The organism is Phenylobacterium sp. (genome assembly GCF_030681155.1).
In the GTDB taxonomy this organism is placed as follows: Bacteria; Pseudomonadota; Alphaproteobacteria; order Caulobacterales; family Caulobacteraceae; genus Phenylobacterium.
In genome coordinates this window covers 56,089-113,759 of the sequence record NZ_JAUXXE010000034.1, presented here as the reverse complement: position 1 = coordinate 113,759, position 57,671 = coordinate 56,089, and the positions used below count along the sequence as shown (strand labels likewise).

Annotated in this window: 45 protein-coding genes, 2 tRNA genes and 2 pseudogenes (2 of these 49 only partly in view); 19 read left to right on the top strand and 30 right to left on the bottom strand. The window is 65.9% G+C overall.

The window, feature by feature from the left end:
* The 5 genes from Q8M13_RS08995 to Q8M13_RS08975 all read left to right on the top strand — a co-directional run.
* Positions 1–418, top strand: the final stretch of a protein-coding gene (locus tag Q8M13_RS08995; protein WP_305299496.1) for an ATP-binding protein. 1,658 nt of this gene lie to the left of the window's left edge; the window shows 418 of its 2,076 coding nt (coding positions 1,659–2,076); its start codon lies beyond the left edge, outside the window; it ends in the stop codon at positions 416–418.
* Positions 419–492: 74 nt separating this feature from the next.
* The gene (locus Q8M13_RS08990; RefSeq protein WP_305299495.1) at positions 493–1,506 is read left to right on the top strand and encodes an ABC transporter substrate-binding protein; all 1,014 of its coding nucleotides are present in this window, start codon (positions 493–495) and stop codon (positions 1,504–1,506) included.
* Between the two features lie 12 nt (positions 1,507–1,518).
* Complete coding sequence (locus Q8M13_RS08985; protein ID WP_305299494.1) at positions 1,519–2,265, top strand: ABC transporter ATP-binding protein; 747 nt, start codon at positions 1,519–1,521, stop codon at positions 2,263–2,265.
* On the top strand, positions 2,262–3,020 hold the full coding sequence (locus Q8M13_RS08980) for an ABC transporter permease (protein WP_305299492.1): 759 nt from the start codon (positions 2,262–2,264) through the stop codon (positions 3,018–3,020). Before Q8M13_RS08985 ends, Q8M13_RS08980 begins: the two co-directional genes overlap by 4 nt.
* Before the next feature lie 50 nt (positions 3,021–3,070).
* Positions 3,071–4,162 (top strand): DUF2336 domain-containing protein, encoded by a 1,092-nt coding sequence (locus Q8M13_RS08975; protein WP_305299491.1) that lies wholly within the window; start codon positions 3,071–3,073, stop codon positions 4,160–4,162.
* Here the strand turns inward: Q8M13_RS08975 and Q8M13_RS08970 are convergent.
* The 7 genes from Q8M13_RS08970 to Q8M13_RS08940 all read right to left on the bottom strand — a co-directional run bounded on the left by Q8M13_RS08970 (position 4,159) and on the right by Q8M13_RS08940 (position 11,493).
* Positions 4,159–5,166: an energy transducer TonB gene (locus tag Q8M13_RS08970; protein ID WP_305299489.1), complete on the bottom strand. Its 1,008-nt coding sequence runs from the start codon at positions 5,164–5,166 to the stop codon at positions 4,159–4,161. The genes Q8M13_RS08975 and Q8M13_RS08970 overlap by 4 nt on opposite strands.
* A gap of 14 nt (positions 5,167–5,180) precedes the next feature.
* The gene (locus Q8M13_RS08965) at positions 5,181–6,227 is read right to left on the bottom strand and encodes an energy transducer TonB (protein WP_305299488.1); all 1,047 of its coding nucleotides are present in this window, start codon (positions 6,225–6,227) and stop codon (positions 5,181–5,183) included.
* 91 nt (positions 6,228–6,318) lie between these two features.
* On the bottom strand, positions 6,319–7,365 hold the full coding sequence (locus Q8M13_RS08960; RefSeq protein ID WP_305299487.1) for an energy transducer TonB: 1,047 nt from the start codon (positions 7,363–7,365) through the stop codon (positions 6,319–6,321).
* Between the two features lie 60 nt (positions 7,366–7,425).
* Positions 7,426–8,808, bottom strand: coding sequence for a hypothetical protein (locus Q8M13_RS08955; protein ID WP_305299485.1), 1,383 nt, complete (start codon positions 8,806–8,808; stop codon positions 7,426–7,428).
* A 195-nt stretch (positions 8,809–9,003) separates the two neighbouring features.
* Positions 9,004–10,605, bottom strand: a complete 1,602-nt coding sequence (locus tag Q8M13_RS08950; RefSeq protein WP_305299484.1) for a peptide chain release factor 3 — start codon at positions 10,603–10,605, stop codon at positions 9,004–9,006.
* A gap of 75 nt (positions 10,606–10,680) precedes the next feature.
* A complete protein-coding gene (locus tag Q8M13_RS08945) occupies positions 10,681–11,061 on the bottom strand; it encodes a hypothetical protein (RefSeq protein ID WP_305299482.1) in 381 nt (126 codons plus the stop codon).
* Between the two features lie 99 nt (positions 11,062–11,160).
* Positions 11,161–11,493: a DUF1491 family protein gene (locus Q8M13_RS08940; RefSeq protein WP_305299481.1), complete on the bottom strand. Its 333-nt coding sequence runs from the start codon at positions 11,491–11,493 to the stop codon at positions 11,161–11,163.
* An 84-nt stretch (positions 11,494–11,577) separates the two neighbouring features.
* Here Q8M13_RS08940 and Q8M13_RS08935 point away from each other — a divergent pair, with 84 nt between their 5' ends.
* Entirely contained in the window at positions 11,578–12,495 is a 918-nt protein-coding gene (locus tag Q8M13_RS08935) for a hypothetical protein (protein WP_305299480.1), read from the top strand.
* On the opposite strand, the gene Q8M13_RS08930 is transcribed toward Q8M13_RS08935, so the two are convergent.
* On the bottom strand, positions 12,492–13,964 hold the full coding sequence (locus Q8M13_RS08930; RefSeq protein WP_305299478.1) for a HAMP domain-containing sensor histidine kinase: 1,473 nt from the start codon (positions 13,962–13,964) through the stop codon (positions 12,492–12,494). The two genes, Q8M13_RS08935 and Q8M13_RS08930, sit on opposite strands and share 4 nt — an antisense overlap.
* A gap of 204 nt (positions 13,965–14,168) precedes the next feature.
* Here Q8M13_RS08930 and Q8M13_RS08925 point away from each other — a divergent pair, with 204 nt between their 5' ends.
* Positions 14,169–14,969 carry a sensor histidine kinase KdpD gene (locus Q8M13_RS08925; RefSeq protein WP_305299477.1) on the top strand — a complete coding sequence of 267 codons (801 nt, stop codon included), beginning with the start codon at positions 14,169–14,171 and terminating at the stop codon, positions 14,967–14,969.
* A gap of 45 nt (positions 14,970–15,014) precedes the next feature.
* The gene (locus tag Q8M13_RS08920; RefSeq protein ID WP_305299476.1) at positions 15,015–15,440 is read left to right on the top strand and encodes a SufE family protein; all 426 of its coding nucleotides are present in this window, start codon (positions 15,015–15,017) and stop codon (positions 15,438–15,440) included.
* A 3-nt stretch (positions 15,441–15,443) separates the two neighbouring features.
* Here the strand turns inward: Q8M13_RS08920 and Q8M13_RS08915 are convergent, their stop codons facing one another.
* The 4 genes from Q8M13_RS08915 to Q8M13_RS08900 all read right to left on the bottom strand — a co-directional run bounded on the left by Q8M13_RS08915 (position 15,444) and on the right by Q8M13_RS08900 (position 18,954).
* Positions 15,444–15,935 carry a PAS domain-containing protein gene (locus Q8M13_RS08915; RefSeq protein ID WP_305299474.1) on the bottom strand — a complete coding sequence of 164 codons (492 nt, stop codon included), beginning with the start codon at positions 15,933–15,935 and terminating at the stop codon, positions 15,444–15,446.
* 211 nt (positions 15,936–16,146) lie between these two features.
* Positions 16,147–16,569, bottom strand: coding sequence for a MucR family transcriptional regulator (locus Q8M13_RS08910; protein WP_056733150.1), 423 nt, complete (start codon positions 16,567–16,569; stop codon positions 16,147–16,149).
* Positions 16,570–16,789: 220 nt separating this feature from the next.
* Positions 16,790–18,013 carry a DUF2336 domain-containing protein gene (locus tag Q8M13_RS08905; protein WP_305299472.1) on the bottom strand — a complete coding sequence of 408 codons (1,224 nt, stop codon included), beginning with the start codon at positions 18,011–18,013 and terminating at the stop codon, positions 16,790–16,792.
* A 56-nt stretch (positions 18,014–18,069) separates the two neighbouring features.
* A complete protein-coding gene (locus Q8M13_RS08900; protein ID WP_305299470.1) occupies positions 18,070–18,954 on the bottom strand; it encodes a crotonase/enoyl-CoA hydratase family protein in 885 nt (294 codons plus the stop codon).
* Between the two features lie 140 nt (positions 18,955–19,094).
* On the opposite strand from Q8M13_RS08900, the gene Q8M13_RS08895 reads away from it, so the two are divergent.
* Positions 19,095–20,633, top strand: a complete 1,539-nt coding sequence (locus tag Q8M13_RS08895; RefSeq protein WP_305299469.1) for an acyl-CoA synthetase — start codon at positions 19,095–19,097, stop codon at positions 20,631–20,633.
* Positions 20,634–20,859: 226 nt separating this feature from the next.
* Entirely contained in the window at positions 20,860–21,549 is a 690-nt protein-coding gene (locus Q8M13_RS08890; RefSeq protein WP_305299468.1) for a class I SAM-dependent methyltransferase, read from the top strand.
* On the opposite strand, the gene Q8M13_RS08885 is transcribed toward Q8M13_RS08890, so the two are convergent.
* Positions 21,546–23,105, bottom strand: coding sequence for an aminoacyl--tRNA ligase-related protein (locus Q8M13_RS08885; protein WP_305299467.1), 1,560 nt, complete (start codon positions 23,103–23,105; stop codon positions 21,546–21,548). The genes Q8M13_RS08890 and Q8M13_RS08885 overlap by 4 nt on opposite strands.
* Positions 23,106–23,209: 104 nt before the next feature.
* Here Q8M13_RS08885 and Q8M13_RS08880 point away from each other — a divergent pair, with 104 nt between their 5' ends.
* Positions 23,210–23,659 carry a MaoC family dehydratase gene (locus Q8M13_RS08880; protein ID WP_304811193.1) on the top strand — a complete coding sequence of 150 codons (450 nt, stop codon included), beginning with the start codon at positions 23,210–23,212 and terminating at the stop codon, positions 23,657–23,659.
* Between the two features lie 49 nt (positions 23,660–23,708).
* Here the strand turns inward: Q8M13_RS08880 and Q8M13_RS08875 are convergent, their stop codons facing one another.
* Positions 23,709–24,539, bottom strand: a complete 831-nt coding sequence (locus Q8M13_RS08875) for a serine protease (protein WP_305299465.1) — start codon at positions 24,537–24,539, stop codon at positions 23,709–23,711.
* Positions 24,540–24,735: 196 nt separating this feature from the next.
* On the opposite strand from Q8M13_RS08875, the gene Q8M13_RS08870 reads away from it, so the two are divergent.
* The 3 genes from Q8M13_RS08870 to Q8M13_RS08860 all read left to right on the top strand — a co-directional run bounded on the left by Q8M13_RS08870 (position 24,736) and on the right by Q8M13_RS08860 (position 29,459).
* On the top strand, positions 24,736–26,820 hold the full coding sequence (locus tag Q8M13_RS08870) for a S9 family peptidase (protein ID WP_305299463.1): 2,085 nt from the start codon (positions 24,736–24,738) through the stop codon (positions 26,818–26,820).
* Positions 26,817–27,362 carry a GNAT family N-acetyltransferase gene (locus tag Q8M13_RS08865; protein ID WP_305299461.1) on the top strand — a complete coding sequence of 182 codons (546 nt, stop codon included), beginning with the start codon at positions 26,817–26,819 and terminating at the stop codon, positions 27,360–27,362. Before Q8M13_RS08870 ends, Q8M13_RS08865 begins: the two co-directional genes overlap by 4 nt.
* A gap of 126 nt (positions 27,363–27,488) precedes the next feature.
* Entirely contained in the window at positions 27,489–29,459 is a 1,971-nt protein-coding gene (locus Q8M13_RS08860; RefSeq protein WP_305299460.1) for a TonB-dependent siderophore receptor, read from the top strand.
* Between the two features lie 94 nt (positions 29,460–29,553).
* Here the strand turns inward: Q8M13_RS08860 and Q8M13_RS08855 are convergent.
* Positions 29,554–29,627, bottom strand: a tRNA-Gln gene (locus Q8M13_RS08855).
* Positions 29,628–29,781: 154 nt separating this feature from the next.
* On the opposite strand from Q8M13_RS08855, the gene Q8M13_RS08850 reads away from it, so the two are divergent.
* Positions 29,782–29,858, top strand: a tRNA-Pro gene (locus Q8M13_RS08850).
* 66 nt (positions 29,859–29,924) lie between these two features.
* Here the strand turns inward: Q8M13_RS08850 and Q8M13_RS21000 are convergent.
* The 5 genes and pseudogenes from Q8M13_RS21000 to Q8M13_RS08835 all read right to left on the bottom strand — a co-directional run.
* A pseudogene (locus tag Q8M13_RS21000) lies at positions 29,925–30,032 on the bottom strand (membrane dipeptidase); the annotation flags it as partial.
* 35 nt (positions 30,033–30,067) lie between these two features.
* Positions 30,068–30,267: pseudogene (locus tag Q8M13_RS20995) on the bottom strand (membrane dipeptidase); the annotation flags it as partial.
* 193 nt (positions 30,268–30,460) lie between these two features.
* On the bottom strand, positions 30,461–31,858 hold the full coding sequence (locus Q8M13_RS08845) for an efflux transporter outer membrane subunit (protein ID WP_305299459.1): 1,398 nt from the start codon (positions 31,856–31,858) through the stop codon (positions 30,461–30,463).
* A complete protein-coding gene (locus tag Q8M13_RS08840; protein ID WP_305299458.1) occupies positions 31,855–35,076 on the bottom strand; it encodes an efflux RND transporter permease subunit in 3,222 nt (1,073 codons plus the stop codon). The genes Q8M13_RS08845 and Q8M13_RS08840 overlap by 4 nt, the downstream gene beginning before the upstream one ends.
* Positions 35,077–35,100: 24 nt before the next feature.
* Entirely contained in the window at positions 35,101–36,246 is a 1,146-nt protein-coding gene (locus Q8M13_RS08835) for an efflux RND transporter periplasmic adaptor subunit (protein ID WP_305299456.1), read from the bottom strand.
* Between the two features lie 113 nt (positions 36,247–36,359).
* On the opposite strand from Q8M13_RS08835, the gene Q8M13_RS08830 reads away from it, so the two are divergent.
* Positions 36,360–36,932: a TetR/AcrR family transcriptional regulator gene (locus Q8M13_RS08830; protein WP_305299455.1), complete on the top strand. Its 573-nt coding sequence runs from the start codon at positions 36,360–36,362 to the stop codon at positions 36,930–36,932.
* Here the strand turns inward: Q8M13_RS08830 and Q8M13_RS08825 are convergent.
* From Q8M13_RS08825 to Q8M13_RS08795, 7 genes are all read right to left on the bottom strand, one after another.
* The gene (locus Q8M13_RS08825) at positions 36,929–37,393 is read right to left on the bottom strand and encodes an Lrp/AsnC family transcriptional regulator (RefSeq protein ID WP_305299454.1); all 465 of its coding nucleotides are present in this window, start codon (positions 37,391–37,393) and stop codon (positions 36,929–36,931) included. The genes Q8M13_RS08830 and Q8M13_RS08825 overlap by 4 nt on opposite strands.
* Positions 37,394–37,538: 145 nt before the next feature.
* Positions 37,539–37,898, bottom strand: a complete 360-nt coding sequence (locus Q8M13_RS08820; protein WP_305299452.1) for a MarR family winged helix-turn-helix transcriptional regulator — start codon at positions 37,896–37,898, stop codon at positions 37,539–37,541.
* A 5-nt stretch (positions 37,899–37,903) separates the two neighbouring features.
* Positions 37,904–38,128: a hypothetical protein gene (locus tag Q8M13_RS08815; protein WP_305299450.1), complete on the bottom strand. Its 225-nt coding sequence runs from the start codon at positions 38,126–38,128 to the stop codon at positions 37,904–37,906.
* Positions 38,129–38,268: 140 nt separating this feature from the next.
* Positions 38,269–40,041 (bottom strand): gamma-glutamyltransferase, encoded by a 1,773-nt coding sequence (gene ggt / locus Q8M13_RS08810; RefSeq protein ID WP_305299449.1) that lies wholly within the window; start codon positions 40,039–40,041, stop codon positions 38,269–38,271.
* Between the two features lie 129 nt (positions 40,042–40,170).
* Positions 40,171–43,224 (bottom strand): TonB-dependent siderophore receptor, encoded by a 3,054-nt coding sequence (locus tag Q8M13_RS08805; RefSeq protein ID WP_305299448.1) that lies wholly within the window; start codon positions 43,222–43,224, stop codon positions 40,171–40,173.
* A gap of 156 nt (positions 43,225–43,380) precedes the next feature.
* The gene (locus Q8M13_RS08800; protein ID WP_305299446.1) at positions 43,381–46,122 is read right to left on the bottom strand and encodes a M14 metallopeptidase family protein; all 2,742 of its coding nucleotides are present in this window, start codon (positions 46,120–46,122) and stop codon (positions 43,381–43,383) included.
* A 133-nt stretch (positions 46,123–46,255) separates the two neighbouring features.
* A complete protein-coding gene (locus Q8M13_RS08795) occupies positions 46,256–48,043 on the bottom strand; it encodes an amidohydrolase family protein (RefSeq protein WP_305299444.1) in 1,788 nt (595 codons plus the stop codon).
* A 255-nt stretch (positions 48,044–48,298) separates the two neighbouring features.
* Here Q8M13_RS08795 and sppA point away from each other — a divergent pair, with 255 nt between their 5' ends.
* Together sppA and Q8M13_RS08785 are read left to right on the top strand one after the other, a co-directional pair.
* Positions 48,299–50,074, top strand: coding sequence for a signal peptide peptidase SppA (sppA, locus tag Q8M13_RS08790; RefSeq protein WP_305299442.1), 1,776 nt, complete (start codon positions 48,299–48,301; stop codon positions 50,072–50,074).
* Between the two features lie 4 nt (positions 50,075–50,078).
* Positions 50,079–51,563, top strand: coding sequence for a putative 2OG-Fe(II) oxygenase (locus tag Q8M13_RS08785; protein ID WP_305299441.1), 1,485 nt, complete (start codon positions 50,079–50,081; stop codon positions 51,561–51,563).
* Positions 51,564–51,665: 102 nt separating this feature from the next.
* On the opposite strand, the gene Q8M13_RS08780 is transcribed toward Q8M13_RS08785, so the two are convergent.
* Together Q8M13_RS08780 and Q8M13_RS08775 are read right to left on the bottom strand one after the other, a co-directional pair.
* Positions 51,666–54,746 (bottom strand): TonB-dependent siderophore receptor, encoded by a 3,081-nt coding sequence (locus Q8M13_RS08780; RefSeq protein ID WP_305299440.1) that lies wholly within the window; start codon positions 54,744–54,746, stop codon positions 51,666–51,668.
* A gap of 221 nt (positions 54,747–54,967) precedes the next feature.
* Positions 54,968–56,623, bottom strand: a complete 1,656-nt coding sequence (locus Q8M13_RS08775) for a peptide ABC transporter substrate-binding protein (RefSeq protein WP_305299438.1) — start codon at positions 56,621–56,623, stop codon at positions 54,968–54,970.
* A 13-nt stretch (positions 56,624–56,636) separates the two neighbouring features.
* Here Q8M13_RS08775 and Q8M13_RS08770 point away from each other — a divergent pair, with 13 nt between their 5' ends.
* Positions 56,637–57,179: a hypothetical protein gene (locus Q8M13_RS08770; protein WP_305299436.1), complete on the top strand. Its 543-nt coding sequence runs from the start codon at positions 56,637–56,639 to the stop codon at positions 57,177–57,179.
* 2 nt (positions 57,180–57,181) lie between these two features.
* Here the strand turns inward: Q8M13_RS08770 and Q8M13_RS08765 are convergent, their stop codons facing one another.
* Positions 57,182–57,671: the end of an aspartyl/asparaginyl beta-hydroxylase domain-containing protein gene (locus tag Q8M13_RS08765; protein ID WP_305299435.1), read on the bottom strand. It continues 674 nt past the right edge of the window; only the last 490 of its 1,164 coding nucleotides appear in the window; its start codon lies off the right edge, out of view; its stop codon occupies positions 57,182–57,184.

The window sequence follows — 57,671 nt, the reverse complement described above, 5'->3', positions numbered from 1 at the left end:
GCTCGCCCCGAAGGGCGACAAGGCGCTGAGCGCCCGCATCCTGCTGGTCGACGACCACCCGATGAACCGTGAGCTGGGCGCCACGGTGCTGGGTTTGCTCGGGTGCGAGGTGATCCTGGCCGAGAATGGCGAGGAAGGCGTCGCCGCCGCCAAGCTGAGCGCCTGCGACCTGATCCTGATGGACGTGCATATGCCTCGCATGGACGGGCTGGAAGCGACCCGGGCCATCCGCGCCCTGGGCGGAGCGAACGCCACCTTGCCAATCATCGCCATGAGCGCCGACGTCATGCCGCAGATGGAGGCTGCCTGCCTGAAGGCGGGCATGAACGCGGCCGTTGGCAAGCCCATCCAGATCCAGGCTCTCCACGACGTGCTGGTCAAATGGCTCTCGCCGGACCGAAAAGCCGAGGCGGCCTAAACTTCGGCGCCTACGACCTTGGAACGAAGCGCGCCAGCGCATAGGCTCGCGCCCGTTCAGTCTGGGGGAAATCCATGAAGGTCCTGCGTCTCGCCGCCGTCGCGCTTGCGGCCTTGGTCTGCGCCTGTTCGCCCGGCGAAAAGCAGACTGCGGCGCCCGTCGAAGGAACGCCCACCAAGATCCGGTTCGCGACCGACTGGCGCGCGCAGGCGGAACAGGGCGGCTTCTACCAGGCCGTAGCGACCGGCGAGTACGCCAAGCGCGGCCTGGATGTGCAGATCGTCCAGGGGGGCCCGGGCGTGAACGTGCCGCAACTGCTGGCGTCTGGCGCGGTCGAGGCGGGCATGGGCTCCAACAGCTTCATCGTCATGAACCTGGCCAAGGAAAACATCCCAGTGAAGGCCGTGTCGGCCATGATGCAGAAGGACCCCCAGGTCCTGATCGCCCACCCGGAGCAGGGCCTGGAGAAGATCGCAGACCTGAAGGGCCGCCCCATCCTGCTCTCCGACGCCTCGGTCAGCGCCTTCTGGGTGTGGCTGAAGTCGAAGTACGGTTTCACCGACGATCAGGTGCGGAAATACACCTTCAACGCCGCGCCCTTCCTCTCTGACAAGCGCGTGGTCCAGCAGGGCTATGTCACCTCCGAGCCCTATACGATCGAGAAGCAGGCTGGCCTGAAGGCCAAGGTCTTCCTGCTCGCCGATGAAGGTTACCCCGGCTACGCGACGATGATCCTCGTCCCCGATAGCATGATCGCCTCGAACCCGGCGGCGGTTAAGGCCTTCGTCGAGGGCTCTGCGGCCGGCTGGAAAAGCTACCTCGAAGGTGACGCGGCTCCTGGCGACGCCTTGATCAAGAAGGACAATCCGGAAATGACCCAGGATGTCCTCGACCAGGCTCGTGAAAAGCTTCGCTCCTACGGCATCGTCGACTCCGGCGACGCCAAGACCGGCGGCATCGGCGTGATGACCGACGCCCGTTGGGCCGAGTTCTTCAAGGTCGCCTCCGAGCAAGGCGTCTATCCGCCGACCATGGACTACAAGCGCGCCTACACCCTGCAGTTCGTCGCACCCGCGGCGGCGAAGTAGAGGGCGGCGAGCGTGACCGTCGCGACACTGGACGAGGTCGAGGTCGACTATCCCGGGCGCGGCCGCGCTTTGGGACCGGTCAGCCTGTCGATTGGGGCCGGCGAGGTCGTGGCCCTGGTCGGTCCTTCCGGATGTGGCAAGTCCACGGCGCTGCGGCTGCTCGCCGGGCTCGAAGGCCCTACGCGCGGCACGCTTCAGCGGGCCGCCGGTCGGGGCGAAACCGCCGTGGTCTTCCAGGCGCCGACCCTCGCGCCGTGGCTGACGGCCAAGGCCAATGTCGCCCTGCCCCTCGAGCTTTCCGGTGTTCAACGCGACGAGGCCAACGCCCGCGCCGCCGAAGCGCTTGAACGGGTCGGCCTGGCCGGCGCCCAGAACGCACGGCCAGCGACCCTCTCCGGCGGCATGGCCATGCGGGTGTCCCTGGCGCGGGCGTTGGTCGTCGAACCGCGCCTGATGCTGCTGGACGAACCGTTCGCCGCTTTGGACGAGATCACCCGCCGCACATTGGCCGACGACGTGCTGGCTCTGTGGTCCGCCTCGCGGCCCGCCATCGTCTTCGTGACCCACAATGTGGAGGAGGCCGTCTATATGGCCGAACGCGTGGTGGTGCTGACCAGAGGACCTGGCAGGATCGCCGGGATCGCCAAGGTCGACGGCATGCTCCCCCGCCCCGCCGGGTTCCGGACCTCCGAGAGCTTCCGCAGCGCGGTCGAAGAGGTGTCCCACCTGCTGGCCATCGGCATGGACGCTGCTGCGTGACGCGCGCCCTCGCCCCCTTCGTCCTGATCGCCATCCTGCTCGGCGCCTGGGAGCTCGCGGTGCGCGCGATGGGCGTGCCGGCCTATTTCCTGCCCCCGCCATCAGGCGTCGCCGCGGCCCTGGTCGAAAACCTGCCCAGCCTGATGGCCGCGGCCTGGATAACGCTTTCCACTGCGCTGATCGCCCTGGTGATCGCCAGCTTCGTCGCTATCGCCATCGCCATCATCATTGGCCTGAACCCGATCCTGGAGGCCGCCGTCCGGCCGCTGGCCTCGGTGCTGCAGGTGACGCCGGTGGTCGCCATCGCGCCGTTGGTGCTGATCTGGGCCGGCATCGATCATCCAGAGCGGGCGATCATCGCCCTGGCGGTGCTGGTCGCCTTCTTCCCGATATTCTCTGGCGCAGTCACCGGCCTGCGCGCCGCCGATCCGGACCTGGAGCGGCTGTTCGATCTCTATGGTGCGGGCCGCTGGAGCCGCGTCATGCGCCTTCGGCTCCCCTCGTCGGTGCCGTTCCTGCTTGAAGGCCACAAGGTGGGCGCGGGGCTGGCCATCATCGGCGCCGTCGTGGCCGAGTTCGGGGCCGGATCAGGGGGTGTCCGCGGCCTGGCCTGGCAGATCCTCGACGCCGGCAACAAGCTTCAGACCGCCCGCATGATTGCGGCCCTGGTGGTGCTGGGACTGATGGGGGTGGTGCTCCACGCCCTGCTCGACCGCGCCGAACGGGCCGGCCTGAAGTGGTGGCGAGGCCGTTAAGCTCAACCGTTAGGCGGCGATTAAGCGCCTTGGGTTAACCCTGCGGGCCCATGCGCAGCAAACTTCACGACCTGATCGAGATGGCCCAGGAGCCATCCAGCGAGCGGCGGCGAGAACTGCTGCGCGGCGTCACCGACCTGTTTTTCTCCGCCGAAGCGACGCATGGCGCCGACGAGCTTGGCCTGTTCGACGACGTCATGAGCCAGTTGGCCGGCGAGATGGAGGAAGCCGTCCGCGCCGAACTCGCCCAGCGCATGGCTGAGGCCGAGACCGCCCCGCGCGGCCTGCTGCGCGACCTGGCCCGCGACATCTCCATCGACGTGGCCCATCCGGTGCTGGCGACATCCAAGGCCCTGACCGAAGACGACCTGCTCTCTGTGGTGCGGACCCGCGGCCAGGACCACCTGCGCGCCATATCCCAACGCCCCTTGGTCCCGGAGGCCGTCTCCGAGGCCATCGTGGAGCGAGGCGATGACGCCACTCTTGGCGTGCTGCTCGCCAACGAGGGCGCGCTGATGTCCCGTCAAACCCAAGAGATCGTGGTCGATCGCGCGGTCGAAAACCCCGACCTGCACGAGGCTGTCGTCGCGCGCAAATCCCTGCCGATCGACCTGCTGAACGAGATGTATTTCGTGGTCGAGAGCCGGCTGCGCGGTGACATTCTGGCCCGCAACGCCGCCGTCGATCCGGCGGCGCTGGATGCGGCGCTCGCCGCGGGCCGCACGCGCCTGGCCACCCGCGACGGCGCCCTGCCGGCCGACTATGCCGAGGCCCAGACCCAGATCCGCATGCTGCGCGACCGCGACGCTCTTACCCCGCCAATCCTGGCCGGCTTCCTGCGCGCGCGCGAAACCACCAAGTTCCTGGTGGCGCTAAGCGAACTGGCCGATATCGACTTCCACACCGCGCGCCGCATTCTGGAACGCCGCGAACTGGACGCGCTGTCCATCGTCTGCAAGGCCGCGGGCTTCGATCGCTCCCTCTACCTCACCTTCGCTGTCCTGATGCTGGACCGCGACACCAACGCCATGGGCCGGGCGCGCGAGTACGGCGAACTCTACGAAGCCCTGCCCCGAGAGGCGGCCCAGCGCACCATCCGCTTCTGGCGCGTACGCCGGAACTCCGCCGACATCGCCGCCTAGGGCTTCAGCGAGAGGATGTCGTAGCGGATCGGCGCCGTCACCTTGGCGCCAATGGTCGGCAGCCCCTCGCTCGTCCAGATGCTCACACGAAAAGCCGGGGAAATTTCCAGTGTCGCGGCGCCAAACCCATGGCCCTCGGGAGTCTCGCTTTCGACCACGCACTGGCCAAGCGCGCCGTCTGGTTCGATCGTGCAGTCCATCACCACACGCGCAGTCTCAACGCCGGCCGCGATCGCGCTGGCCGGAATAGCGCCGCGCATGACTTCGGCAGTCGGCGCGGCGACCCACTGCGGCTTGCCCGCGAGAGGTTCGCCCCCCTTCAACATTTCCACCGGGAAGGTCACCGCTAGCTGGACGATCGCGCCCTTGGCGCTCCCGCCGCCGGCGAACTTGACGGGTCCCTGAAACTTGGGCGCCAACAACCGCGCGGCCGATCCAAAGCCCAGCCCTCGCGGCGTCTCGCCGAGCACCGAGCAGTCATCAAGCCGGCCGCCGGCGTCGAATTCGCACTTCATCGTCGCCTGCCCGCCGACCATTCGTTCACGTGCGCGCTCCGGATAGACGGCGGCCACCTCAGCATAGGTCGGCGCCGCCATCCATCCGACATTGGATACCGCGGTCGCTCCCCGCCGACTGGGGTCTGGTGAAAAGCTCATGAATTTCACCGGAATGGTCACCCCGTCGAAGGCCACAGGCTTGCCGCCCTTTATCGCCGGGGACATCAGGAACTGAGGCGTAAGCGCCACTGCGGCCGCGCCGAAGCCCGATCCCGCCGGCTGCTCGGACACAACCGAGCACGCAAAAAGCGCCCCTTGCGCCGATACGCTGCAATGGATGACCCCAGTCCCACCCGCACCGCGCCTCAGCGCATCCTTCGGCCAGACAGCGAGCAAATCCTCCCGGTTCGGCTTTCGCTTCCAGTCGGGTTCAAGATCGACGACGGTTTCAACCTGGGCTGCGGCTGGCGTAGCAAACAGCAGCATGACGACAGCGAGCCTGCTCATGTGGGAGCCTCCAATCACTTAGACGCGGCCGCCGGTTCCGGAAGCTGAAAGCGGATCGGTACGCGGATTTTGCCACCAATCATCGGCAGCCCTTCGTCGCTCCAAGGTTTGACCTGGAACAACGGAGACATCGCGATGGCTGAGGCGGCGAATCCATGGCCGCCCGGCTCTTCGCTGTCAGCGGAGCAGCCCGCCAGGCGCCCTTGTTCGCCAATTTCGCATAGCATCACTACTCGGGCGCTGCGAACTCCCGCCTTCGCCGCCGCCACCGGATATCCCGCAGCGACGTCACCGCCGCTGGGCAACTTGGCCCATGAGGCCTTGCCCACCACGCGCTTTGCGGGATCAAGCATGTCGCTGTCGAAAACAAAGGTGATCTGCGTCGAGACGCCCCTCGTGCTGGCCCCGTTCGGCAGCGTTTCCGGCCCGACGAAGCGCTGAGCAAGCACCTTTGCGGCGGTTGCGAAGCCTTGGCCCTTCGGCTCCTCCTGAATCATATTGCAATCGCCGAGACCGCCGCTAGGTCTAAACTCGCAATCAAGCGTTGCGCGCCCGCCCAGTCCCTTAAGCCGCGCCTTCTCAGGGTAGGCCGCCACCACCTCGTCGTAGGTCGGCGCAGCGATCCAGTTCACGTTCGTCAATGTCATGCTATTCCCGAGGGTGCCCGCGCCGGGAATATGGCTGCCCATCGGCAAGTCAGGGGTCTGGAAACTGATGGGAATCCGCACCGTGCTCTCGACGGGCTTGCCGTCGCGAATGCCGGGCTTCATCAGGAATTGCGGGCTGAGCGCGATGGCCGCCGCCCCGAATCCCGCGCCGACCGGCTCTTCCCTGTTCACGGAGCAATCAGCCAAGGCCCCTTGAAGGGTTACCCTGCAGCTGATTACCGCTCGCCCGCCGAGCCCCTTGATCCATGCAGCGCTAGGCCAGACCGCCAGCACATCCGCGGCATCCGGACGTTTCAACCAATCGGGCCGCACATCCAACCGCGTCGCTTCGTCCTTGGCCTCCGCCGAGGACGCCAGAAGACACAACGCAAAAGCGCTTATTTTCGGCTTCATGATCCCCTCCGGCGGCCATGCTCAGAGCAGCCGACCAGGAGCGGCACAGCGCAGTTGAGCGACCGCGATTTTCTCGCCACGCAAGGGCCCGTCACTGCGGCGTCTCGGTGTCCGGCGCCTCATAGCGGATTGGCACGCGGATTTTTCCGCCGATCGTGGGAAGGCCTTCGGCAGTCCAAGCGGTCACCTGGAATGCGCCCGAAAGCGCGACGGCCGCCGCGCCAAATCCCAGGCCCGCCGGCTGCTCCGATGTCGCGACGCAGTTCTCGACTTTTCCTTCGTCGCCGACGCCGCAGCTCATCACGACCCGGCCAGCGTTAACCCCGGCCTTCACAGCTTCGGCTGGGTAGCCTCCGGCGAACTGGTCGCCAGTCGGAAGCGCGCGCCACTGAGGCTTCCCAATCACCCGCTTGTCAGCGTCGAGCATATCGGCGGTGAATGTGAACGGGATCTGGGTGGCGACGCCCAGTGTGCTGGAGCCATTATCAAGCTCGGTCGGCCCGACGAACTGGTCCACCAGCGACTTCGCGGCGCCGCCGAAGCCCTCGCCCTTGGGTTCCTCGGCGAGCACGCCGCAGTCCCCGACCCGCCCCTTGGTCTTGAAGGTGCAATCCAGCGTTACTCGGCCACCGATCTGCTTCGCCCGCGCCTTCGCCGGATATGCAGCCGCCACGTCGCCATAGGTGGGTGCGGTCACCCACGACACATCGGAAACGCTTTTGCGCGTGACCCCCGAAAACCCGCCCACGCCGGGAAGGCGAGTGCCGGTAGCCACCTCCGGCTTCGGGAAGTTCACAGGAATACGAACGCCGCTCACCACGGGCTTTCCATCCAGGGTCGCCGGCTTCATCAGAAGTTGTGGCGTCAAGGCGATCGCAGCATGCCCAAAGCCAGCCCCCGTCGGTGACTCGCTCTCCACCGTACAGGCTCGCAACGCACCATGCAGGCTGACCTCGCAGACGATCGTGGCCTTGCCGCCCATCCCCCTGTTCCAGGCCTCGGCGGGCCAGACGGACAGCAGATCCTCGGACCTAGGCCGCTTGAGCCAAGTCGCCTCCGTAGCAACAGGCGCGGCCAAACCCGTCGACGCCCATGCGATCGCCAGGGCGAACCCGGCGGGAAAATAGATTGATGACATCAACGCCCCCGTTGTCGCGAGCATGCTCGCACGACCGATCAGGGGTTGTATAGCGCCGGCTTAGTAGGACGAACGCGCGCTCGCTATCGGGCCGCCCGCCAGGCGTTCAAGGGCGTCGGCGGCGACGATGCTGAGGGAGCGAAGGCCAAGCTCGCCGAAAACGTCTAGAGCGGCGTTGAGAGCCAGGGCGGCGCTGGCGCGTTCGCCGCGATCCTTGCCGGTGATGTCCAGCCGGGCCTCGTACAGCCGCGCAAGGTTCACCTGCAGCAGCGCCCAGGCGGCCGGATCGCGCCTGGCGGTGATCCCGGTCAGTTCGATCTTGAAGGCGGACTCCGCGGCGTCGAGCACGGTCAGATCGCCCGACAGCTCGGCCGAGCGCGCCAGGCACAGAGCCCGGTTCGAGGCGCCGAAAGCCCGCAGCGAAAGCGCCGGAATTTTCTTGAGGACGTGAGCGGCCCGATCATAGCAGGTCACCGCCTGTTCGTAGGCGCGCTCCGAGCCGCCAGCCTCGCCCAGAGCCTGCAGGCCTTGCGCGAGGGCGGTCTGGCTTCGCGCCCAGTCCAGCGGGCTTTGTTCTCGGGACAGCTCTCCGACCACGTCAGCCAGATCGCCAACGGCCTGGGCCAGAACCTCGACCTCGCCATTGAGCTCGCCCATCAGGGCCAGGGCCTGACCGCGAAGCGCCATGGCGCGGGCCCAGCTCAAGGGTTCATAGGCCACGTCCAGCCCCTTGGCGGCGCGTTCGGCCTCGTCGCGAGCCATGGCCAACAATTCCCCGTCGCGCAGCCGCGCGCCCCAGCCGATCAAGAGGTCGGCCAGAACAAGGCGCGCCTCGACCGCCAGCAGTCGCGCGGCGCGGCAACGCCGCGTGAGGCTCTGAAGTCCGGCGATCGGATGAGCAAACCTGGCCGCCGCGACACGCGCGGCCTGGGCGTCGCCGGTCGCCATCATAGCGCGGGCTTCGATGGCGGCGATGCCGACGTCGGCGAGCGGCAGGGAGAGCCCGCCCCGAGCGGCCGATCGAGCGTCGCGGAAAGCGACATCGGCGGCGGCGTTGAGCCCCTCGTCCCCGAACAACTCCGCGCCCAGCATGGCGCAGAAGGCCTGTTCACAGCGCGCGCGCGCCCAGCCATCGGGCCGGCGGTCTCGCCCGAAAGCCTCCGCAGCGGCTTCCGCGGTCGCGGCGGCCTTGCGCAATGAGGCAGCGTCCCCGGACCGGCGGGCGACCTCGCGCCAGACGATCGCGCTTTCCAGTCGGCGTTGAGCCTCGTCCTTGGCGCCGACGCGCCCCGCGGCGATGTCGGCGGCACGGCCTTCCTTGGCGATCATCCGCAGGTCGAGCAGTTCCAGCAGCGAGGCGTCGCCGCCGGTCAGACCATCACGCGGCGCATTGACGGCGTCCGCGCCGAACAACCGCTTTAGCTCCCGACCGAACTCGAACATGGCAAGGCTCCGATCACCCACCGGCGTCCCATGACGAGACGCCTACGGAAGGTTCAGACCTCTTGGAGCAAACGCGGAGCCGAGATCGTAAACAAGTGGTTAATTGGCCAAGTATGGTTAACGAAGTCTGACTTTCTTGTGTGTGGACGTTAACCCTAACTGGCCCAGAACTTGCGTGGATCGGCTAGTTTCTCGCTAGGCGCGTTCCTTGGAACGCTCGAACCCGATCTTCGGGAAGCGCTCGGCGACATAGCCCATTTCCCAGGAGGACTTGGCCAGGAAGACGTGCTGATCGTCGATGTCCGTGCCCATGGCGCTTTTGTGCTTGCTGGCGAAGTCCTCGACGTCGGCCTTCTCACCCGTGAGCCAGCGGGCTTCGGAATAGGGCGCCTGCTCGAACAACACGTCGAGCTGGTACTCGTTGGCCAGACGGTCGGCCATCACCTCGAACTGCAGCGGCCCAACCGCGCCGACGATGAAGTCGGCGCCGATCACCGGGCGGAATAGCTGGGTCACGCCCTCCTCGGCCAGGCCTTCCAGCGCCTTCTTCAGGTGCTTGGCCTTCAACGGGTCCTTCACCCGCACGCGCTGCAGGATTTCGGGGGCGAAGTTCGGCAGACCGGCGAAGCGCAGGGTTCCGGTCTCCGACAGACTGTCGCCCACCCGCAGGACGCCGTGGTTCGGAATGCCGATCACGTCGCCGGCGAAGGCCTCTTCGGCCAATTCCCGGTCGGAGGCGAAGAACATTATCGGGGCATTGACCGACAGTTGGCGGCCGGTGTTCTGCACCTTCAGCTTCATGCCGCGCTGGAACTTGCCCGAGGTCAGCCGCAGGAAAGCGATCCGGTCGCGGTGGTTGGGGTCCATGTTCGCCTGGACCTTGAAGACGAAGCCGGTGACTTCCGGATCGCCGGGCGCGACATGGATCGGTTCGCCGCCCTTGATCGCCGCGACCGCCTTAGGCGGTGGCGCATAGGCGCCCAGACCCTCAAGAAGCTGGTCGATGCCGAAGTGGCGCAGGGCCGACCCGAAGAACACCGGGGTCATGTGGCCTTCGAGGAAGGCCTTGGGGTCGAAAGGCTTAGAAGCTTCCTGGATGAGCATCGCGCCCTCTTCCAGCTCCGCCTGCTCATCGGGGTCGAGGTAGCTGTTGATCGCCGCGCCATGGAACGCGATGGCGCCGGGGTGGCCCTCGTCCTTGTTGTCGTTGGTCTTCTTGGCGAACGGCAAGAACTTGTCGTTCCGCAGATCGAGCATGCCCTTGAAACGCCCGCCCGAGCCAGCCGGCCAGTAGAGCGGGGCCGGATCCAGCGCCAGCTTCGAGGCGATCTCGTCCAGCAGCTCGATCGGGTCCTGGGCCTCGCGGTCCATCTTGTTGATGAAGGTGACGATGGGGATGTCGCGCAGGCGGCAGACCTCGAACAGCTTCAGGGTCTGCGGCTCGATACCCTTGGCGGCGTCCAGCACCATGACGGCCGCGTCGGCCGCGGTGAGGGTGCGATAGGTGTCTTCCGAGAAGTCTTCGTGGCCCGGGGTGTCCAGCAGGTTGAACATCAGCCCGGCGTGATCGAAGGTCATCACGCTCGCCGAGACGGAGATCCCCCGCTCGCGCTCGATCTTCATCCAGTCCGAGCGGGTGCGCCGATTTTCCCCACGGGCGCGCACCGCGCCGGCCGCACGGATCGCGCCGCCGGCCAGCAGCACGTTCTCGGTCAGGGTCGTCTTACCGGCGTCCGGGTGGGAGATGATGGCGAAGGTGCGCCGGCGGGCGGCCTCGGCGGCGGGGGAATTGCTCATAGCCCGCAGGTAGCGCAGCCGGGCCTCGCGCGAAAGCCCGCGCTTGGTTTCGCGGGCCAGCTAGCGCCAGAAAGCCTAGGCCGCCAGGCGCCGCCAGACCTGTCGGTCGGTCCAGACAGCGTCCATCTGCCCCTCCTCCTGACGCTTGCTCAGCCGAGCCATGACCTCGAAGTCCACATTGGCGTAGCGCAAGGCCACTTCTTCGGGCGCGCAGCCGTACCGCGGCGCGACAAACAGGGCCGCGTTGATGGCCGGCGCCTTGGCGATAATCAGGGTGGCGAGCCGGCGGGCGCGTTCCGGCCGATCGAAATGCAGCAGCGGATCCTCGGAATAGAGTTCCTGGCCGAGTTGGCTGACCACATTGAACGGCAATTCCCTGAACCGCTTGCTGGCCAGCTTTGGCGACAGGCTCATGCCGCTCAAGTTCAGCACCACGTCGTTCAGGAGAAAGAGCATACGTGGCAAGCGCTCACATTACGGGAACGCGACTGTTTGCCACGGGCGTGCTTTCGCAGCCGTTGAGGAAGGCGGTAAACCGGCCGCTAACCTTAGCTCCTAACCTTCTTCGACAGGCTCGGTCAGGAAGTGGCGACCGTCCTTGTCCTCGACCTCGACGACCCAGATATCGGGATCGATGCGGATCGCGCGCTCGATATAGCGGTCCAGGTCAGTTTCCTGATCCGACAACGCCGGGCGCATCCAGACCCGCTCGCCGTCGCCTCGCGTGGCCTCGCCATAGAGCCGGAAGGTGCGGTCGCTGCGGTTCATCACCTTGACCAGAACGCTGCCGGCGCGGGCGTCGCCCTTGCGGACCACGACCGCGTATCCGCCGCCCAGTTCCACGCGGCGGATCAGGGCCGCGACCCAGATGTCGGTGGAAAGCAGCATTTTTTATGGTCTCGATAACAGAGCGGAAAGGCTGAGCTTCTACGGTCGCCCGACGTTCTCGAACATACGAGAAAAGCAGGAAACATGACGAGTACGCGCAGAACCGCGCGGCGCGTCGTGTGTGGATGGATGGGTCTGGCCGTGGCGGGGGTGCTCCTCGCAGCGCCCGGTGTGTCGATGGCCCAGGCCGCCGACCTCTTCTACGAGCGCACGGTGATGACCGCCGCCGACGCCCGCTGCGGGCTGTTCCAAGCCCCGGTCAGGGCCGCCCTGTCGGCGAGCCGCATGCAGGCCCGCGGCGCGGCCCTCCGCGCCGGGGTCGACAAAGCCGGGCTGGCCGCTGTGGAGCAGCGCGCGTGGGCCAAGGCTTCCGCGACGCCTTGCGATTCGGGCGATCTCAACCTGGCCGCTGCGCGCGTACGCCAAGCCTTCGACGGTTACGCTCAACTCAGCCGCATGACCTATCCTGGCGAACTGGCCGAATGGCGCGCCGACCGGGCGAGCGGCGCGGCTGTACGTTGGCGCCTGCAACAGACCGCCAGCTTTGGCTGGAACCGGATGATCTTCGGCCTGGCGGGCCGTGACGGCGCCAATTCGCTCATGGCCGTGGCTCAGTTTCCGGACGGCAAGACCCCGTATGCCGCGCGCCTGGTTCTGCGCGACGCCACGACCACCCAAGGTCCTTATCTCGACACCCGCGGCCAGCCGCTGGCCACCCTGCCGCTGGCTCGCCGGCTGCCCCCGGCCTCGGCCCGCAGCGTCTATTCCGCCGAAGCCCGCAGTCCGGCGGGCCTGGATCTGATGCCCAAGGACATGAAATCGGCCTGGGCGTTCCGCTTCCCGCCCAGCGCGGCCTACGCCCTGGCTCAGCTCGATCCTCGCGAGGCCGTAGCCGTCGAGTTCCTGTTCGCCGCCGGCCAGGGTGAAAACGTCCGCCGCGCCTATGTCGAGGTGGGCGACTTCGCGGCAGGACGCGCCTTCCTGCAGGTCGCCAGCCGCTAGGAAATGCGGGCCGGTTCCGGGTGCTCGATCACCGGCAGCCGGACGGTCACGGTGGTTCCCTCGCCCAGGCGGCTTTCGATTTCCATCTCGCCCCCATGCAACTCGGCGAATGATCGCACGAGGGACAAGCCCAGCCCTGTGCCCGTCGCCCGCTGGGCCGGACCACCCGCCTGCTCATAGGGACGTCCAAGCCGCTGCATGTCCTCGGCGCTGATGCCAACGCCGGTGTCGGCCACGACCAATTCCAGCACCGGGCCGTCGGCATGGATGGTGACGGTGACGGCGCCGCCGCGCGGCGTGAACTTCAGGGCGTTGGAGACCAGGTTCAGGGCGATCTGCTTCATCGCGCGCCGGTCGGCCGTGACGTCGAGCGGCTCGCGCGGCAGCAAGCCACGAAGCTGCACCCCCGCCCGGTCGGCCTGGCCGCGCATCAGCCGCAGAACCCCGGCGACGGCGTCGCGGGCGTCGAAGATGTCGCGAGACAGCTCGAATCGCTCGGCCTCGATCTTCGACATGTCCAGGACGTCGTTGATCAGATCCAGCAGATGCCCGCCGGAGTCGTGGATCAATTCGGCATATTCGGCGTAACGGTCCGACAACGAGCCGAACAGTCCCTGCCGCATGATGTCGCTGAAGCCCATGATGGCGTTCAGCGGCGTTCGCAATTCGTGGCTCATATTGGCCAGGAACCGCGACTTGCCGGCGTTTTGCGCTTCGGCGTCGGCGCGTGCGCGTTCCAGCTCGGCCTCCCGATCCCGGGCCGCCCGGCCGTCGCGAAGCGTTCCCATGATGCGACCGCCGGCGACACGCCGAAGACTGAGCACGAGCCAGCCGTCCGGCTCGCGCGTCGGCGCGAACCCGACCTCAGCCGCTCCATCGGCGACGGCGGCGGCGATCGCCGCCTGCACCCGCGCCTGATCGTCCGACGCCACGAAGTCGGTCAACAGCCGCCCCTGCGCCAGTCCAGCCACGCCGGCCGGTTCAGGCCCCCAGGCGCCGACGAGCTTGCCGCGCGCGCTCATCGCGACGAGCAAATGCGGTTGATCGTTCAAGGCCTGACGCAACCGGGCCTCAGCCTGACGATGCAGATTGGCGTCAGCGCCTGCTCCGCGCTGGAGGATCACGAGCCCAGACGCCAGCCCCACCACGGTCGTTGTCAGGGCCACCACCCCCAGAACATTGGCCAGGGCCGGGCTCAAGACCGGAACATCCAAGGTCAGACCAGCCAGCGCCGCGACGCCGACCGACGCCAGCGACACCGCCGCCCCGAGCGCCAACCGCGCGCCGTGGCCAATCACCGCCGCCGCCGCCAGGGGCAGCAGGCACAAGACCGCGAGCGGACCGGCCACGCCGCCGGTGAAAATCGCCGCAAGGGCGCCGGCCACGCCAAGACCGATGATGACCAGGATCGAGCCTGCGGCCGACGACCTGGTCTTTGACGTCGTCCGGGCGATGGGGCTCTCGATCACGAAAAGTCTCGACGCCTCCTTCGCTGAGCGCTGCACATTGATGCGATCTTAGCGGCCCTAGTGAGTCCCCGCGAGGCCGCTCGCCTTGGACGCGACCGCATTCGAGGCCTCGAACCACATGATCTTGTTGATTGAAAGGAAATCGTAAGCGCGGCGGGACTAAGGCTAGCTAAGTCAAAGACCGCGAGGCTTTCAGTTCAGTCCATGGCCCAGGCGGCTCCCAAACGACCGGTTCACGCGTCAGAATCGGAGCAGTCCCCGCAGGCTGAGGTCGCCCCGCGATCGAGCGCCCGCGCGCGTCGCGAAGCGGCGCTGGACGAAACCAAACGATCCTTCCTTCGAATGGCCAGCCACGAGCTGCGCACGCCGCTCAACTCGATCCTGGGCTTCTCCGAGATCATCGCCTCGGAGCTGTACGGCCCGCTGGGCGCGCCTCAGTACAAGGAATACGCCGAGATCATCCGCATGAGCGGCGCTCGGCTGTTGAAGCTGGTCAATCAGGTCCTGGAAATCGCTCGGTTGGAAGGCCGCGCCATGGACATCGACCTGCAGCAGGAGTCGATCGACCACGCGCTCGACGACGTCCTTGATGGCCTTCGCGAAGAGATCGCCCAGGCCCGCGTGGCCATCGACATTGAAAACCAGGGCGCCCTGCCCGCCGTCATCGCCGACGCCCGGGGCCTGAGAAACATTCTGACCAACCTGATCCAGAACGCGGTCATCTTCGCGCCTGAAGGCTCGGACATCAGCATCCGGGCCGAGGCCGCCGGCCGCCATGTGGAGATATCCATCACCGACCACGGTCCCGGCGTCGATCCAGCCGACATCCCAAGACTGCTGATGCCGTTCGAGCAGGGCGAAAACGCCCTGACCCGCAGAAGCGAAGGCGCGGGCTTGGGCCTGCCGATCGTCGAACTGCTGTGCCTAGCGATGGAAGGCCGGTTGAAGCTCTCGTCAGTCGCCGGCCAAGGCCTGACCGCGCAGGTTCGACTACCCGCGGCCTAGGGTCCTGTTGCGTTTACCCCCTGCGGCGCCTAAGTCGCCAATGACATGACGACGATCGCGCAAGACCTCGAAGACCTCTCCCAAGAATTCGACCTGCTGGGCGATTGGGAGGAACGATACCGCTACGTGATCGATCTGGGCCGAGAACTCGCCCCTCTGACCGACGCCGAACGGAACGACGCCAACAAGGTTCGCGGCTGCGCCAGCCAGGTCTGGTTGGTGACCGAACCGCAGGCTGATGGAACTGTCGTGTTTCGTGGTGATTCAGATGCGCACATCGTGCGCGGCCTGATCGCGGTGCTGCTGCGGTTGTTTTCCGGCAAGCAGGCGAAGGACATCCTGGCCAGCGACGCCAAGGCCGCGTTCGACAAGCTGGGCCTGAGCGGTCACCTGTCGGCGCAAAGATCCAACGGCCTAGCGTCTATGGTGGGGCGCGTCCGGCGTGACGCCGAGGCCCTGACCGCGGCCTAGATCTCAGGCGGCGCGGATGCCGCTGACGACCGTGTCGCCTTGGACGCCGACCACGGCGTCATAGCCAAGGATCATATCGACATCCCGGCCGTTGGAGGCCAGCGGCAACCGCAGCCACAGGATGGAGAGATGCGCCGCGCCTCGCCAAGCGAGGCTGTGGACGCCCACCGCCGGCCGCCGCTCATGCACCAGCCTGGTCAGTTCCTGGCGCCAGTAGTCGGTCGCCGATGAGTTGTATACCTCCCCTAGCGAACGCCCGGTGATCTCGCGGCCGTAGACGCCATAGAGGCCGGTTCCGGCGAGCCGCAGACGAAACTCCATCGGTTCGCGACGCACATCGATCAGGCTGACCGTCGGCAGCAAACGCTTGAAGTCTTCAGGGCGAATGTCGTTACGCCCTGGGAGTTGGCCGCCATTCCGAAGGCGGGCCCAATAGGCGTACAATTCCTCATGTGCGCGGGCGGCCGCCGCCGAAGCTCCGATCTGTGCGGCCATATTCAGATTCCTTAACAACCCCTTGGAATCGCGACGAATCACTTATCGCCCAGAGGGTGATTCGCCCGCAAGTGGAAAACTGCGAAGCCCCCAGGAAATCAGGCCAAAAGGTGGCCTTCATCACCAAGTGGGCGCTTCCGCCGCACCCTGCGGACACAAAAACGCCCGCCGGTTACGGCGGGCGCTTCTAAGTCGGCAATGCGCCGTACTTTTACTTGGTGCGCTTGCGCGGAGCCTGACGGCCACCTTGGCCAAGGCCCATTTGCTTGGCCAGATCCGAACGAGCCTTAGCATAGTTCGGTGCAACCATAGGGTAGTCCTTCGGAAGACCCCACTTCGCACGGTATTCTTCAGGGCTCATATTGTACTTCGTACGAAGGTGACGCTTGAGCGACTTGAATTTCCGGCCGTCTTCCAGGCAAACCAGATGATCAGGCGTGATCGAACGGCGAACCGGAACCGCAGGTTCCTTGGGGGCGGCTTCCTGGACATCGGAACCAGAGGAAATACCCGCCAACGCACGGTGGACGCTCTGGATCAGATTGGGGAGATCGGCCGCGGCGACCGAATTGTTTCCGACATACGCGGAAACAATATCCGCCGTCATCTCAATGACTTCCGATTTCTCGTCCATATTTCTCGGTTCCGTGAGTGCGGTTGCACCAAGTTGGGGGATGACTGATTCACGACATCAGTGATCGCGTTGATATCTGGAAGCCAACTCAAGCACAAGCATGGAACAGACTCTTATTCTTCAACGAACGTGTCCACGACTAAGAATAGCTGCTGCACCGCACCAATTTCTTGTGCAAGGCGCCACTATTGCATGCGGTGAAATGCCACAACCGCAATGATTAGCGGTCAAAATCCTTCGAAAGCGTCAGCATGGCCGCCCATTCTGGGTCTGAGTATTCGCCAGGAGTGAATTCGCCGTCGTTTCGGACTGCGCGAACCAACGCTGGTGTGAGCACCGAACTCATCGACCAGTTCCAATATCGAAGCACTGTTTGGGCGCGATCCACCGCGATCATGTCGTAGACGATCATAACTCGCTCCAGCGCGGGCGACGGGCCGCCCGCGCCATCGACTTCGGAGCGCTTCAAACCCCGCCACAGCGCGCGGATGGCTTGCTTGGGCAGGCCGGTGGCCTTGCAAAGCACGGCGATCGGCTCACCGCCTAGATCAGCGAAGATACGGACGCCGATCATCGGCTTGATCCCGGAAAGATAGGAAATCTCCTCCGCGATTTCCGGCGTCAGGCCGTGCTGCGCCCCGGTTACGGCGTCCTCGAGGCTCTTGGCCGCCTCATCCTCCGAGGTGAGACGGCTGCGCTGGCGACGCTCAATAAACTGCAGCGCCTTGCGCGACACCGGATCTTGCCAGTTCTCCTCGGCCGCAATGGCGAAGATGTCGCTGGCGGCGTCCTGCAATATCTCCCGCGAGACGGCGAAACGGCGAAGGATGACGTTGCGTGTCTCGGCGTCCGCCCACCAGAAGAGCATATAGGCGTGGGCCGGGCGCAACTCGGGACGCTTCAGCAGGGCCGAGGTCAGGCGTGCGTCGCCGCGCGTCAGAGCGACCACCGCCTCGATCCCGCCCGTCGAGAACCGCGCGTCATTGTTCTTGAGCAAGCACTCCAGAACCAGGATCTCGCCGAACTCGATCAATACATCGCACACGACCTCGCTGACGCCGCCAAGCAGGGCGATCAGACGCCGGTGTTCCAGCCCCGTCATGCGGGCGCAGTCGAGCAGATCGGCGTCCGAGAGAACCGCGGCGTTGATCAGCAGCTCTTCGGCGACATCGACCTCATCGCGCAGCAGGAAGCCCACGAGGCTCGCGGGAATTTCCATCATCCCGGACAGCCGGGCCGCGACCTTCTTTCGCTCGGCCGGCTCAGCCTCGCGCAGCATGTCGACCAGCAGGTCGGCGGTCATCGCCCGCTCGAACACGTTCACACGAGAGGTCGGCAGGCAGACGACGTCGGCCAACCGCCGCAACAAAATCCCGCGCGCGCGGGAAGCCAGGGCGGCCTCCCGCGAGGGTTCAAGATCGGTCGGCGACTGCGGCAGGTTCATGAGAGGTCCGGAGCAAGGCCAGACTCCATCGAATCACACCGCGCTTAATCACCCGTTCACTTGAATTCCGGCGCATCCCAATGAGGCCAAATATCCGGCAGGTCCGTCGAAACCTGATTGGGGAAGACCGGGGGGCGTTTCTCCAGGAACGACATCACGCCCTCGCGAGCATCGGCCATCGCGCCCCGGATTTGGATGCCACGACTGTCGGCGCGGTGCGCGTCCATCGGGTGGGGCGCGCCCGCCATCCGCCAGATCAGTTGGCGAGTGATCGCGATCGAAACCGGCGCGGTGTTTTCGACGATCTCGCGGGCCAGGGCCCTGGCCGCCGGCAGCAGTTCGTCTGGCGCATGCAGCGACCGCACGAGGCCGCGATCCAGCGCCTCCTGCGCCGAGAACACCCGGCCGGTGTAGCACCACTCAAGCGCGGTCTGGACGCCGACCAACCGAGGCAGGAACCACGAAGAGGCAGCTTCTGGATTGAGGCCGCGCCGCGCGAAGACCAGGCCGAACCGCGCCTCGGTGGACGCCAAGCGGATATCCATGGGCAACTGCATAGTCACGCCGACGCCGACCGCCGGCCCATTCACTGCCGCGATCACCGGCTTGAGGCTGTCGTAGATCCGCAACGACACCAGCCCGCCACCGTCACGCTGAACGCCGTCGCGTTGGCGGGCGGCTTGGTCCTCACCCCCGCGCTTATCATAGTCGAAGGTCTCGCCGCCGGCCGAAAGGTCGGCCCCGGCGCAGAAACCGCGCCCAGCCCCGGTGACGATCACCGCCTTCACCGCATCGTCAGCGTCGGTGACGTCGAACACCGCGATCAGGTCTTTCATCATCTGGGTGTTGAAGGCGTTGAGCTTGTCGGGGCGATTGAGGGTGATCGTCGCCACCCCGTCCTCAAGCTCGTAGGCCAGGGTTTCGAAGCTGTGGTTCGCCATCTCATCCTCCCGTGGTTTTGTTCATTCCGCCCCGCTTGACGGACGGTCCGTCAAGCACCGCATATGTGAGTGAACAACGATAATTCAGGGAGGACGGTCGAGGCGCGAACACAGCGCCCGGCCGCCGCAAGGAAGAGTTCATGCATCCGGCTACGCACGCGCAGACCCACCCCGACCGCGCCGCCTACATCATGGCCGGCTCCGGCGAACAGGTGACCTACAAGCAGCTCGACGACCGCTCCAACCAAGGCGCGCAGCTGTTCCGGTCGCTGGGGCTGAAGGCCGGCGACGTGATCGCGATCCTGATGGACAACCATCCCCGGTTCTTCGAGATCGCCTGGGCCGCCCAGCGTGCCGGTCTCTACTACGCCTGCATGTCATCAAAGCTGACCGCCGGCGAGATCGAGTACATCCTGACCGACTGCGAGGCGAAGGTGCTGATCACCTCGGCCGGCGTCGGTCCGGTGATCGACGAAATCCCCGCCCTGGCGCCGAACCTGAAGCTGTTCATGGTCGGAGAGGCCCGCGCGCCCTACGAGAGCTTCGAAGCGGCTCGCGACAAGCATCCGGCCACGCCGATCGCCGATGAAACCGCCGGCGCGGACATGCTCTACTCGTCCGGGACCACAGGTCGTCCGAAAGGCATCAAGCCGCCGCTGACCGGCGGGCCTATCGACGCGCCCTACGCGCTGGCGATGATGGCCCAGGGGCTGTTCGGGTTCCAGAACGACAGCGTCTACATCTCGCCGGCCCCGCTCTACCACGCCGCCCCGCTGCGCTGGTGCATGAGCGTCCACCGCCTTGGCGGCACGGTCGTGGTGATGGAGAAATTTGACCCGGAAGAAGCGCTGGCGCTGATCCAGAAATACAAGGTCGATGTCGGCCAATTCGTGCCGACCCACTTCGTTCGAATGCTGAAGCTGCCGCCCGAGGTCAGGGCCAAGTACGACGTCTCGTCGATGCGCTCGGCCGTCCACGCCGCCGCCCCTTGCCCGGTGCCGGTCAAGGAACAGATGATGTCTTGGTGGGGGCCGGTGATCCACGAGTACTACGCCGGCAGCGAGGGCAACGGCTTCTGCTACATCGGCCCGCACGACTGGCTGACCCACAAGGGTTCAGTAGGCAAGGCGACGACCGCCGAACTGCACGTCGTCGGCGAGGACGGCGAAGAGGTCCCGCCACGCACCGAGGGCACCATCTATTTCGGCGGCGGCACGCCGCTGAGCTATCACAATGCTCCAGAGAAGATCGCCGAGAACACCAACAAGCATGGTTGGACCACACTGGGCGATGTGGGCTGGGTCGATGAGGAGGGCTTCCTCTACCTGACCGACCGCAAGAGCTTCATGATCATCTCCGGCGGCGTGAACATCTATCCGCAGGAACTCGAAAACCTGCTGATCACCCACCCGAAGGTCGCCGACGCCGCGGTGGTCGGCGGGCCGCACGAGGAGATGGGCGAACAGGTGATCGCTGTGATCCAGCCGATGGAATGGGCCAACGCCGGCGAAGACCTCAAGGCCGAACTGGCCGCCTTCTGCCGCGCCAACCTCAGCCACGTGAAGTCGCCACGGGTCATCGACTTCATGCAGGAACTGCCTCGCCACCCGACCGGCAAGCTCTACAAGCGCCTCATCCGCGACGCCTATTGGGGCAAGGAAGGCTCCAAGATCGTGTAGCGACGGGCCCAGGCGTCCGGGTAACATTGGTCTGGCGCATCGCGAGACAAGCTCCTAAGCTCAGCCCCGATGCGCGCCCAGCCCAACCAAGTTCTGAACGTAACCGTCCCCTCCTCGGGGACCTGACGGACGAACTCGGCCTGACGCGGCCGCTCTCTCGCCGGTTCCCTTCCCTCGCGGATGGACCGGCTAGAGCTCTCCATCCGCCTATTCGATGGAGATAGACGTGACCCAACCCGACTGGTGGTACGACGACCTCAAGCAGATCGGCCTCGATTTCGAGGACGAGGCTGAAGTCGCCACCTATGACGCCCGACAAGGCGGCTCGATCGACGCCGACCGCGCCCTGCTGACCCGGCTTGGCGTGACGCCGACGACGGCCATGGCCGATATCGGCTGCGGAACCGGGCTATTGGCCTGCACAGCCGCGACGATGGCCGGATCGGTCCGCGCGATCGACGTCTCGGCGGCCATGCTGCGTGCGGCGGAGGCCAGGGCAAGGTCGCAGGGCCTGGCCAACATCACCTTCGAGCGCGAGGGCTTCCTGACCTTCGCGGGGTCAGGCGACCTAGATCTGATCGTCACCAAGGCGGCGTTGCACCACCTGCCCGACCTATGGAAGGCCGTGGCCTTGACGCGGATGCGCGATGCGCTGAAGCCCGGCGGCCGCATCTATATCCGCGATGTGGTCTTCAACTGCACGCCAGACGCCGTGCCGCTCACCGCAGCGCGCTGGATCGAGGACCTGATCCAGCAGAGCGGCTACAGCCGGGCCGATGGGGCTTGTCATGTGCGCGAAGAGCACTCGACCTTTGGCTGGATCCTCGAGCGGATGATCAGCGAGGCGGGCTTTACGCTGCAGGAGCGCACCCACGATGGCGTCTACGCCACCTACCTCGCCGAGGCGCCCGGCTAGTAGGAACGCCCGATCAGGATCTCTTCAACACCGGGCTCACCGGTGAAGACGCAGGGTCCGAAGCTGGACGGTTGGTTCATCGGCGCGTTGCGCAAGGTGAGCTTGAAGCCCTTGAGGCGCTGTTCGACAGCGTCCAGGGCCTCGCCCGTCGGGCGCGACCAGGAAGCGCGAACCCAGCCCTTGAAGGCCGAGGTTTCTTCCTCTTCGTCCGACACCTTGCCGAAGTACTCGGCGACCTGGTCGAAGGTGGTCAGGTCGCCGCGAATGTTGGCGTCCAGGCTGGCCTTGGCCTCTTCGAACAGGGTCTGCTGGATCGCAGCCAGCAGGCCGGGCGCGGCGTCGACGAAGTCGTCGCGCGACATCGCTTGGGACTGCACCTTGTCGCCGTCGCGGAGGTTGTCGCGGCGCATGAAGGTCACCTGACCGGACGCTGCATCGCGCGGCCCCAGCTCGACGATGATCGGCGCGCCGCGGCGCACCCAGTTCCAGCGCTTGTCGCTCGACTTCTGGTCCTTGGTGTCCAGCAGGGCGCGGATCGGCTCGCCCAGCGCGAACTTCTCATGCAGCGCCTTCACCAGGCCCTCGGCGAAGGCCAGGACTTCAGCATCCTCGGGCTTGCCGCGCAGCATCGGCACCACGACGATCTGGCGCGGAGCGATGGCGGGCGGCAGGCGCAGGCCGTCGTCGTCGCCGTGGGTCATGATCACGCCGCCGATCAAGCGGGTCGACACGCCCCAGCTCGAGGTGTGGCAGAATTCCAGGTCGCCGCTGTCGCTCTGGTAGCGGATGTTCTGGGCGCGGGAGAAGCTGGTGCCCAGATAGTGCGAGGTGCCGGCCTGCAGCGCCTTGCCGTCCTGCATCATCGCTTCAATGGAATAGGTGGCTTCCGCGCCGGGGAAGCGTTCGTTCTCGGGCTTCTCGCCGGCGATCACCGGCATGGCGAGCACGGTCTCGGAGAACTCCCGGTACATTTCCAGCGCCTGAAGCGTGGAGGCCAGGGCGTCCTCGCGGCTGACGTGGGCGGTATGCCCCTCCTGCCAGAGGAATTCCGAAGTGCGCAGGAACAGGCGCGTGCGCATCTCCCAGCGGACCACATTGGCCCACTGGTTGATCTTCATCGGCAGGTCCCGATAGCTCTTGATCCAACGCGAGAAGGCGTCGCCGATGATCGTCTCCGAGGTCGGGCGGACGATCAGGGGCTCTTCCAGCTTGGCGTCGGGATCGGGCTGCAGCTTGCCGTCGATGTTCTTCAGCCGGTGGTGGGTGACCACCGCCATTTCCTTGGCGAAGCCTTCGACGTGTTCAGCTTCCTTGGCGAAGAAGCTGAGCGGGATGAACAGCGGGAAGTAGGCGTTATCGACGCCCATCTCCTTGATGCGGCGATCCATGGTCTGCTGAATGCGCTCCCAGACCCCATAGCCCCATGGCTTGATGATCATGGACCCACGCACAGGGCTGACCTCGGCCATGTCCGCCTCGCGGACGATGGCTTGATACCAGTCGGGGAAAGTCGACTTGTTGCCGGTCATCCGGCTGACGCTGAGAGCTCGTTGCATAGGGCGCTCTTTAAAGTCCCTTTCGGCGACGTCAAAGCCGTTGCTCAAGGCTGGGCAACTGCTAGACGTCGAACACCTGTTTCAATTCGATTTGGGAGAAAACAATGAACCCGGTGGAGTTCAAGGACCTGGCTGGCCTGGTAGGCCAAGAAGTCGGCGTGTCGGATTGGGTGGAAATCACCCAAGAGCGCGTCAACCAATTCGCCGAAGCCACCGGCGACCATCAATGGATCCACGTTGATGTCGAACGCGCCACGAAGGAAATCGGCGGCCCGATCGCTCACGGCTACCTGACCCTGTCGCTGATCCCGTTCCTGGGCGCTGGCATGCTGCCGATCAAGGGCGTGACCCGCGGCATCAACTACGGCTCCGACAAGGTCCGCTTCATCAACATGGTCCGCGTCGGCAAGCGCGTGCGCATGCGCCAGAAGCTGATCGGCGCCGAGGCCAAGGCCGGCGGCATGCAGCTGAAGAATGAGTGCACCATCGAGATCGAAGGCGAGGCCAAGCCCGCCTGCATCGCCGAGACCATTTCGGTCGTCTACGGCGCCTAAGACCTGACGGCCGCCCTTCCCGTTGGCGGGAGGGGCGGCGTCACCTGCTCTAATATTCCCTAGAAACCGCCTCTTCGGCCGACGCGGCGCGAGCGCCCGTAACGACTTCGTTGCGCGCCTGGGTGATCTGCGCGTGCGGATTGTCCATCAGCATCAAGGTTTCGCGGATGAACTTGGCGTGGGTGACGATGCCGATCTCCAGGCGTTCGCTGTTCAACTCGACCTGCTGGGTCAGCAGACCAGCGATGAACTGAACATCGCGTCCCTCATCGGCCCCGACGCGCCGACGCGCGGCCTGGGACATGAAGACCGGGCCGCCCGAATTGCCCGGGAACACCGTGAAATCGAGCAGGAAGGTCGGGAAGACCTGGGCCGGCGCGATCGGGAACGAGGCCACGCGACCGGAGCGCAGGATGGGGAAGCCGGCCTGATTGGCCGCGAGCCCGCGCGGGAAGCCCAGCGCCATCATCTCGTCGCCCGCCCCGACCTGATTGATCTGGAAGGTTTCGTCCTGCGCCAACCAGTTCAGCGGAATGGCGGCCTTGGCGAACTCGTCGGGCGCCTTGATGGTGATCGCCGCCACGTCGCGCGACGGGTGCTGCGTCCAGAGCTTGGCGCCGTCGGCGTCGCGGATACGCAGCGTCTGGGGCGAATAGCTCCAGCTGCCGTCGGGATTGGCGATGCGATAGCCGATCCGCGCCTCGTTCCCCGGCATCTTGGCGAGCACGTGATTGGCCGTCACCAGCACGGTTCGCGGCGTGCCGTCCGGCGCCGTTTCCGCGATCAGGAAGCCGGTGCCGACGGTGCGCGTACCGTCGCCCAGCGGTTGTTCAAGCTGAACCGTCGCATGGATCAGCTCCACGGCAAGGTCCCAAGCCATCGACGCCCCTAACTACTGAATTCGTACCTACCCGACACTTGCGACATTTAATTAAGAACATGGTTAACGCAAAGCACCTTGCCGTCATTCAGCGATGCGCCCGATCGCCGCGCGGCGTGGATGCAACAGGTCAAACCGAACACGCAATGCGCGTCGAACCTTGAGCCTGGAACGTCTCCATCGCATGTAGTTGGGTATGACCGCTTCCACGCCCCCCGTCGCCCGCCGCGAACCCAAAGTCATCGAACAACTCGGGCGCACGCGCACCGACGACTATGCCTGGATGAAGGACGACAACTGGCGCGAGGTCCTGCGCGACCCAAAGGTGTTGCGCGCCGATATCCGCGAGCATCTGACCGCCGAGAACGCCTACACCAAGGACCTCCTGGCCGGCACCGAGGCGCTCCAGGCGCAGCTGTTTGCGGAGATGAAGGGCCGGATCAAGCAGGATGATTCGTCCGTTCCCGCCTCCGACGGCGCCTGGGACTATTATGTGCGTTACGAAATCGGCGCGGAGCATCCCGTCCATGGTCGGCGCCCGCGCGGGCGGGACGACGGCGAGGTCGTGTTGCTGGACGAGGTGGCGCTGGCCAAGGACAAGGCCTTCTTTCAGGTCGGCGCGGCTCACCACAGCCCCGACCACCGGCTCTACGCCTGGGCAGCCGATGAGCAGGGCTCCGAATACTACACGATCCGGGTGAAGGACCTCGCCACCGGCGAGACCCTCGAACACGTCATCGACAGCGCCTATGGCGACTTCACCTTCTCGCCCGACAGCCAGTGGCTGTTCTGGATCTGGCGCGACGAGAACGCCCGCCCCTCGAAAGTCTTCCGCCGCCCCGCGCGCGGCGGCGAGGATGTGCTGGTTTATGAAGAAGCCGACGAGGGGATGTTCCTGGGCGTCGGCACGACCTCCGACGACAGCCACGTGGTGATCCATGTCGGCAACCAGGAAACAACCGAGATCTGGCTGATTCCGGCCGCCGAACCTGAACGGCCGCCCTTCGTCGCCGAGCCCCGGCAGGTGGGCGTGAAGTACGACCTCGATCACTGGACCGACCGCTGGGTGATCCGCACGAACGCCGATGACGCGGTGGACTTCAAGCTGTCGACCTCGGGCGCCGAGATCCCGGCCCGCTCGACCTGGACCGACTTCGTCCCGCATGAGCCCGGCCGCTACATCACCGGCTTCGCCGCCTTCGCCGGCCATCTGGTCCGCGCCGAACGCGTCAACGCCAGCGACCGCATCATCGTCATGGCCCGCGACGGCGAAGACCATGAGATCGCCTTCGAGGAAGAGGCCTACGCCCTGTCGCTGGAAGGCGGCTACGAATACGACACCACCCTCACCCGCTTCGTCTATCAGTCGCCGACCACACCCCGACAGTGGTTCGACTACGACATGACGAGCCGCGAGCGCACCCTGCGCAAGACGCAGGAAATTCCCTCCGGCCACGATCCGGCCCGCTATGTGGCGCGCCGGCTCTACGCCACCGCCAAGGACGGGGCGCAGGTGCCGGTCACCGTCCTGATGCTGAAGGACACCCCGCTCGACGGCTCGGCGCCCCTGCTGCTCTATGGCTACGGCTCCTATGGCCATGCGATGGAGCCCAGCTTCTCGATCCGCAATCTCAGCCTGGTGGATCGCGGATGGATCTGGGCCGTGGCCCATGTCCGTGGCGGCTCCGACAAGGGCTGGGGCTGGTTCCTGGACGGCCGCAAGGAGAAGAAGACCAACACCTTCACGGACTTCATAGCCTGCGCTGAGCATCTCTCAGAGCAAGGCTACGGCAAGGCCGGCCGCATGGTCGCCTATGGCGGCTCGGCCGGCGGCATGCTGATGGGCGCGGTGGTCAATCTGCGCCCCGACCTGTGGTCCGGCATCATCGCCGCGGTGCCGTTCGTCGATGTGCTCAACACCATGAGCGACACCTCCCTGCCGCTCACCCCGCCGGAGTGGCCCGAATGGGGCAATCCCATCGAGGATCCGGAGGCCTACGACCGGATCGCCAGCTACAGCCCCTATGATCAGGTCAGCGCCCAGGCCTATCCGCCGGTGCTGGCCACCGGAGGCCTGTCGGATCCCCGTGTCACCTACTGGGAGCCGGAGAAGTGGGTCGCCAAGCTGCGTCAGTATTCGACCGGCGATGCTCCCATCCTGCTCAAGATCAACATGGAGGCCGGACACGGCGGCGCCTCGGGCCGCTTTGATTTCCTGAAGGAGATCGCCCTCGACTACGCCTTCGCGATCTGGGCGAACGAGCGAGGCTGGGAGCAATGATCGTCAGGCCATCGACACCGCAGGACGTCGCGGCCCTGGCCGCCATCTACGGCCACCACGTCCTGAACGGCTTCGGCACCTTCGAGGAGGTCCCGCCAACCTTGGAGGACATGGCCGGACGTCGGGAGGCGATCGTCGCTCGCGGCCTGCCCTATCTGGTCGCCGAGGATGCGGGCGAGGTTCTGGGCTTTGCCTATGCCAGTCCCTTCCGACTGCGAGCGGCCTATCGCTACACGGTCGAGGACAGCGTCTATGTCGCCCCACAAGCGGTCGGCCGCGGGGTCGGCAAGGCGGTGCTTTCGGGCGTGCTCGACGCCTGCCAGGCCTTTGGCATCCGCCAAGTGGTCGCGGTGATCGGCGACAGCGACAACGCCGGGTCCATTGGCCTTCACACCTCGCTCGGTTTCGCACCGGCCGGCGTCGGCAAGGACTTCGGCTACAAGATGGGCCGCTGGGTCGACATCGTGTGGATGCAGAAGACCCTCAACGGCGGTTCGGCGACCGCGCCCGACGCACCTGGCATGATGTTGGCCGGCGTCTAGCCCGGTCCACCAACGAGAAACGTCGCCCAAACGCGCACTGCTCGCTTGCTCCTCCAGTTGCTGGAGGATGTATGCACGGCCGACTCCGCCGGGTCGGCCGAGATCGCCTTCTTGCCGGATGTCGCTGTGCGAAAAGTACCCCTTCCACCATTGCCGATCTTCCCCGCGACGCTGGCCCTGGCTTCCTCACTCGCCGCGCCCGCCCATGCGCAGGACCACGCCGACGAGGACGAGGAGATCGAGGAGATCATCGTCCAGGCCACCCGCACCGGGCGCCGCGTGCAGGACGAGCCGATCCGGGTCGAGGTGATCAGTCGCGAGGAGATTGAGGAGAAGGTGCTGATGCGGCCCGGCAACATCGCCATGCTGCTCAGTGAAACCGGCGGCCTGCGCGTGCAGGTCACCTCGCCCGGCCTCGGCTCATCGAACATCCGGGTGCAGGGCATGCGCGGCCGCTACACCCAGTTGCTCGCCGACGGCCTGCCGCTCTATGGCGGCCAGGCCTCATCCCTCGGCCTGTTGCAGATCGCGCCGACGGACCTTGGCCAGGTCGAAGTCATCAAGGGCGCGGCCTCGGCGCTATACGGCCCCTCAGCGCTGGGCGGGGTGATCAATCTCGTTTCCCGCCGGCCGGGCACTGAGCCGCTGGGCGAGATTCTTCTCAATTTGACGAGCCGCGACGGCCAAGACCTGACGGCCTATGGCGAGAGCCCGCTGGGTGAAAACTGGCGCGGATCGATCGTCGGCGGCCTCAACCAACAAAGCCAGCAGGACCTGGACGACGACGGCTGGGCCGACATGCCCGGATATGAGCGCTGGAGCGTGCGTCCGCGCCTGTTCTGGGAGGGAGCGAGCGGTGCCACCGCCCACCTGACCCTCGGCGCGATGGGCGAGCACCGGGACGGCGGTGCCCTGCCGGGCCGCACGGTCCCCAGCGGCGAAGCCTTCCGCGAAACCCAGGACACCCAGCGTTTCGACGGTGGGCTGATCGCGGAGATTCCGGTGGAGGACCTGGGCAAGTTTCACCTGCGCGTCTCCAGCGTCAGCCAGAAGCACAAGCACCGCTTTGGCGACGTGCGCGAAGACGACCGTCACGAGACCCTGTTCGGAGAGGCGTCATTCGCCACCCAGGCGGCGCGGACATCGTGGCTCGCCGGCGTCGCGATCCAATCGGACGTCTATCGGTCCAAGACCTTCCCAGCGTTCGACTACACCTACACCACGCCCGCCCTCTTCGTTCAGGCCGAGCATGGCCTTCGCGAAGACCTAACTTTGGCCGCGAGCGCCAGGTGGGACGTCCACAGCGAGTACGGCTCTCACCTCAGCCCAAGGCTCTCGGTGCTCTACCGACCAGGCCCCTGGACGTTCAGGGGCACGGTCGGCACGGGCTTCTACGCGCCCACCCCGTTCGTGGAGGAAATCGAAGCGGCCGGGCTGTCGCGGCTCGCGCCGCTGGACGGGCTGAAGGCCGAGACCGCGGAGTCCGCATCGATCGAGGCCGGATGGGCGTCCGGGCCGGTCGAAGCCAACATCACCCTCTTCGGCTCGAACATCAGCGACGCCGTGCGGCTGGAAGACATTGGATCGCCGGGCGCCGATCTCGTCCGACTGATCAATGCGCCAGGACAAACCCGCACCAGAGGCTCGGAACTTTTGCTGCGCTATCGCTGGGACGAGGTCTCGGTCACCGGCAGCTATGTCTATGTCGACGCCACCGAACCCGACCCGGCCGGCCCCGGCCACCGCACGGTTCCCCTGACGCCGCGGCACACCGCGGGCCTGGTGGCGATGTGGGAGCGGCACGGCAAGGGCCGCATCGGCCTGGAGGCCTATTACACCGGTGAGCAGGACATCGAGGACAACCCCTATCGCTCGGAGGGGAAGCCCTATCTGGAACTCGGCGCCCTGGCCGAGGTGATCGTCGGGAATGTCAGCGTGTTCCTGAACCTGGAGAACCTGCTGAACATCCGCCAGACCAAGTACGACCCCCTGGTACGCCCGCGCCGCACGCCCGATGGCCGCTGGACCGTGGACGCCTGGGCGCCGACCGACGGCTTCGTCGTGAACGGTGGCGTTCGGATGAAGTTCGGCGGCTAGCCAAAGCGCAAGCCGGCGCTTCAAAACTAAAACAATGAATAGCGCCTAGCGCCCAGGTGGAGGCCGCGAAGGCGGCGCTATGTCTGAAAGGAAGTGGCTGGGGAACTAGGACTCGAACCTCGAATGACGGTACCAACAACCGCAGTGTTACCATTACACCATTCCCCAGCAGGAACGGCTCGCGGGATAGTCGCCCCGCGGCGAGGGCGTGGAGATAGCCCAACAATTCGCCGGATGCAACGCCCCCAAAAAGGTTCTTTCAGAGGTATGCGAGGGCGCTTGCGGCGCAGACGAGCCTCCCCTATAAGGCGCCCTCCCAAGTCGGAGTGTGGCTCAGTCTGGTAGAGCACCGCGTTCGGGACGCGGGGGTCGCAGGTTCGAATCCTGCCACTCCGACCAAGGGAACTTCGGCGAAGAGCGCTCCAGACTAGCGCCTCGCCCCGCCTCAGCGGCCGTCAGCACCCTCAGGAAGTTACCACCAAAGATCTGGGCGATCTGCGCCTCGCTATAGCCGCGGGCCGCCAGCTCACGCGTGATGTTCGGCGCCTGGCTCTCATTCCTGAAGCCTTCGATTCCCCCGCCATGATTGAATCGGCGCCGATTCCCCCGGCCCCGGCCTTGATCGCATCAAGCTCGGCGTCGGACAGATTGCGGGTGTGGTCGGCGAGCGCGCGGGCCGCGGAGTGAGTCGCTACGACGGCGCGCGGGACAGCTCCAGGGTTTGGAACACCCCCTTGGACGTAAGCTGCGAGACGTCGATCAGGACGCCCAGGTCGTTGAGCAGGCCAACTGAGGCGTTGCCCAGCGACGAGCGGCCGCCGTGCCCTCACCCGTTCCCGCCTTCGGCCGCGACGAATCCAGACGAACTTGGCGACCCAAGGCGGCCGCCTCTATTTCCAGCTTGAGCTAGGAATAAGCGTCACAATGGAGATTCTTCGCCGGCTAGGAGCTACGGCGTGGCGAGCGGCGGGCTCCCCGGAGGAGAGCCCGCCCTCTATGGCCTAGCTATCGCCCCAACCGCCGCCCAGGGCCTTGAACAAGGCGATCTGGTTGGTGGTCACTTGGGCGTCGGACAGGGCGAGCTGGGCTTCCAACTGCGCCAGGTTCTTTTCGGACACCAGCAGGACCAGCAAGCTGTCCACGCCGGCCTCGTTTCGCAGGCGCGCAAGGCGAACAGCCTTGGCTCCCTCGTCCCGCGCGCGGCGCAGGGCCGTGCGACGGTCGAGTTCGCGCGCATACTGGGTCAGCGCGGTCTCGGTTTCCTGCAAGGCGGTAAGGTTGGCCTTTTCGAAGTTGGCCAACGCCCCCTCCGCGCCGGCGCCGGCCTGCTTGATGCGGGCGCGGCTGGCGGCGATGTTGGGGAAGTTCCAACTGATCAACGGCCCGACATTGAACCGGAAGTCGTCGCCGAGATCTCCGGTGTTGGCGGCCGCCGTCGAGATCGAACCGCCGATGGTCACCGAGGGATAGAGCGAGGCCGTGGCCACGCCGATCCGGGCGGTGGCCGCCGCCAGTTCACGCTCGGCCTGACGCACGTCCGGACGACGCGCCAGCATCGCCGCGCCATCGCCAACCGGCAGAGCAGCAGCGACTTGCGGCACAGTCTTGCAAGCCAGGACCGCCGTGGGCGCTTCGGCCGGCGGCTTGCCGGTCAGCAGCGCGAGGCGGAACAAAGCCGACGAACGCTGCGCCGCCAGGGGGGGCAGCAGGGCGCGCGAGGTCTCAAGCTGGGTCGCGGCGCTGGAGGTGTCCAGAGCCGTGCCACGGCCGGCCTCAAGCTGCCGGGCCGTGACGTCGTAGGTCTGCTGTTGCAGCACCAGCGTCTGGTTCACCACCGCGATCTGGGCGTTGGCGGCGCAGATGTCCGCATAGGCCCGAGCGGTTTCGGCGGCGACCGAAACGCGCACCACGTCCAGCGCGGCCTGGGCCGCGGCGGTGTCGGCGCGGTTGGCCTCCAGGCTGCGTCGCACGCGGCCGAACAGGTCGACCTCGTAGGACATGTCGAAGCCGGCCAAATAGGCGTCGGCCTCTCCGAACTGTCCGCTGACCGGGTTCTGGTCACGAACCCGCTGACCCGACGCAGAGACGGTGGTCGAGGGCAGGAGGCCAGCGCGCGTCTCGCTGAGCACCGCGCGAACGCGGGACAGGTTGGCCGCGGCGATGGCCACGTCCTTGTTGGCGACCAGCGCCTCCTCGACCAGACCATCCAAGGTCGGGTCTTGGAACAGCCGCCACCAGTCGCCCGGAGGGGCGTCGGCGGTGGCGATCGTGGGTTCGGCGCTTACGAAGGTCCCCTGCGCCGAGGCGATGGGCCCCGGCGCCTGGTAGGTTGGCCCAACCGCGCAGGCGCTAAGCGCCGTGGCGGACAGGAGGGCTGTGATAAGCGAACGGCGGATCACTTGGCGCCTCCTTCATACTCGATCGGGGTGTGGGGCGTGCCGCCACCGGTGGTCGGATAGTCCTTCTCCTTGCGCTGAGCCTTCGGGAGCTTGGCCGCGAGGCCGCGGCAGAGCACGTAGAATACCGGCGTGAAGATCAGGCCGAAGATGGTGACCCCGATCATCCCGAAGAACACCGCGGTGCCCAGGGCCTGCCGCATCTCGGCGCCGGGTCCACTGGCGATGGCCAGAGGCAGCACGCCCAGGATGAAGGCGAACGACGTCATCAGGATCGGCCGCAGGCGGGTCTTGGCGGCGCGGACCGCCGCTTCGAAGCGGTCGACCCCGTGCTCTTCTTCCGACTGCTTGGCGAACTCCACGATCAGAATGGCGTTCTTGGCGGCCAAGGCGACCAGCACGATCAGACCGATCTGAGTCAGGATGTTGTTGTCCTGGCCCCGTAGATTGACGCCCAGAATGGCCGCCAGAATACACATCGGCACGATCAGGATGACCGCGAGCGGCAAGGTGAACGCCTCGTACTGAGCCGCCAGCACCAGGAACACGAACACGACAGCCAGGCCGAAGACCAGGACGCCGGCGTTGCCAGCGGCCTTTTCCTGGAAGGCGAGTTCGGTCCACTCGTAGCTGAAGCCCTGCGGAAGGTTCTTCGCCGCAAGCTCTTCCATGGTCGCCAGCGCGTCGCCCGACGCGACGCCGGGAGGCGCCCCGCCCTGGACTTCGGCGGCCGGGAACATGTTGTAGCGAACAACACGGATCGGGCCGGTTTCGTCCTTGATGGTGGCGAGCGAGCCCAAGGGCACCATGCCGCCGCTGGCGGAACGGACCTTGATCGCGGCGATGTCGGCCGGATCGTCGCGTGCGTCGGCCTCGGCCTGGGCGGTCACGCGGAAGGTGCGGCCGAGCAGGTTGAAGTCGTTCACATAGGTCGAGCCGAGATAGGTGCCCAGCGCGTCATAGATGTCGCCCGGCTGGACGCCCATCAGCAGCGCCTTGTCGCGGTCGATCTCGGCGCTCAGACGCGGCGAACCGGTGTTAAACTGCGAGAACACCCCGACGGTGGTCTGCGGAGACTGGGCCGCGGCGCCGACCAGTCCGTTGGCGGCCTGTTCCAGCGCCTGATAACCAGCGCCCGAACGGTCCTGGACCATCATCTTGAAGCCGCCGGCGTTGCCCATGCCTTCGACAGGGGGAGGCGCCAGGAAGAAGATGTTGGCTTCCTCAATGCCACCCAACCGGCCCATGACCTGACCGGCCATGGCGTCGGCCGACATGTCCTTGCCGCGCTTGGACCAGTCGTCGAGCTTCACGAAGAACACGCCGCCGTTCGAGCTGGACGAGAAGCTTGCCCCGTCGAGACCGGCGAAGGCCGCGACGTTCTGAACGCCGGGGGTGTCCATGATGATGGCGCTGGCCTTGCGGACCACCGCGTCGGTGCGCTCCAGCGAAGCGCCCGGCGGAAGCTGCACGACGCCGATCAGGAAGCCTTGGTCCTGTTGCGGGATAAACCCGGCCGGAGTGGCCGTCAGGCGCCATCCGGTCATCAGGATCAGGCCGGCATAGATCACCAGCATGATCATCCCAGCCCGCACGAGACGCGCGGTCAGGGCGCCGTACTTGTCGCTCAGCCAATCGAAACCGGCGTTGAACTTGTCGCCGGCATACTTGATCGGCTTCATCCAGCGAGGGCCGGAATTGGCGTCATGCTCGACGTGCGGCTTGAGCAGGATCGCCGCCAGCGCCGGCGACAGGGTCAGCGACACCAAGAGCGAGATCACCGACGCCGCCGCGATGGTCACGGCGAACTGGCGGAAGAACATGCCGGGGATGCCAGGCATGAAGGCGGTCGGCACGAACACGGCCAGCAGCACCAGGCCGATGGCGATCAGGGCGCCGGACACCTCGTCCATCGTTCGATAGGCCGCCTCTCGTGGAGTCATGCCTAACTTGATGTTTCGCTCCACGGCCTCGACGACGACGATGGCGTCATCGACGACGATGCCGACGGCCAGAACCAGGGCGAACAGCGACAGCGAGTTCAGCGAGTAGCCGAGCGCGAGTTGGATCGCGAAGGTGCCGACCAGCGCGACGGGAATGGCGATAATCGGAATGATCGCCGCCCGCCACGTCTGCAGGAAGACCATGATGACGATCATGACCAGGATCACCGCTTCGAAAAGGGTGCTCTGGACCGAGGCCACCGAGGCCTGCACGAACTCCGTCGGATTGTACGGGATCTGATAGGTGACCCCCTGCGGCATCGTTGGCTTCAGTTCCTCGACCGCCTTCAGGACCTCGGCGGCCGTCGCCAGGGCGTTCGACCCCGGCTGTTGCACGATCGCCAGACCAATGCCGCGATCTCCGCTGAAGTAGCCGCGCATGCCGTAGTCCTGCGCGCCGAGTTCGACACGCGCGACGTCGCGAACGCGGGTCACGCGGCCGTCGGCGTCGGTGCGGATAACGATATTCCCGAACTCTTCGGGATCGGCCAGACGGCCCTGAACCTGCACGGGCAGCTGATAGGCTGCGCCCGTGTCGGACGGAGCCTGGCCAAGCGCGCCACCGGCGGCCTGGACGTTCTGGGCGCGAAGCGCAGCGACGATTTCACCCGCGGTCAGGTTGCGCGCCGCGGCCTTGCCGGGGTCGATCCAGACCCGCATCGAATAGAAGCCGCCGCCGAACACCTGGACACCGCCGACGCCGTCGATCCGCAACATGCGGTCGCGCAGGGTCGAGTTGGCGTAGTTGCCGATGTAGTCGAGGTCGGCGTTCGGATCCTTTGAGGTCAGCGCCACGATCAGCAAGAAGCCGGAAAGCTGCTTGTTCACCGTCACGCCGGTCTGGCGCACCTGCTCAGGTAGCCGCGGCTCAGCCAGGGCGACTCGGTTCTGAACCAGAACCTGAGCCGCATCGAGGTCGGTGCCGGGTTTGAACGTAACTGAGATCTGCGCCATGCCGTCGGCGGTGGACGACGAGGTCATGTAGAGCATGTCCTCGACGCCGTTGATCTCCTGCTCGATCGGTGCAGCGACCGTCTCGGCGAGCGTCTCGGCGGACGCCCCAGGATACATGGCTGTGACGGCGATCGTCGGCGGCGCGATGTCCGGATACTGCGATAGCGGCAGCAGCGGCAGCGCGAACGCCCCGATCAGGGTGATGAACACCGCGATGACGCCCGCGAAGATCGGGCGATCGATAAAGAAGTGCGAAAAGCGCATTGGGTCCTGTCCCGTTGCCTGGCGCTACTGAGCGCCGGCGGGGGTGGCGCTGGAGGCCACGGGAATGGTGACAGTCGTCGTGCGTTCGGCCGCGGCCCTGGGCGTGATCTTGACCTGCGTCGCCTTCACCTTCTGACCCGGCATCATCATCCGGGCGGTGCCGTTGACGATGATCTTGTCATTGGCGCTGACGCCGGTGCGGATGACCCGCAGGCCCTGGCTGAGCGGGCCCAGCGTCACGGGCTTCAGAGTGACCGTGCCGTCGGGAGAGACGACATTGACCGCCTTGCGGGCGCCATCGGGGACGATAGCGTCCTCCGGCACCAACAACGCCTCATATGCTTGACCGCCCTCGACCTTCGCCTTGCCGAACATCCCGGGCTTCAGGAAGCCGTTGGGGTTGGCCACGACGGCGCGCATGCGCACTGCGCCGGAGGCGTTGTCGAGCGTGTTGTCGGTGAAGTCGACCTGGCCGGTCCAGCGATAGTCGCTCTCGTCTTGAAGACGGATCTGGACCTTGCCGCCCTTTCCGGCGTCGCGTTGGTTCTTCAGGAACTGGGCTTCCGAAGCGTCGAACACGAAGTGGATCGGGGTGGTCGAGACGATGGTGGTCAGGACGTCGGCGCCGGAGCCGCCGCCCGAGATCACGTTACCCGGGTCGACGCGGCGGTCGGAGACGACGCCGGAAACCGGCGCGGTCACGCGGGTGAACTCGAGATCAAGCTCGCGAGCGCGAACGCTCGCCTGGGCGACCTCGTTGGCCGCGCGCTTGCTGTCGTATTCTTCGCGGCTGATGGCCTGGACCTTCAGCAGGCTTTCGGCCCGGGCCAGATCGCTGGAGGCGAGTTGGGCCTGGGCGCGGGCGGCGGAGAGCTGGGCCTGCGCGGGGCGCGGATCCAGTTGGAACAACAGCTGTCCCTTCTGGACGAACTGGCCCTCGCGGAAGTTCGCGCTTTGCAGGTAGCCGCCGGCCCGAGCGCGCACGTCGACGCGCTCCGGAGCCTCGAAGCGGCCGGTGAAATCATCCCAATCAACAACAGACTGCCTCAGGGGAGTCGCCACAGAAACCTGCGGCGGAGGCATCTGCGGGGGGCCTTCGGTCTTGCTGCAAGCGGTCAAAACCATTGCAGCAGCAGCCGTTGCGACGAACGGCGCGAGAAACTTGCGCATAAATTATCCCAGCCGGGCGCGGGGAGGCGCCCAAGTCAACAGTTGATGACTTTTACAGCCACACCCCCTACATATGTCAACAGTCGATGACAACAAGGGTGGAACGAGAAGAAATGGTGGAGCTACCGGCCCCGAGCCGCACGCGTAATGCAGCCGCGACACGGCAAGCCATTCTGGACGCGGCACATAACCGTTTCGCGAAGGAAGGTTATGACGGCGCGAGCCTGCGCGAAATCGCAGCCGACGCGAAGGTCGACGCCGCCCTGGTGTCCCGCTACTTCGGCTCGAAAGAAGAGCTCTTCGTCGAGGTGCTGAATTGCGCGCCCGACGCCTCGGACCTGTTCGAGGGCACGCTCAGCGACTTCGGCACGCGTGTCGCCACCAAGATACTCGACGATCGCGACGTCGATCAGGGCGTCGAGTATCTGCTCATCATGCTGCGCTCGGCCTCGTCGCTCGCCGCGGCCGAGCCGCTACGTCGCTCGATGCGCACCCATTTTCACGACCCCTTCGCCGCCTGGCTGGGCGGGCCCCAGGCCGACGTGCGCGCCCGGTTGGCGGGCGACCTGATCATGGGCGTCTGCATGTCCCAGGCGATCACTTCCGACCACGACCTGGACGAGGAAGGCCGGGCCAGCCTGCGCAGCCGCCTCGCCAAGGTGCTGCAGGCGGCGGTGGAACCCTAGAGCGGGACGGCCGCCCCGAACTTCACCCGCCGCCGCACGAAGATGGTCTCGTAACGCCCGACCGATGGGTGGCCGGCGATCTCGGCGTCGGCGAAGGCGTTGAAGCTCTCCATGCTCTCGAACATGGTGATGCACATCAGGTCGTGGGACCCGGCGATCTCCATCATCACCTGCACGTGCGGCGACCTGCCCAGCCGCACCCGCAGATCCGACAGTTGGGCCGGCCCCTGCTGCGCCAGTTGGATCAACAGGACGACCGACAGATGCTCCCCCGTGATCTTGGGATTGAGCACCGACACGTCGGCGGTGATCACCCCGTTGTGGCGATAGGAGCGAATCCGCCGCTGGATCGCCGACGCCGACAGCGGGACCCGGTCGGCGAGCTCATGGGCGCTGGTCTGGTTGCACTCTTGCAGCGCCGACAGGATCCGCATGTCCAAGCGATCGAGCTGCAGCTCCATCCTCGCCTCCCCTCTTGAAATTGAGAGGACCATGGGCGCGCCGTCGCCAACCCGTCATCGCTTTCGCGACGAACCGCGATGAATGAGCGTCCAATCGCGATAGGAGCAGGCGAGCAATCCCATTCCATAGATGAAACCGGATCGCTCAACCTGCCTCAGGCGCGATGCGAACACCCTGGCGGATGATCTCATCCAGGCGCTCACGCATCGCGACCCCGGCCGGCGTCAGGTGCAACACCCGGCTGCGGGCGTCCCGGGGGTTCATGAAGGCCTCGACCAACCCGCAGGCCGGGGCGCGGGCCCACTCTGCCCCCTCCCGGCCAAATGAGCGGATGCTGCGCGAGGCGGTCGGCTCGGTCATCTGGGACACGAAGGCGAGTTCCTGGACGCTCAGCCCCTCGTTCTCGCAGGTGTAGAGGAAGCTGATGATCTCATTGACGGTGATGGTCGGATTGAGCCCTCGGAACAGCGACAGGGCCTGAAGCAGCGAATCCTTCGGACGCATGGCCGTCAGGATTCGGCGTAGGCGTTGAGCCGCCCCGTCGCGATGTTGGGCGGCGCAGGTCGCACGGCCGGGGTCGGACGCCGTTGCCGCCGCTCGCGCATGGCCAGCGTCGCCTCCGGGTAGGCGGCCCGCACCTGTTGGAGAATATCCTCCAGGCGCTTTTGATGATCGGCGGCCTCGACATAGTCGCCGACGTTCAACTCGACCGAGATCTGGCCCCACAGCTTCATACGCAACGCTCCAATGTATTTGTTCGGCGGTTGCTAAGCGTAGGCCGCGCGGCATGCACATCGGAGGCGTTGAACAGCCTCCCCTCGCCGCCTCGCCGCGTTGTCACGGGCGATGAGGCGGCGAGGCGGGAGGCTGGCGACTAGAAGACCCGAACCCCGACAGCCTCGGCGTCAGGGCGGCGCGTATCGGCCGCGCCGTAGAAGACCCCGTCAGGCCCGATCATGATCGACTGGGTGCTGCCGATGATCTGCGAGCGCTGGACGACGTGGCCCTTGGCCCGCAGCCCGGCCACGAGATCCTCCGGGATCGATTCCTCAAGCTGGATCGGCGCGTCGGGCCCGCCCTGTGAGATGCGCGGGCGCTGCACGGCTTCGGAGATGTTCAGACCGTGGTCGATCACATTGACCAGCACCTGGACCATGGTCGAGATGATGGTGCCGCCGCCGGGCGTGCCGGTCGCCAGCCACGGCTTGTCGTCCTTGAACACCAGGATCGGCGAGATCGTGGATTGTGCGCGCTTGCCGGGCTCAGGCTTGTTGGCAGGGTTCTGGCTGTAACCGGCCCAATCGAAGTTGGCCAAGGAGTTGTTCAGCAGGAAGCCGGTGCCCGGCGCCACCACATGGGCCCCGTACGACGAGCTGAGCGTATAGGTGTTGGTGACCACGTTGCCGAACTTGTCAGCCACCGAATAGTGGGTGGTGTCCGGGCTCTCATAGGGACGCGGATCGAGCGGCGGCAGGCTGGCGGCGTCGAGCGATTTGTCCATCGAGATCAGCTTGGCCCGCTCCTTGGCGAAAGCCTTGCTGGCAAGGCCGATCGCCGGCGTCTTCCACTGCGGGCCGCCGCCGGAATAGCGGCGATCGACCGCCCCGATCTTCAGCGCCTCGGAGATGACGTGCATGCTTTGCACGTTCCCCCAACCATAGGACTGCATCGGGAATTGCTCGAGGATGTTCATCACCTCGGCCACGCTGGAGGCCGCCGAAGTCGGGGACATGTAGGCGATCTTCAGACCGCGATAGTCCGACCAGATGGGCTCCATGACATTGGCCCGATAGCCGGCAAGGTCTTCGAGCGTCATCACGCCGCCGCCGGCCTGGACACCGGCCACCAGCCGCTCGGCCACCGGCCCGCGATAGAAGCCGTCGGCGCCGCGCGCCTGGATCTGCTTCAGGGTCCAGACAAGATCCTTGTTCCGGAACGTCTCCCCCGGCCCGTAGGTCGAGCCGTCAGGCTTGTAGAACACCTTCAGCGCGCCGGGGTCCTTGCCCAGCGCCTGGCGACGCTCGGCCAGGGTTACGGCCTCGTCATCGGTCATGACCATGCCCTTGGAGGCCAGGTCGATGGTCGGCTGGATCAGTTGCTTCCACGGCAGTTTGCCGAAGCGCTTGTGAGCCTCATAGAGCCCGGCCACTGTGCCCGGGATGGTGACGCCCTTGAAGGACATCACCTTGGCTTCCGACAACTTGCCGTCTTGGCCCAGAAGCAGATCCGGCGTCACCGCGTTCGGCGCCTGGCCATAGTACTCGATGGCGACGGTCTTCTTGGTAGTCGCGTCATAGACCAGCATGTAGCCGCCGCCGCCCACATTGCCGGCGCGCGGCAAGGTCATGGTCTCGGCGATGCCGACCGCCACCGCGGCGTCCACGGCGTTGCCGCCCTTGCGCAGGATCTCGGCGCCGATGCGCGCGGCGATCTTGCTCTGGGCCACGACCATGCCGTCGCGGCCGATCGCGGGGTGATGGATGGAATTGTAGCCGACCAGATCGCCGCCGGTGGCGACGCCGCGTGCGGGGGCGACCGCCTCCTGCGCAAAGGCGCTGGCGGCCAGCGGCCCTTGCAGTCCGACCACTAGGGCCGAGACGAGGGCCAGACGGCCAATGGAATGGGATGTGCGGCGTACGGGGTTCATGCCGTGTCCTCCTGGCGATCATGTCGAACGGCGAGGATGGGGGCAGAGGCGGCCTGGGAGCGACGCGCCGACGTCGACGCTCCCACCGCGAACCGGCCGGCCCCGCTGGGCCGGCCGGGATGCAGGTCCTTAGAAGGACTTGCGGACGCTGACGTACCAGTAGCGGCTGTAGGGCTGGTAGAGCTCGCCCAGATAGCCGTCCGAGGACAACGGCGGCTTCTCGTCGGTCAGGTTGCGAACCCCGACGCGCAGGCGGGTATTGGCCGCCAGGCCTTCGGTGAACTCGTACTGGCCGTACATGTTCGCGGTCAGTTGCGAGTCGATGATCCAGGCGTCGCCTTCGGCGTCGAGGAGCTGGGTGTCTTCGACGTCACCGATGTACTGGGTGAAGGCGCCGACGGTCCATTGCTCGTAGTTCCAGGTCGCCGAGGCGGACCACTTCCATTCCGGACGGCCGTTCTGACGGATCAGGTCGCCGCCGCCGCCGATGAAGATCGACGGGTCGAGCTGGCCGGCCGCTTGGGCGGCGACCAGTTCGGCCACGCCCGGCGAAGGCGAGCGGTAGAACTTCATCAGGTGGGCGGCGTTGAAGTTGACGCTGAAGTCGCCGTACTGAGTGCCGCGCAGGCTCCACATCACGCCGATGTCCAGGCCGCGCGCCTCTTGCGGCAGCAGGTTCTGGTATTGGTCGGCGATGTAGAGGATCTGGCCAACCGGGGCCAGACCCGTACCTTGGAAGGCGGCGATGTCGTCAGCGGTCGGCGCGGCGCGAACCACGTCGGCGTAGGACGAACCGTTCAAGCGAGCCAGATAGTCGGCGGTGATGGCGTTGCCGCCGCCGAACAGGCCGACGATCCCCTCTTGCTTCACACGCCAGTAGTCGACGGTGAAGGTGAAGCGACCGAATTCTTCCGGCACGAAGTGCGGTTGATAGACGACGCCCAGGCCCCAGGTTTCCGACTCTTCCGGCTTCAGCTCGGAGTTGCCCGAACGGCGCTCGAGGGTCGAGGGCTGGGCGCACGCCTGCAGGCTGGCGATACGGCCGGCGCGGCGGTCAGCCTCGCAGCGGTACCAGTCACGACGATTGTTCGAACGCGTGACCAGGGTGGCGTTCACCTGCTCCAGGTTCGGAGCCTTGAAGCCCTGGGCCCACGAACCGCGGAAGCGCAGGCCATCATAGATGTCCCAGGCCACGGCGACCTTCGGCTTGGCGACGTCGCCGACATCGCTGAAGTTCTCGTAGCGGCCAGCGAGCTGGGCTTCGAGGTTGTAGATGAACGGAATTTCCATATCCGGCGAGATGACCGGGATGGCGAGCTCGGCGTAGAGCGAGGTGACGTTGCGCGCGCCCTTGGTGTCCGGCGAAGCGCTGGAACCGATCAGGTCGTTCTCGTAGGTGACGCCGGTGACCGAGTTGGTGAACTTGATCGTGCCGTCCAGGCGCGCGTCACGGTCGTCCTTCTGGGTTTCGCGGCGGTACTCGACGCCGGCGGCGAAGCCGATGTCACCCGCCGGAACCGCGAACAGGTCGACCTTGGAGACCTTGAAATCGGCCAGGGCCAGCGAGCTGGTGCTCTTGCGCACGGTCTTGACGCGGATGGCGTCGATCGCCGCCTGCGAGCTCGGGGTTCCGTCGCCAATGCTCGGATTGCCGAGCGTGCCGCCGTTGAAGGGGTTGTAAGCGTCAGGCGTCGACAGCGCGAGCTGGCGCTGCAGCAGGGTCGCGCTGATGCCGTCCGAGGTGTCCTCGACCTCGGCCTTCGAATAGAGCAGCGCGCTTTCCCACTTGAAGCCGAACTTTTCGCCCTTCAGGCCGCCGAGGAAGCGCCATTGGGTGTTCTCGACGTCAACGTGGTTGGGACCCACGTCGACGAAGTTGTAGGCGCTCATCGTCACCGGAACGCCGGCGGCCGGGATGCTCAGGCCAGGCAGGCGGTTCGGGTTGGCTTGGCCGTTCAGAACCGCCGCGCCGAAGGGATTGTAATAGTTCGTCGTCGCGATCGCGATCGGCAGGCCGCTGAGGTTGGTCGTCGAGGTCTGCACCGCGTGGGTGGTGGCCGTGTAGTAGCCGATCTCGCCGAACGCCCGCAGGTCCTCGGTCAGGTCGTACTTGCCGGTCAGGAACAGGTTAACCCGTTCCAGCTCAGGCATGACCGACGGGTTGAAGGTGCCAGCCGTGTCGAAACGCAGGTTGCGGTCGGCGCCCGTCGCGCCGGTCGCCGCCGCGCCGGTCGCCAGGCAGATGCCGTTCGGCAGAATGCTCGCGCACGCGCCGTTGGTGGTCGGCTGGATGTGGAAGGCGCCGGCCGCAGTCGTCAGCGCCACGCCGTTCTGACGGATGATCCCGAACGACGACGGCGTGGTCAGGCTGCCCCACGGCGTCGAGGTCACGCGGTCGTCCAGCGTCACGTTGCTGGCGTAGTCGGTGCCGGCGAAGAGCGAGGTCCGGTCGACCGACGAGGTGAAGTCCTGGTCCCAGGCCTTCAGCGCCGAACGGTTGGTGTAGTTGGCGAAGAGGGTGACGTTGCCGCGACCCTCGTTGAAGTTCCGACCAGCTTGCAGCGAGAACTCGCCTTCACGCAGGTTGGTGCCTTCGGCCGAGCCGTACTGGGCTTCGACGGTCAGACCGTCATAGTCGTCCATCAGCACAGTGTTGATCACGCCCGCCACAGCGTCCGAGCCGTACAGCGCCGCAGCGCCGTCACGCAGGACTTCCAGGCGCTTGATGCCGCTGACCGGAATGGCGTTGGTGTTGTAGGTCAGAACCGGAACCAGGTTCTCGTCAGCGCGACTGGTCGGGTGAGCCACGACGCGACGGCCGTTCAGCAGGACCAGAGTGTTGCCGACACCGAGGTTGCGCAGGTTCACCGAACCGACGTCGCCGCGGGCGCTGTTGCTGGAGTTCGGCAAGTAGCTCGAGTTGAAGCTCACATCGCCCATCTGCGGGATGGAGCGGAACAGGTCGTCGCCCGAAGTGGCGGCCACGTTGTCGAGCTGGGCTTGGTCAACCACGGTGACGGGGAGAGCCGCCGTGACCTTCGAGCCTTCGATCTGCGAACCAACGACGACGATCTCTTCGACCATGTCGTCGGTGGCCTGGGCCGACGCGGCGCCGGCCCAAGAAGCGGCGCAGAGCGCCGAGGTCGCCAGCATGGCGTGACGCCAAGACATACGAGAACGCATCAAGTCTTATCCCCTCAACTCATAAGTGCAAGCATCGGGGCACGCAGCTATCCTTGCGCGGCCCCAAAGTTGACGCGACAAACACATGATCCTTGCCGTCGCGTCACTCATTCCCTTGTTATCTGATGGGATATAACGGCGTTTGTGACATTACAGTCACTGTGTTGCCGCTATTGCCGGACCGTACTGAAGACCATTGAACAAGAACTTGAACGCAGCGTGTGATTGAGCCCGCTGTGCAACTTCTGGTCCCATCAGGAACAGTTTGCCCTTGCCGACATTGAGGTCGAGCACGGCGCCCGCTCCAACCAACCTGTGCTGTCCCACGGCCCAACCGCTCCGCAGGACATCGCCTTGCGGATACCAGGCGGCGCGAGCGCCGGCGCCGGCCGCGAAGGCCGGGCTGCGATCGAAGAACACGTCCATGGTCGAGGGCGCGCCAAAGGCGAGCGGCTGGGTGTTGTCCACCGAGACCTGAAGCAGCGAACCGGGAATGTAGAAGTCGTTGCGCGCCAGGGGCTTGCCCGCCGCATCAACCAGAGCGTCCCCGACCGGCACCCCGACCAGTTGAGCCAAACGGGTGGACGGGCCGATGGCGACGACCGAGCCGCCGCCCTGCAGGAAGGCGGCGATCTGCGGCGCGGTCTTTTCCGGGGTGATCTCGCCCAGCCAGCCGCGGAACTCGGCTGGAATATCCTCGGCCTTCGGTTGGCGTCCACCGTATCCCTCGCCGCCCACCGACGGCAGCACCCCGTTGGTGAAGACCAGGACGTCGAAGTCTTTAGCGATATCGCCAGCGTCCAGTCGCTGCGGATAGACGACCTGATAATCGAACTCGAACTGCTCCATCAGCCAGCGCGTCCAACCCGACGTCATGACGCCGCCGTACTTGTCTACGAGGCCAACGCGGACCGGCTTCAGCTTTAGGGTTTCACCGATCGGAGCCTTGGCGACCGCATAGGCGTCGACGCCCAGTTCGGCCGTGGCCTTCTCCAGAATTGCGCGGTTCGCCGGCGTAGCCGGGATCCAGAGGGCGCCCGGCGCGAACGCTTTGCCGCCGGCCTTGGTCGCGGTCTTCACCCAATAGACGCCCTCGCCCGCCTTCAGCAGGCGATTGGAAAGGATGAAGCTGTCGTTGACCTCATGGCTGACGAGGTAGCCGGCCTTGCCCGAACCGATGATCTTGCCAGGCGAGGGCGCCATCACATCGGCGACCGGCGTGAAGGGACCATCGAACCCGTCGAGGATACGATCGAACTTCACGCCCATCTGCATGGCCAGCGTGTAGCCGGTCGAATCGTAGGGCGCGATCGGCGGGCCGCCCGGATAGGCGAAGTCGTGCGGGTGATCCTGGGGTTCGAACATGTCCAGGACGTGCGGACGGTAGGCCTGGTCGGCGCGCACCACATAGGAGCCGGCCGGATAGGACTTGCCGCCGACCTTGAACGCCTTGTCGGCGCGCTCGACATCGACGCCGGTCTTGATCAGCGCGTTCAGGAACTTGACCGCCGTCGGTAGGTCGGCCTGGTCGGCGGGGATGATGTAGCCGCGCGCATCGCGCAGGGCGGGGTCGCGCAGGATCTGGTTATAGAGCGTCGGATCGACGCTCGCGTTGCGGCCGCTGCCGACCTCGGGACGCCCCTTGGCCGCCGCCTCCAGCGCCTCGATACGCTTCGGTGTCACGGTCCAGCTATCCTGACGCCCGCGCTCGATCGAGTTGTCGCCCATCCGCCAGATGTTCATCAGCAGCCGCTCGCGGTTGCGCGAGGCGTAGTCGAGCACGGCGCGATTGATCGACATCGAGTAGTCGATCGACTGGCGGAACTTCCATTGCTGTGGCGCGATCGGCGCCGGCAGGTCGTTGCGGGCGATCTGGTTCTTCGGAATCAGCGGGATCTGCATCGGCGTCGGATGGCCGATGATCTCCGTCAGCAGGCCGACGGTGTTGTGGAAATAGGTGATGGAGCGCTCCATCCCGTTGTTCCAGGTCGAGTAGGTCGCGCCGCTGCGCATGGTCGAGCCGGGCTTGCCCTCGCTGATCAGCCGGCTGTGCATGGCCGAGCCGACCTCGCTCAAGGTCGACATCACCAGCGGGTCGTAGTTGTAGTTGAAGGGGTCGCGGAACGGCGGCATGAACACCACGGTCCCGGCCGGGCCGGTCTGGTGGTGATTGTAGACGATCTGCGGATACCACTCCCGGAAGAAGATCCGGTTGACGTTCGTGGTCTCCTTCATCGCCGACATGTAGTAGTCGCGATTGTTATCGTGGCCGATATACTTCTGATACAGGCGCGGCAGGCTGTTGAACTCGCGCTTCGCCGGATCGGCGTTACGCATGTACCAGTTGGAGACCAGTTCCTGGCCGTCCGGGTTCACCTGGCCGAACAGGATGATGACGTCGTCCAGGATGCGGCGGGTCTCGGCGTCATCCTTGGTCAGCATGTCATGCAGCGCCGCGATCAACGCCTGGGGCGGGACGACCTCGGTGGCGTGAAGCCCGCCGTCGATCCAGATCACCGCCTTGCCTTCAGCGGCCAGCGCCTTGGCTTCCTCTTCGCTGACACCCTCGGCCTTGGCCAGCTTGCGCGCGATCTCCCGATAGCGATCCAGTTTGGCCAGATTGGCCGGCGAGGAGACGATCGCCATGTATTCGCGGCGGCCTTCCTCGGTCGGACCGATGTCGACCAGCTTCATGCGGTCGGACTGCCCAGCGAGGGTTTTGAAATAGGCTTCGAGCTGGGTGTAGTTGGCGAGGAAGTAGTCGTCGCCGATATCGTGACCGAACGCGTCTTTGGGCGAGGTGATCCCACTGGGCGCGGCGGCCCATGCGGGCGCGCCGAGCGCAACGGTGATGGCCACCACGGCGGCGGCGTTTCTTAGATATCTGGAAAAGTGCATAGGGCCCCCTCGCGGCTCACGACCGCTGGCTTATGTACGCAAGACGCAGGGCGCGAAGAAACCCACCCCTTCGCCGAAACCCTGCCCAGATGAGCGGCCCAGCGGCGTCGCCGCGAAGCCGCTTCCTGGTCGACTAGTAGAAGGTCACGTTGTCCACTTCGGCCCACAGCTTCTGGCCGCCCGGCCGGCTGCCGCTGATCGAGACTTCCAGCAGATCCATCGCCGTCCAGGCGCCCTTGGCCCCGCCGCGTCCTTGGGCCGGCTTCAATGCGGTGAACGGAATCTCGACCGTCCGCCACTCCGGACCGCCCCCGACCTCGGAGGTCCAGCGGCCGGCGAGGGTATTGACGCCAAGCTCATAAGCGCCGTCGCCGCGCAGTTCGAACCGCACGCCCTTATAGGCGCGCGCATCGACCGGCTGCACCGAGCCGCGGGTCAGCGGAATGATGACGCCCGCGTTCGGGTCGTCCTTGATCGACATCTTGGCGTCGATGCTCAGGGCGTGATTGGTAGCCGTGCGCGGGATGACCTGGGCCACCTGTACGGTGCGATCGACACCGCCGTCGGTGTCGTTGAGGCGCAGGGTGTCGAGGCTGGAGCGCTCCTTTGCGCCCTCGAAATCGTCAATCAGGGCAGCGACCTTCACCGCCGGCATGGCCGCCTGGCTGTTGGCGGCGGGCAGCTTCACGCCCGGCCCATGCACCAGCTTCCCATCGACGAAGACGCGGTCGGTCTTGCGGACGTCGGCGATATTGACCCAGGGCGCGCCGGCGACCAGGACCAGATCGGCGCGTTTGCCTTTCTCGATCGTGCCGCGATCGTCCAGCTCGCCCAACACCTTGGCGCTATTGGCGGTGCCGACGATCAGCGCCTCGCTGGGCGTCAGGCCGGCCTGGACCAGCAGTTCCATCTCGCGCAGCGTCGAGACGCCGTGCGGCGTCCCGGTCATGCCGGCGTCGGTGCCGAGCGCCACGACGACGCCGGCGTCATGCAGCGCCTTTGTGTTGTGCAGGGCGTATCCGAACTTGATTTCGCTGCGCTTCTTGGCTTCCGGCGTGGTGGCCGCGCCCTCGCCTTTGTTCGGATCATAGACAGCCAGGGTCGGCGCGTAGGCGGTGCCCGATGCCTTGATCAGGTCGATGGTCTGCTGGTCGATCTCGCGATCCTGCAGGCTGTGGGCGATGATATCGACCTTGGCGCGGGCGGCGATCTGGCCGCGCTCGACTGTGACCGTGTGGGTCAGCACCTTGATGTTGTTGCGGTGGGCTTCATCGACCAGAGCCGTGAGCGTGCCCTCGTCCATGCTGGTGTTGTCCGCCGATGCGCCATAGCGCCAGCCGTCGGTGAAGGCCTTGATGAAGTCTGGCTTGTAGGGAACCAGCGCTTGGACCTCGGTCCGCGCCGCCCGGGGGGTGTTCACCCACTTGGTGGTGGCGGTGTCAGCCCAGTCGGCCCCGTGCCCGCCCGGCGTGCTCATGCGGGCGACGAAGTTCACGTGCGGCGAGGCCATGGTCCCGATCCACTGCCGGCGCGGTGCGAACGATTCCGGCTGCTGGTGGAAATCGTTCACCGTGGTGACGCCCGCCGCGATGTAGGCGTTGGCGATCTGCGGCGAGATGCGCGGGTCGCCCGCCGGGGTCCAATGGGTGTGGACGTCGAAGAAGCCCGGCAGCAGCGCCTTGCCCTTGGCGTTGATCACGGTCGCGCCGCGCGGCGCCTTTACGCCGGGGCCGACCTCGGCGATCCGGCCGTCCTTGATCACGACATTGGCCAGGTGCGGGGCTGCGCCGGTGGCGTCGAACACGGTGGCGCCCATGATGGCGACGGGCTGTCCTTCGGCGTGCGCCGCGCCGGCGATGGCCAGGAACCCGCCGGCCGCCAGGGCTCCGACCACGCGCCAACCGTCTCTAGCTAGGTTCAAGGGAGCCCCCATCACATGTTCTAAATTGCGCAAAAGGGCGGCCGCGCCGCTCTCAGGCCCGTTGCATACTTTGGTGGCGGGACGAAAAGCCAAACCTAACGATGTTCAGGGGCAAGATTTTACCTTTGAAGGGCCGCGCGGCGCGTCTCAGCGACCAACTGTCCCTTACGCGCGACAATTGCAGGGTCTTCATTTGAACGAAACGCGGGGCCATGTAGCTTGGGCGGCGAACCTCCCTCCTGGCGACCTTCCCTTATGAAGCAATTCCTCATCACCACGGCCGGCGTCTTCGCGGGCTTGGTGCTCTTCCTGATCGGCGTGCCGTTCCTGTTGATCGTGATGGCCGCCGGCGCCGCCAAACCAGCGCCGACACCGAGCCATGCGGTGCTCGAGCTGGATCTGCGCGATCCGCTCACCGACCAGGATCCGATCAATCCGTTCGCCTCCTTCGGCCGCCGCTCGATGTCGGTGATGTCGGTGATCGAGACGCTCGACCGCGCGGGCAAGGACGGCAAGGTCAAGGCGCTGCTGGTGCGGCTGCCCGACGGCGGCATGGCGCCGGCCGCGGCCGATGAGATTCGTCTGGCGCTGAAGAAATTCCGCTCCGCCGGCAAGCCGGTCTTCGCCCACAGCCAGGGCCTGTATCCGTCAGGCGTCGTGACCTCGACCTATATGCTCGGCGCATCCGCCGACGAGCTCTGGATGCAGCCGGGCGCGTCGTTCCAGGCGGTCGGGATTTCCAGCGAGGACGTGTTCCTCAAGCGCGCGTTCGACAAGTATGGCGTGAAGGCCGACTACGAGCAGCGCTATGAGTTCAAGAACGCCGTCAATCCGTACCTCTATAGCGACTACACGCCGGCGCACCGTGAGGCCCAGTTGTCCTGGATGGGCTCGGTATACGGTTCGGCGCTCGCCAACGCCGCCACTGACCGCAAGCTGACGCCAGAAGCGCTGCGCACCAATCTGGAAGCCGGCCCCTATCTGGCCGAGGAGGCCCTGAAGCTTCGCCTGATCGACAAGGTCGGGCAGGTCAAGGAGATCGAGACCGCCGCCCTGGCCAAGGCCGGCAAGGACTCCGAACTGGTCAGCTTCGAGAAGTACATGCGCGCCAGCCGCGAGCGGGTCCACAAGCCCGGCCCGGCCATCGCCATCGTCGAAGGCGAAGGCGCGATCGTCACCGGCCACGACGGATCCACGAACCCGTTCTCCGCGTCCTCGTCGATGTACTCCGACGACATTTCCGAGGCGCTCTATGACGCCATTGAGGACAAGGACGTGAAGGCCATTGTCTTCCGCGTCTCCTCGCCCGGCGGTTCGGACACCGCCTCGGAACAGATCCTGGCCGCTGTTCGCGCGGCCAAGGCCGCGAAGAAGCCAGTCGTCGTCTCGATGGGCACCTATGCGGCCTCGGGCGGCTACTGGGTGTCGAGCGAAGCCTCGGCCATCGTCGCTCATCCGACCACCCTCACCGGCTCCATCGGGGTGTTCGGCGGCAAGTTCGCGGTGGGAGAAGCCCTCCAGCGCTTCGGCGTCGACATGCGGCAGATCGGGGTGGGCGGCGAGTACGCCGGCGCCTTCAGCGCAGGCGCCCCGATGACCCCGGCCCAGCGCGCAGCCTTCTCCGGCTGGATGGACCGCATCTATGACAACTTCATCGGACGCGTCGCCACCGGCCGAAACCTGCCGCCTGAGCGCGTGCGCGAGATCGCCAAGGGTCGGGTCTGGACCGGCGCCCAGGCGCGCGAGATCGGCCGGGTCGACGAGGTTGGCGGCTTCTATCAAGCCGTCGACAAGGCCAAGGCCCTGGCTGGCCTGAAGGGCGAGGTTCGCCTCAAGCGCATGACCACCCATACCTCGCCGTTCGAGGCGCTGGAAAGCGCGCTCGGCATCTCTGCCACGTCCGTCCGCACCCTGGCGGCCGCCGCCTGGGTGATGGGCGATCCCCGCGCCCAGGGCGTCCTGGACGAAATGGCTCAGGAACGCCTGCGCAGCGGCGGAGCCATGGTGCTGGCCCCCACCCCCGTGAAGTAGAGCCGTGAGCACTGACCATCGCAGGGCCTATGAGCTGTTGGGGCGGGGCGACATCGAGGGCGCCCTTGCCCTGGCCGCCGAATTGGTCGCTCGCCCGGACGCGACAGCCGGCGCGCTCGCCGCCCGGGCCACGGTTCTGAAAGCCGCGGGCCGACCTCGAGAAGCCCTGGCCGCCAACCAGACGGCGGTCGGCCGCTTTCCAACCAATGCCGTGTGCTGGCACAACCTGGCCTCGACTCTCGGCGATCTTGGTCAGGCCGCCGAGGCCGAAACGGCCGCGAACAAGGCCATTGGCCTTGGCCTCGCCGCCCCCGAGACCCGCCTGGTCCTGGCGCGCGCGCTGCAGGAACAACGCCGGTTCGACGAGGCGGAACGGGCCTTCATCGCTGCGATCAACGCGCGCCCCGAATACGAAGAAGCCCACAGGGAACTGGCCCAGCTCATCTGGATGCGAACCGGCGACCGCCAGAACGCCCTGGCGCGGCTTGAACGGGCGATCTCGACCCAACCCGGCAGCCCGGGCCTACGCTATACCCTCGCCATCGCTCACGAATTCACCGGCGATCCTGAAGCGGCGAGGCGAACGATTGAGACCGCCCTGGCTATGACGCCGCGAGACGCACGGCTCCTCGGTCTGGCGGTGGAGTTGTGCTGCGAGTTGGACGACGCCCCGGCCGCCGTGCGCTGGGCTCAGGCGACCCGCGAGTTCGGCATCGGCGGCGCGAACGCTCTGACCGCGCAGGCCCTGCTGGCGGCCGGTGACCTGGAGAACGCCAGGCGGGCCGCCGAGGCCGCGGTCGCCGAAGCTCCCAACCACCAGTTCGCACTGGCCCTACAGGCCACGACATGGCGGCTGACCGGCGATCAACGCTATGGCGCCATGTACGACTATGACCGCCTGGTCGGCGCCTACGATCTCTTCGATGAGAGCAAGGCCGAGGACCGCGAATACCTGGAGGCGCTGCGCGCGGCGCTGCACCGGCTGCACGGCTTTACGGTTCACCCCTTCTCGCAATCGGTGCGGGGCGGCGGCCAGACGCCCTTGCGGCTCGACGGCGCTCACGAGGCGCCGATCGAACACCTGCTCGAGCGGTTCCGAGCAACCATGCAGGATCACATCGAGAAGATTGGGTTCGGCGACACCTCCTTTGACCGCAGAAACAACGGCTCGGCCCAGTTGGCCGGGGCCTGGTCGGTTCGGTTGGAAACCTCAGGCCACCACACCAATCACGTCCATCCGATGGGATGGATATCCTCGGCCTTCTACGTATCGGTTCCGCGCGACACCGAAGACACAGAGGCCAAGCCAGGCTGGATCAAGTTTGGCGAACCCGGCATTCGGACAGCGCCGGCCCTGGAAGCGGAGCGCTTTATCCAGCCCAAGCCTGGCCGGCTGGTGCTGTTCCCGTCGTACATGTGGCATGGGACGGTTCCGTTCGCGTCGAACGAACAGCGTATGACCGTCGCCTTCGACGCCGTCCCCGCCTAGCTCGCGGCGGCACGGGCCAGATCGGCCCAACATCCCGTTATTGCAAAGAAAAAGGGCGGCGACCGAAGTCGCCGCCCTTCAACTTTTACGGTGCTGGAAGGACTAGAAGTCCATCCGGGCGCCGATGAACAGATAACGACCCATCGAGTCGTAGGTCTGCGGATAGGTGTTACCCGAGCAAGGGCCGGCCGGGCAGTTGCTTTGGCTGGCCAGCGGCGGATCCTTGTCGAACAGGTTGTTGACGCCGAAGCGCAGGGTCACGTTTTCACGCACGCCCCAGTTACCGGCGAGGTCGAAGTAGTCCATCGCCTTGAGGGTCGCGTCAGCGGCGGTTTCAACACCACGGTCGGAGGTGACCTCCGAGATGTGGCGCCACGTACCGGACACTTCGAGATCCCACGGCGCGTTCCAGGTCAGGCGCAGCTTGTGGCGCCATTCCGGCATCGGAGCCGCCGCGGAAACGGCCGAACCGGTGCAGATGTTGCCGTATTGGCCGGCGCAGTCGAAGGGCTCGTCGCCCGGCAGGGTGGTGACGAGGTAGTCCTTCAGGTAGCTGCCTTGGAAGTTGAAGCTCAGGCCGCCGTAGTTGCTGATGCCGTTCGTGAAGCTCATGTCGGCGAAGTCGAAGCGATAGGTAGCTTCGAGGTCGACGCCTTCAACTTCGAGGCCACCGGTGTTGAAGGTGGTGTCGACGATGAAGCCGTTGTTCGAAAGCCAGAGCGAACCGGTGCCCGGCGCGCGCTTGATCAGGCCGCAGAAGAAGGCGTCACCCGTGAGGGCGCAACGCTCAAGAGTCACGTCCTGGCCGATTTGGCCAATGCGCTTCTCAACTTCGATGTTGTACCAGTCCACCGAGAAGGTGAAGCCCGGGAAGAAGGTCGGGGTCAGCACCAGGCCGAGCGACTTGGTGGTCGACTTTTCCGGATCCAGGTCGGGGTTACCGCCGGTCTGACCGTTGTATTGCTCGGCCAGGTTCACCGCCAGATTGCCGTACTGCGAAGCGCTGACGCCGGTGTTGGCGCACTGAGCCGCAGTGAAGTCCGGGGTCGCGCCGGCGCACGGATCAGTCGTGCCGTTCAGGACGACGTTGGCCGTCGAGAACAGTTCGATGATGTTCGGAGCCCGAACCGCGCGGTTGTAGCTGGCGCGGAGACGGAAGTCCTCGGTCGGCGCCCAGTCACCCGCGATCTTGTAGGTGTTGGTGTTGAAGCGCAGCGAGTAGTCCGAGAAGCGATAGCCGAGTTCCGCCGACAGGCTGTGGAAGAACGGGCGATCTTGAACCAGCGGGATGCGGGCTTCGCCGAACAGTTCGTACAGGTCGTACGAACCTTGCGACGGCAGGGTCGCGCCGCCTTGGCCGAGCAGGTCGCCGGTCTGGAAGGCGATGTCGGTGTTCAGGTCGAGGCTTTCACGGCGATATTCGGTGCCGAGCGCGATGCCCACGCCGTCTTCGGCCCAAGGCGTCTTGACGCCGTACTGGCCCAGTTGGCCGGTCAGCACGCCGCTGACGACGGTCTGGGTGTAGGTGCCGTTCTGGAAGCCGGGAGTCTGGACATAGTTCAGCGATTCGGCGCTGGGGCCGGCGGTGCCGAACACGTCGTACGGACGGCAGGCGGCGTCGACATTGGCGCCGGCCAGCGACGGCACGGCCGAACGGCAAGCCGGTTGGCCGGTCAGCGGATCGATGACAACGTCATTGGCGCGCAGCGAGCGGGCCAGCGAGAATTCGTTGTTGTAGATCTGCTGATAGCTGACCGTGCCGTATTGCGCGAAGGCGTCGTAGTTCCAGCCGTCGCCCAGGTCGCCGCGCATGCCGATCACGCCGCGATACGAGGTGTGACGCAGGTCGGCCTGACGGCCACCGCCCTCAACGTTCCGGCGCAGGATGGCGACCGAAGCTTGTTGGCCCGGGGTCACCGGGTCGGCATCGGGGTTGACGCCGATGGTGTTCGGGAAGTTGTCGTCGTCCGGAAGCTGGTCGATGGTCGGCGCGCAGAGCGACGTCGCCATGGTCGGCGTCAGGTACGGGTTGTTTTCGCAGTTGATGTTGATGTTCTGGCCGAAGATGCCCGAGGGGGCGATCTGCGCGACCGTGTGGTCGTCCATGAACATCAGCTGGGTGTAAAGTTCGGCCGCCGGGCTGAACTCATAATGCGCGAAGGCGCCCAGCACGTAGCGCTCATCCGAACGCTGGAAGTAGTTGTAGGGCGCGAAGTTGAAGGCGTCACGACCCGCGACATAGGGGCGGAAGGCGCGGCCGCCAGGAGCGGTCGGGTCCAGGGTGATCGACGACAGGGTGCCGCCGCCGGGCACGAACTGGGCCGGAGCGGTGGTGCCGGAGCCGCCGCAAGCATAGCCGTGCAGGCCGGTGGCCGAGAGGCCCAGGGCGCACGAGCTGAAGTCGCGCTGGTCTTGCGTGACAGCCTGGGTGTTACGGTAGCCGACATAGGCCGTCACGTTGCCGCGGTCGTCGGCGGTGTTGGCGCCGATCACCAGGTTCAGGTCGGTGGTGCCGCCATCCCAGACGGTTTCTTCCGGCAGGGCGAAGCGCGACGGGTCGATGGCGCCTTCCTGGCGACGACGAACGACGTCTTGGATCTTGCTGTCGTTCTTGTGCTGGTAGCCGCTGTACTGCAGGTCGAGGCGAACGCCTTCGAAGTCCTGCTGCATGATGAAGTTCACAACGCCGGCGACGGCGTCCGCACCGTAAACGGCCGAGGCGCCGCCGGTGACGACTTCGACGCGCTCGATCAGCGCGGCGGGAATGAAGTTCAGGTCAGGGGCGGTGTTGCCGGCGGTCGCGGCCGGAGTACCGTTCATCAGGCGACGGCCGTCGATCAGCACCAGGGTGCGGTTCGGGCCAAGGCCGCGAAGGTCGACGGTGGCGGTGCCGGTGGCGCCGTTGGCGTAGTTGGAGCCCTGGGCCGCGAACACTTGCGGCAGTTGGTTCACCAGGTCTTCCGTGCGGGTGACGCCGCGGGTCTGGATGTCTTCGGCGCCAACCACGGTCACCGGGCTGGCGCTGGTCAGGTTAGGCTGAGGAATACGCGAACCGGTGACCACCAGTTCTTGGACTTCCTGGCCCTCCTGGGCCATCGCTTGCGTAGCGCTAAGCCCGAGAAGGGCCGCGCCGCAGATCATGGATGACGCCAGCAGGCGCTCCCGCGTCGACTTGAATTTCACTGTTTGTATCCTCCAGCGGTCCACCAGAAGGCAGCCGCTCCCCACAAAGGAAAGGTCCCAGAAACGAGCTGTTTCCGGTTACACCCGAGTTACGGGGCGAACATGTCGCAGGTCAACGAACAACAATAGATGGTCACGTTATGGACGTCAGTCTGTAGCATTCTGGTCACAGATCGCCCGCCCTGCCCCACCTTAGCGCACGACTCGTGCCGAGCTTGCCGTCAAACGGGCGGTTTGTTGCCCGCGACGCACAGATAGCGTGTGCGATGATGGTCAATCACGTTATCCACGAACCCAGTAACCTTCGGGTTCACGAGGTTCTTTGTGACATAGAAGTAGGTCGGGGCGACCGCCGTATCTTCGAGCATCAGGTGTTCGGCGTCGGCGAGATACTGTCCGCGCTTTGCAGCATCCGGCTCGTTGTCAGCCTTGGCCAACAACGCGTCATAGTCTGCATTTCTGTAGTCGCCGTAGTTCTGCTGCCCTGTCGCCGACTGCATCAAGTACAGAAAACTCATAGGATCGTTGTAGTCGGCGATCCACGCGGCGTCGGCGACCTGGAAGTCACGCGCCCGATATGAGGCATAGGCGATCTGGGTTTCGTTCTGCGCAAGACGCGCATCGACGCCGATCGATTTCCAATCGGCCTGGATGGCGGGCATGACCAGCATCGGGTCAGGGGTGTTGCGATGCTTGATCTCCACCTTCAGCGGACGACCGGGTCCAAAGCCCGCCTCGGCTAGCAGGCGACGCGCCTCGGCCTGGCGCTTGGCGAACGGCCAACTCGCCCACTCAGGGGGCTTGGCGCCCTGGTAGTTCGCAACGCCCGGCGGGACGAAGGTGTAGGCTGGCATCTGCCCGCCCCGCAGCAGCTTCTCGGCGATGAATTCCCGGTCGATCGACATCGAGAGCGCCTGCCGCACCCGCGGGTCCTTGAACTCGGGCACGTTTGAATTGAACGCCACATACGACACGCCGAGATAGGTGTGGGTGCGGACGTACTCTGGAATTTCCTTGCGCAGGAAGGCGATTCGATTCGATTGGATGTCGGCGTTGGAGTCGAGTTCACCGCGCCTCACGCGGCGCTCGGCGCTGATCGCGTCGTTGGTCGGGTAATAGTAGACCTCGTCGGCGCAGACCTTGTCGGCCTCGTAGAAGGTTGGGCTCTTAACCGAGCGGACGTAATCGCCCAGCCGCCACTCCCGCACGGTGAACGGCCCATTGCCGACGAAGTGTTCGGGCCGGGTCCAGGCGTCGCCCCACTTCTCCACCACGTGCCGCGGCACCGGATACATCGAGTAGTGCTTGGCCACCTCCGGCAAATACGGGGCCGGATGGTTCAGGCGGAATTCGAGAATCTTGGGCGAAACCGCCCTAACCCCGACGCTCTCCAGGGGAGCCTTGCCTTCCGTAGCCGCCTGCGCGCCTTCGATCATGTAGAGCAAGGACGAGTACTGCGAGGCGGTCTTGGGATCGAGGATCCGGCGAATCGCGAACACGAAGTCATCGGCGGTCACCGGCGCACCGTCCGACCACTTGGCGTCGCGCAGGTAGAACCGCCAGGTCAGCCCGTCCGCCGACGTTTCCCAACGCTCGGCCATGCCCGGGATCGGCCGCCCCGCGGCGTCGTCCTGAGTCAGGCCCATCAGCGCGTCGGAGATGATTCGATCTTCCCAGGTGCCGCTGGACTTATGGGGGTCGAGCGTCGTCGGTTCAGAGCCGTTGCCCAGGTGCAGGCACACCTTGCCCGCCGGGCATTGCGCCCGCGCCGGCCCGCTCTGACCGCCGCACGCCTGCACCGCCACCGCGACGGCGGACAGAATCAGGAGATTGCGTGCATGGTGGCTGGCGGCTTCAATGAGCTTACGCAGTGACATGGGGCTCTCAGAAATGACTATCGCTATGGTTCGGGTAAGACACGCGGCCGTCGTTCTTGCCGCCTCGACCCTCTGCGCTTGGCCAGCATACGCCCAGCCCAGTATGGAAGGCCGGGCCGCGCTGGTCCAGAAGCTGGCCGACTGTCGTAAGGTCGCAGACGATTCGGCTCGCCTCGCCTGCTTCGACGGCGCCGCCGCCGCCCTGGAAACGGCCGAGGCCAAGGGCGATATTGTCGTCGTCGATCGGGCTCAGGCCCAGCAGGTTCGCCGCCAGGCCTTCGGGTTCCGCCTGCCCTCGCTGTCGGTGTTCGATCGCGGCGACAAGCCCGAGGAAGTCGACAGCATCGAGAGCCGCATCGTTTCGGCGCGGACCGAGGCGACCGGCAAGTGGGTCCTGAAGCTGGAGGACGGCTCGACCTGGACGCAGATCGACGTCGATTCGCCGTCCATCAAACCCAAGGCCGGGATGCCGGCGCGCGTGCGTAAGGCGACCATGGGCAGCTTCCTGCTGAGCGTCGATGGCCAGCGCGCCTTCCGGGCCCGCCGGACGGAATAGCATCAGCCCGCGTAGAACTGGTTGCGGGCTTCCATCAGCACCTTGACCAGTTCTCGCTCACCCTGCTCCAGGTAGGGGTTCCAGATATCGAAGATCAGGATGACCCGGGTCTCGTCGGCGTCATTCCATGCCTCGTGTTCGATGGTGTCGTCGAACACCCAGGCCTCGCCCATTCGCCATTCCCGCATGTCGTTGCCGACGCGGAAGCGTGCCGGCCCCGGCAGGATCAGCGGCAGGTGGGTGATCAGCCGCACATTGGTGGACCCTGTGTGCGCCGGGATCCGGGTATGCGGCTGCAGGGCCGAGAACATCGCCACCGGGGCGAACCCCTCCTGGTCCGCCATCGGCAGGCTTTCCAGCAAGGCGGCGGTTCGCGGGCAGCTGTCGCAGACCGCGTCCTGGCGCAGGCCATCCTTCCAGAGGAACAGCGAGCTCCAACGCTCCGAGTGGTTGAGCTCCTCCCACTGGTTCACCGGCACGTTCGGCGGGAAG

Excerpts from the sequence above, each read along its gene's own strand:
- Q8M13_RS08940 (WP_305299481.1), bottom strand. The coding sequence starts at position 11,493 with ATGCTGCTTTCCACCGACATCTGGGTCGCGGCCCTGATCCGCCGCGTG.
- sppA (WP_305299442.1), top strand. The coding sequence starts at position 48,299 with ATGAAGCAATTCCTCATCACCACGGCCGGCGTCTTCGCGGGCTTGGTG.
- ggt (WP_305299449.1), bottom strand. The coding sequence starts at position 40,041 with ATGAACCCCGTACGCCGCACATCCCATTCCATTGGCCGTCTGGCCCTC.
- Q8M13_RS08800 (WP_305299446.1), bottom strand. The coding sequence starts at position 46,122 with ATGCACTTTTCCAGATATCTAAGAAACGCCGCCGCCGTGGTGGCCATC.
- Q8M13_RS08935 (WP_305299480.1), top strand. The coding sequence starts at position 11,578 with ATGACGAGTACGCGCAGAACCGCGCGGCGCGTCGTGTGTGGATGGATG.
- Q8M13_RS08880 (WP_304811193.1), top strand. The coding sequence starts at position 23,210 with ATGAACCCGGTGGAGTTCAAGGACCTGGCTGGCCTGGTAGGCCAAGAA.
- Q8M13_RS08870 (WP_305299463.1), top strand. The coding sequence starts at position 24,736 with ATGACCGCTTCCACGCCCCCCGTCGCCCGCCGCGAACCCAAAGTCATC.
- Q8M13_RS08925 (WP_305299477.1), top strand. The coding sequence starts at position 14,169 with ATGGCCCAGGCGGCTCCCAAACGACCGGTTCACGCGTCAGAATCGGAG.
- Q8M13_RS08970 (WP_305299489.1), bottom strand. The coding sequence starts at position 5,166 with ATGAGCAGGCTCGCTGTCGTCATGCTGCTGTTTGCTACGCCAGCCGCA.
- Q8M13_RS08920 (WP_305299476.1), top strand. The coding sequence starts at position 15,015 with ATGACGACGATCGCGCAAGACCTCGAAGACCTCTCCCAAGAATTCGAC.
- Q8M13_RS08815 (WP_305299450.1), bottom strand. The coding sequence starts at position 38,128 with ATGAAGCTGTGGGGCCAGATCTCGGTCGAGTTGAACGTCGGCGACTAT.
- Q8M13_RS08915 (WP_305299474.1), bottom strand. The coding sequence starts at position 15,935 with ATGGCCGCACAGATCGGAGCTTCGGCGGCGGCCGCCCGCGCACATGAG.
- Q8M13_RS08875 (WP_305299465.1), bottom strand. The coding sequence starts at position 24,539 with ATGGCTTGGGACCTTGCCGTGGAGCTGATCCATGCGACGGTTCAGCTT.
- Q8M13_RS08945 (WP_305299482.1), bottom strand. The coding sequence starts at position 11,061 with ATGCTCTTTCTCCTGAACGACGTGGTGCTGAACTTGAGCGGCATGAGC.
- Q8M13_RS08900 (WP_305299470.1), bottom strand. The coding sequence starts at position 18,954 with ATGGCGAACCACAGCTTCGAAACCCTGGCCTACGAGCTTGAGGACGGG.
- Q8M13_RS08965 (WP_305299488.1), bottom strand. The coding sequence starts at position 6,227 with ATGAAGCCGAAAATAAGCGCTTTTGCGTTGTGTCTTCTGGCGTCCTCG.
- Q8M13_RS08805 (WP_305299448.1), bottom strand. The coding sequence starts at position 43,224 with ATGCGTTCTCGTATGTCTTGGCGTCACGCCATGCTGGCGACCTCGGCG.
- Q8M13_RS08825 (WP_305299454.1), bottom strand. The coding sequence starts at position 37,393 with ATGGAGCTGCAGCTCGATCGCTTGGACATGCGGATCCTGTCGGCGCTG.
- Q8M13_RS08950 (WP_305299484.1), bottom strand. The coding sequence starts at position 10,605 with ATGAGCAATTCCCCCGCCGCCGAGGCCGCCCGCCGGCGCACCTTCGCC.
- Q8M13_RS08960 (WP_305299487.1), bottom strand. The coding sequence starts at position 7,365 with ATGTCATCAATCTATTTTCCCGCCGGGTTCGCCCTGGCGATCGCATGG.
- Q8M13_RS08885 (WP_305299467.1), bottom strand. The coding sequence starts at position 23,105 with ATGCAACGAGCTCTCAGCGTCAGCCGGATGACCGGCAACAAGTCGACT.
- Q8M13_RS08895 (WP_305299469.1), top strand. The coding sequence starts at position 19,095 with ATGCATCCGGCTACGCACGCGCAGACCCACCCCGACCGCGCCGCCTAC.
- Q8M13_RS08830 (WP_305299455.1), top strand. The coding sequence starts at position 36,360 with ATGGTGGAGCTACCGGCCCCGAGCCGCACGCGTAATGCAGCCGCGACA.
- Q8M13_RS08955 (WP_305299485.1), bottom strand. The coding sequence starts at position 8,808 with ATGTTCGAGTTCGGTCGGGAGCTAAAGCGGTTGTTCGGCGCGGACGCC.
- Q8M13_RS08770 (WP_305299436.1), top strand. The coding sequence starts at position 56,637 with ATGACTATCGCTATGGTTCGGGTAAGACACGCGGCCGTCGTTCTTGCC.
- Q8M13_RS08975 (WP_305299491.1), top strand. The coding sequence starts at position 3,071 with ATGCGCAGCAAACTTCACGACCTGATCGAGATGGCCCAGGAGCCATCC.
- Q8M13_RS08990 (WP_305299495.1), top strand. The coding sequence starts at position 493 with ATGAAGGTCCTGCGTCTCGCCGCCGTCGCGCTTGCGGCCTTGGTCTGC.
- Q8M13_RS08840 (WP_305299458.1), bottom strand. The coding sequence starts at position 35,076 with ATGCGCTTTTCGCACTTCTTTATCGATCGCCCGATCTTCGCGGGCGTC.
- Q8M13_RS08910 (WP_056733150.1), bottom strand. The coding sequence starts at position 16,569 with ATGGACGAGAAATCGGAAGTCATTGAGATGACGGCGGATATTGTTTCC.
- Q8M13_RS08775 (WP_305299438.1), bottom strand. The coding sequence starts at position 56,623 with ATGTCACTGCGTAAGCTCATTGAAGCCGCCAGCCACCATGCACGCAAT.
- Q8M13_RS08865 (WP_305299461.1), top strand. The coding sequence starts at position 26,817 with ATGATCGTCAGGCCATCGACACCGCAGGACGTCGCGGCCCTGGCCGCC.
- Q8M13_RS08820 (WP_305299452.1), bottom strand. The coding sequence starts at position 37,898 with ATGCGTCCGAAGGATTCGCTGCTTCAGGCCCTGTCGCTGTTCCGAGGG.
- Q8M13_RS08835 (WP_305299456.1), bottom strand. The coding sequence starts at position 36,246 with ATGCGCAAGTTTCTCGCGCCGTTCGTCGCAACGGCTGCTGCTGCAATG.
- Q8M13_RS08905 (WP_305299472.1), bottom strand. The coding sequence starts at position 18,013 with ATGAACCTGCCGCAGTCGCCGACCGATCTTGAACCCTCGCGGGAGGCC.